The sequence below is a fragment of the Streptomyces sp. NPDC056600 genome (genome assembly GCF_042792855.1).
Classification (GTDB): Bacteria; Actinomycetota; Actinomycetes; order Streptomycetales; family Streptomycetaceae; genus Streptomyces.
The window spans coordinates 112,497-168,213 of record NZ_JBHTVQ010000003.1; the positions used below are offsets into that span (position 1 = coordinate 112,497).

Here is a 55,717-nt window from a genome sequence, read left to right on the forward strand (position 1 = left end):
GGGCGGTCAGCGCGGTGCCGATGACCGCCGCCCAGGCGCTCGCCTCGATGGCGCGGGCGCCCAGGGTGGGGCCGACGGTGTGCTGTTCGACGGTCTCCAGCGGCACCGGGAGCGCGCCGCCGTTGATCAGCATGGCCAGCTGGCCGGCCTCGTCGCCGGTGAAGGATCCGGTGATCTGGGTGCTGCCGCCGGCGATGCCGTCGCCGCAGCCGACGGAGGGGTCGACCTGCGGGGAGGAGACGACGCGGTCGTCCAGGACGATGGCGACGCGGCGGGCGGGGTCGCCGGGCGCGGCGCAGGCCGCCTCGCCCGTGAGCTTGGCCCAGCGGTCGCTCCCGGCGCGGTCGAAGTCGAGGGTGACGTGCCAGCCGGCGCCGGTCTGCGCGTCGTGACGGGCGTCGGCGGTGTCCACGTCGCCCCCCGTGAGGGCGGCGGGTCCGACGCGCAGGTGCTCGCCGGACTCCCCGGGCAGCACGCGCTCGCCCTCGTCCAGGTCCTCGGCCGAGGCGGAGCCCTTAGCGGTGCCCGAGTCCTCGGTGGCGCCGGGGTCCTTAGCGGTGCCCGAGTCCTCGGTGGCGCCGGGGTCCTCGGTGGCGCCCGAGTCCTCGGTGGCGCCGGGGTCCTCGGTGGCGCCCGAGTCCTCGGTGGTGCCGGGGTCCTCGGTGGCGCCGGGGTCCTCGGTGGCGCGCACCGGGTGGAAGGTGAGCTGGGCGGTGCGGCCCAGGACCTCGGCGGCCTCCTCGGGGTCCTGCACGCCGGGCAGTTCGACGACGATCCGCCGGTCCCCGGAACGCTGCAGGGTCGGCTCGGCCACGCCGAGCGCGTCGACGCGCCCGCGCAGCACCTCGAGGGTGCGGTCGGTGGTCTCGCGGTCGGCCTCCACGGTGGAGGTGGAACGGGTCTCCAGCACGATCTGGGTGCCACCGCGCAGGTCGAGTCCGAGACGGACCGGCACGGTGAGGGTGACGAGGACGGACAGGGCCACCACGGCGAGGGCGATCAGCGCCCTCACGCGGGTGGATCGGGACGATCTGGACAACGACGGTCTGGACAACGGGGCCTCCGGCAGGGCATGCCGCGGCGACGGCCGGCGCGGCCGCGGCACGTGTCGAAACGAGGGGTGGGGGTGGGCTGGGACGGTCAGACGCCGGAGGGAGGCGACCGTCCGCGGTGAGGGAGGGCTTCGGCCGGGGCGGTGAGCCGGTCGGCGGACCGGACGCCGGCCCGCACGAGGGCGGGCGGGGCGGTCGCGGTCCCGGTGGGCGCGAGGGCCGGCTGGCCCAGGTGCGACGGGTGGTCGACGGGGAGGTGGAGGCGGACCGCCGTGGGGGTCAGGCACGCGGCGGCGCACGGGGGGTCGGCCTGCGGAGCGGCGCCACGGGCGGCGACGGGGACGGCCGACGCGACCTCGGCCAGGGGTGACTGCGGGGCCGCGTGCGGGAGCGGGAGTGCGTGCCCGTTCGGGAGCGCGTGCGCGTTCGGGCCGCCGGGGGCCAGGACGGTGAGGAGCGCGAGCAGCAGGGCGGTGAGCAGGGGGAACGCCGGAGCGGGGCGGTGCTGCGAGGGTGGGTGCACGGCGTCGTCCCCCTTTCCGGGCGTTCCCGTGAGTCGGTCGGCGGTGCCGGTGGTGCGGACCCGGGGCTCCGGCCCGGGAGGTGTACCGGAGCCCCGGGGGTCAGGGTTCGACGAGTCCGGCCCGGATGGCGTAGCGGGTGAGTTCGAGCCGGTCGCGCAGCCCGAGCTTGCTCAGCAGGTTGGCCCGGTGACGCTGCACCGTCTTGACGCTGATGAACAGCAGCTCGGCGATCTCCTTGGAGGAGTGGCCCTCCGCGACCAGCTTCAGGACCTCCTCCTCCCGCGGGGTGAGGATCTGGCCCGGGGCCTCCTCGCCCTGCCGGACACGGTCGAGGTAGTGGCGGATCAGGGCGGTCACCGCGCCGGGGTAGAGGAAGGGCTCGTCGCGGATCGCGGCCCGGCAGGCGGCGACCAGGTCCCGGTCGGCGACGGACTTCAGCACGTATCCCGAGGCCCCGGCCTTGAGTGCCTGGAAGAAGTACTGCTCGTTGTCGTGCATGGTGAGCATGAGGATCCGCAGGTCGGGCTTGAGTGCGGCCAGTTCGCGGGCGGCCTGGAGCCCGGTCATCCGCGGCATCGCGATGTCCAGCACGGCCAGGTCCACCTCGTGCGCACGGGCCTGCTCCACCGCCTCGGCCCCGTCGCCCGCCTCGGCGACCACCTCCAGGTCGGGTTCCTGGTCGAGGATCAGCCGCACGCCGCGCCGCACCAGGGCGTGGTCGTCGGCGAGGAGGATCCGGGTGGGCCGCGGCCCAGAGGGCCCGGGGGTGTCGGCGGGGCCGGTGGGGGCCGGGGTGGCGTGCGCGTCGTGCATCTCAGGTGTCCTGGGCGTCGGGTCGTACGGCGTCCGGCCGGCCGGGATCGGGTTCGGGTTCGGGTTCGGCGTCATCGGGGTGCGCGGGGTCGGGCCTCGCGGGGTCGGTTGATCCGGCGTCCGGCCGGGTGGCGTCAGGTTCGGTGGGATCGGGGCGCGGGGCCTCGGGGCCCGTCGCCTCGCGGTCGGCGGTCTCCGCTCCGACGGTCTCGGGGCCCGTGGCGGCGGACGCCTCCGGCACCGGGGGCCACGCCACCGGGGTGTCGGCCGTGGGGTCGTCCACGGAGAGCTCGGCGGCGAACACGTCGTCGGCGAACGGACCGCCGGCGAACGAAGACGCGCCGACCACCGGGGCGGCGACCGCCGGATCGGTGAACGCCGGATCGGTGAACGCCGAGCCGGCGGGGTCGGTCACCGCCGCTTCGGCCACCGTCGAGCCGGGGCTGACCGGCAGGTCGGCGGACGTCGGGTCCGCGGACGTCGGAGCGGCAGACGTCGGGGCGGCGCGCCGCGTGCCCGTGGCCGGGCCGCCCCGCGCGGTCGCTCGTGAGGCGGGAACAGGACCACGGCCAGGGCGGCCTCCCGACGGCGGCCGGAGTATCCCGGGCAGCCCGCCCGGTTCGGGGATCACGAACGGCCCCCCGGCGAGCGAGGCGGGCGACGGGGACGCGGAGGGGACAGGCACGGTCAGCCGCACCGTCGTCCCCTCGCCGGAGGCCCCCGCGGTGACCTCCAGCGACGCCCCCACCAGCAGGGCCCGCTCACGCATGCCGCGGATGCCCGCGCCCTCGGCCAGCCGCCGGATGCCGTGGCCGTCGTCGGTGACCGCCAGCTCGACCGCGTCCGGGACCTGCCGCAGCCGCACCACGACCGTCTCGGCGTCGGCGTGACGGGCCGCGTTGGTCAGGCTCTCCTGGGCCACGCGGTAGACGACCAGCTCGGTCCCGGGGTCCAGCGGCGGCAGGTCGGTGTCGAACTCGCGGCGCACCACCAGACCGGTGTGGGTGGCGAAGTCCCCGGCCAGCGAGGTGAGGGCGCTGACCAGGCCGAGGTCCTCCAGGACGCCGGGACGCAGCCGCCGCAGCAGCCGCCGGATCTCGTCCAGGCCGGCGCGGGTGGCCTCCTGGATCAGCCCCAGTTCCTCCCGCAGCGGCGGGTCGGCCCGGTCGGCGACCCGTTTGAGGGCCAGCAGGATCGCCGTCATGGTCTGCCCCACCTCGTCGTGGAGTTCCTGCGCAATGCGGCGGCGCTCGGCCTCCTGGGCGTTCAGCACGCGGGCGCTGCTGGCCACCCGTTCGTGCTCCAGGCGGTCCAGCATGGCGTTGAAGGTGCGGATGACGTCGGAGACCTCGCCGGTGCCGTACTCGGGCAGTCGCTGCCCGGGGCGCAGCAGGTCCACGGTGGTCATCCGGCGGGTGAGGCGGGCCAGCGGGGCCAGCCCCCAGCGGATCAGCGCGGCGTTGGCGACCAGCATGACCGCCAGGCCGACGACCAGGATCACGGCCTCGGTCAGCAGCACCGGCACGGACACGGTCACCGGCGCCCACAGCAGCAGCGACGTCGCCGCGCCCAGCACGACGGCGTTCAGCAGGAAGATCCGCCAGAACAGGGACACCGGGTCACGCCTCCTTCAGCGATGCGTCGCGCACCACTCTCGGGCATCGCGGTCCCCGGACGCTCAGCGGCTTGCCGGTCGGCCCGCTCCGGACGGGCCGACCGGGGCCGTCCTCCAGCCTGCCGGTCCGCGAGGCCGGCGTCGATGGGTCGCGGACCCCATTCGGCGTGGGTCGCGGACCCCATGCCGGGGTGGGGCACGACGGGCGGAAATGGGGCACACGGCCGATGTCCGTGAGGGCGGCGAAAGGCCAGGCTGGAGAGCGTCCCCGGCCTCCACGGCCGCCGGACCCAGGCACTCGGCCCCGTCGTCGAGGGCCCGACGCCCCCTGCCGTCGGACCCTCCCCGGCGCGGGCCGAGCGCTGTTGCCCGGGCTTCGCGCCGGGCAGTCCCACGGCTTCCCGCCGCAACCGTCCGGTCCGCCGGACCCGCTGGAAAGGACGTCCCATGGCCTTCGACGCCGCTCCTCCCGAACTCCGCCCGCAGCGCCCCGGCTCGCACGAGATCCGGCAGCGCCTCGAGCACGAGCGCGGCAGCCGGCTGGCCCAGCTGCGGTCCCTCACCGGCAGCGGCCAGACGGTGGACGACCACCTGATGTCCACCCAGAAGGAAGCCGTCACCAAGGTGCTGAGGGAGATCGAGGACGCCTTCGCCCGCCTCGACGACGGCACCTACGGGTCGTGCCTGCGGTGCGGGGAGGCGATCCCCGAGGAGCGGCTGGAGATCCTCCCGTACACCCACCACTGCGTCGGCTGCCGCCGCAGCGCCTGACCGACGCCTCGCGCCCGTCGTTCTCCTCGGCCCGTCGCCGCCGGCCGCGCGCAGTCCGCGCGGCCGGGTGCGGGCCCGTGCCACCAGAGGTGAAGTGGTGAACTCCCCGACCGCCGACGCCGGTGACCGTACCGCGCGGCACCTGACCCCGCGGGACCTGGCCCCGGGACACGTGACCCCGGGGCACCTGACCCCGCGGGACCTGGCCGGCCTGCGGGCCGCCCTCGACGAGCAGCTCCGGTTCCTCCGCAGGCGCCCGACGGGAGGGAACCCTGGCGTCGCGGCCCCGGCGCGCATGGTCCTCGCGGACGTCGAGGCGGCGCTGCGGCGCATGGACGAGGGCCGGTACGGCGTCTGCCACCGGTGCCGGCTCCCCGTCGACCGCAAGCGGCTGCGGATCGTGCCGCAGGCCCGCTACTGCGCCCCCTGCCAGCACCTGCACGCCACCCGCCACCGGCCGGCCAAGTCCACCGCCACGGGCGCGGCCCCGGGCGCGGCCCCGGGCGCGGGCACGGGCCCGAGCACGGTCCTGGGCATGGCCCCGGGCGCGGGCACGGCCCTGGGCATGGTCCCGGGCACGGGCGTCGGCCCGACGGCGAACACCGCCGGCCCGGCGGACACCGCAAGCCCCGCGAACACCACAGGCCTTACGGCCACCGCAGGCCCCGCGAACACCACAAGCCCCGCGAACTCCGCGGGCCCCGCCCGCGCCGGGGACCGGTGACCGTGGAGCGGCTCGGCGGCGCGGACACGGGCGCCGGCCCGGTCCGCGGCCGGTTCGGGACGCCGCGGCCGGACCCGTACGCCGTCGCGCTGGACCTGGGCAGCGCGCGGACCCGTGCCTGGACGGCCGGGCACGACACCGTCCTCGACGTCCCCACCGTCACCCACCCCGACCGGAACACCGGCCCGGGCCTCGTTCCCGGCCCGGGCGACGCCCCGGGCGCCGGCCCCGTCCGCCGCGGCGGACGCCCGGTGCACCGCGGCGCGGTCGTCGACGAGGCCGGCTGCGCACACGTCCTGCGCGGGCTGCTCGCGCACCGGCTGCCCCGCACGGCCCGTCCGCTGGTGGTGCTCACCACGCCGGCCCTCGCCTCCCCCGCACACCGGGCGGCGGCCCGGTCCGCCGTGGAGGTGCTGCGGCCGCGGAGCGTGCTGACCGTGCCCGCCGCCCGCGCCGTCGCGGTGGCGGCCCGGGCCGACCTGTCGCGGCCGCTGCTGGTGGTGGACATCGGCGCGCACCTCACCGAGGTGGTGCTGCTGGACGACGGCGCGGTGGCCGACGCACGCCGCGTGGGCCTGGGCACCGGCGACCTCGGGGTCGCCGCGCCGGAGGACATCGTGGACGCGGTGACCAGGATGACGACCGCCACGATCCGGGAGGACGGCGCCTCGCTGATGCCCGGGGCGCTGGCCCGCGGCGTGCTGCTGGCCGGCGGCGGCGCGCTGCGGCCGGAGATCACCTACCGCCTCGCCGCCCGGCTGCACGCACCGCTCGACGTCGTCCCCGCCCCGCACACGGCGGCCGTGCGCGGCGCCGCGCGCCTGCTGGAGGCCGCCCGCCTCCACCCGAGCACCCACGGACACGACGCACCCGGCACGCGGTCCGGATGAGCGGCCGGGGCCGGTCCCGGTGACCGCCCCGGCCCTGGCCCCGCATGTCGCGGACCTGCGAGAATAGCGGCGTGACGACCGCCTCCGCCCTCCTGATCGCCGCCGACTCGCCCCTGCGGGAGGACGTCGCCGCGCTGCTCGACGAGCACCTGCGGGACATGTACGCGACCAGCCCGCCGGAGTCGGTGCACGCCATGGACCACGGGACACTGGCCGGCGACGGCGTCGTCTTCGTGACCGCGCGCACCGCGGAGGGCGTCCTGCTCGGCTGCGGGGCGCTCAAGGAGATCGAAACCGGCCACGGGGAGCTGAAGTCGATGCGCACCACGGCGGCGGCCCGCGGCCGCGGCGTCGCCTCCGCCGTCCTGGAGCACCTGACCGGCCTGGCCGCGCGGCAGGACTGCGCACGGCTGAGCCTCGAGACCGGCGCGGCGGACTACTTCGCGGCTGCCCGGCGGCTGTACGCCCGGCACGGGTTCACCGTGTGCGGGCCCTTCGCCGGCTACACCGAGGGCCCCGACAGCGTCTTCATGACCAAGTCCCTCGGACGGCCCGGGTCCTACGACAGGACGTGCGACCAGAAGCGGGCCTTGTAGAACTTGGCGCCGGGCCGTACCGAGTAGCCGTAGGCGCCGTCCTGGTAGTAGCCGACCCGGTCGCTCCACCACTCCTCCGCGCTGGGCGCGTCGACGCAGAACTCCTTGCCGTCGGGCAGCCGGCTGAAGGACTTGATGAACCACCAGGTGTGCACCCGGGTGGGCGTGACGAAGTTCCACTCCGCGTCCGTGCTGTTCCACACGAGCGTGGTCTCCCAGACCCCGGCGTCCGGGTTGCCGCCGTCCCCGCCGACCGTGTAGAGGATCTTGCCGGAGCTGTAGTCGGGCTGGAGGTCGTGCCCCATGCCGGAGAAGGAGAGGGTGGCCCTGCGCGTGAGGCCGGTGATGATGCCGCTGCCGTTCGTCACCAGGGAGTAGGCGCGGAGCTCCTCCTTGCCGATCGCCAGCAGCAGGTCGTTGTCGTTGTCCCAGAGCACCCCGTGGGCCCCCGGGAAGCCGGTGCTGACGCTGTCGGCGAAGGACGTGGGAGGCAGTCCCCCGTGGCTGCTCGGCACGAACAGGTTCAGGCCGCCGCCGGCCTCGAACTTCCCGTCGGGGTCGCTCTCGTCCTGCGAGGTCGACGGATCGTCGGGGACCGGCTGCCCGAAAACCCGGGCGTTGGCGGACGCGGTGACGATCGCGCCGTGCCCGTCGATGCGTTCGATCGCGTGCGGATGCCCGGGTACCACCGTCTGCCAGACGATCGCCCCGTCGCTCTCGCGCACCATGGCGGCCCGGCCGCCGTCCTTCGGCGTGCCGCCCGCGCAGGTCACCAGGACGTCGTCCCAGTTGGCGGTGAGGCGGCGCTTCACGTCGGACAGGCCGTACCAGGCGCCGGACCTGGCCGGGGCGGTCCAGTACCAGTCGGGTGTTCCGCTCCAGGACGACCGCGCGGTGCTCCAGCGCTGGATCTGGTTGGCGGACTGCTCGACGGTCACCAGCAGGTACTCGGCGGCCGCGGCCGCCTGCCGGGTCGTCACGGCGCCGGCCGCGGCGGCCAGCCCCGCGGTCACGGCACCTCGAAGCACCGTACGTCGACGCATCGTGCGTACCTCCCCCATCGCCACGCCTCTGCGTCGACACCCTGTCACCCGGCCTGCCGGGCCACCAGGTCGCGCGCCCGACGCGACCGGAAAGCATCCCCCGGGCCCGTGGCAGGCCCCCCGCCACCCGGCCGTCCCGTGGTCTGCGTCACATCCGCGAGGTACGTACAACGTTCACCCCGGGTCATCGATCTGTTCACGTAGGACCGGAAATGCGCCTGTCCGGGGGACGTCGTGTACCTCGGACTCTCCCTGCCCCGCCGGGCGCCCGGGGCAGGGACCGCCAGCACTTCGACCCCAGGGAAGTCCCGTATGAGCTTCGGCCGGACAGGCACGACTCCGAACGACCCGCGCATCAGCCTCGTCGTCCCCGTGTACCGGGTACAGGGGTATCTCCGCGCGTGCCTGGACTCGGTACTCGGACAGTCGTTCACCGACTTCGAGATCATCGCCGTCGACGACCGGTCACCGGACTCCTGCGGCCTGATCCTGGACGAGTACGCCGCCCGCGACAGCCGCGTGCGACCCTTGCACCTGGAGCGGAACCAGGGCATCGGCAAGGCCCGCGACCTGGGCGTCCGCGAGGCCCGGGGCGACTACATCTTCTTCCTGGACAGCGACGACACGCTGGCCGACGGCGCCCTCGCGGCCGTCGCCGAGCGGCTGGAGCGGACCGGGGACCCGGACATCCTGCTGGTCGACCACGTCCGCACCTACTGGTGGAACCGGGTGCAGGGCAGCGCGGCCCGCGAGATGCTCGCCGAGGCCGGGCCGGACGTCTTCACCGCCCTGGAGCGGCCCCAGTTCCTCACCATGTTCACCGTGGTGTGGAACCGGCTCTACCGCCGGGAGTTCTACCTCGCCGGCGGCTTCTCCTTCACCGACGGCATCTACGAGGACGCCCTCATGGTCTACCGGACCATGCTGAGCGCCGAGCGGATCGCCTGCCTGCCGCAGGTGTGCGTGGAGTACCGCCAGCGCCGCAAGGGCAACTCGCTGCGCACACCGGGCCGTCAGCACTTCGCCGTCTTCGAGCAGTACGAGCGGCTGTTCGCCTTCCTCGACGAGCGCCCGCACCTGGACCCGGTGCGCCCGCTGATCTTCGAGCGGGTGATCGACCACTACCTGTTCCTGCTCTTCCGCGAGGAGCGCGTCCAGCCGCGCGACCGGGCCGAGTTCTTCCGGCGGGCCGCCGCGCACTTCCAGCGCTACCGGCCGGCCGGCTACGTCCGGCCGCAGGGCTCGCTGGGCGTGCGCTTCGACCTGCTGGCGCGCGGCTCGTACCCGGCGCTGGTGGCCGCCCGGACCGTCGCCGACGCCCGCAACCACCTGCGCAAGCGGGCCGCCAAGGCCCGCGTCGGCCTGGGCCGCAAGGCCTACGACCAGCTGTACCGGATGCACCTGCGCCGCCCGATCGACGAGAACCTCGTGGTCTACAGCGCCTACTGGAACCGCGGCGTCAGCTGCAACCCGCGGGCGATCCACGACAAGGCCCGGGAGCTCGCGCCCCACCTGCGCGGCGTGTGGGTGATCCGGGCCGGCGCGGAGCACACCGTGCCGGAGGGCGTGGACTTCGTGGTGGCCCGCTCGCCCCGGTACTGGGAGGTGATGGCCCGGGCCAAGTACCTGGTGAACAACGTCAACTTCCCCGACGAGATCGTCAAGCGGCCCGGCCAGGTGCACCTGCAGACCCACCACGGCACCCCGCTGAAGCAGATGGGCATCGACCAGCAGCGCTTCCCGGCCGCCGCGAAGAACATGAGCTTCGGCAAGATGCTGGAGCGCTGCGACCGCTGGGACTGGAGCCTGAGCTCCAACCGGCACTCCACGGAGATCTGGGAGCGGGTCTACCCCTGCTCCTTCGAGAACGTGGACAGCGGCTACCCGCGCAACGACGTCTACTTCCGCTCCACCGCCGCCGACGTCGCCCGGATCCGCGCCGGACTGGGCATCGAGGACGGCCGCACGGCGATCCTGTACTGCCCGACGGTCCGCGACTACCAGAAGGGCTTCGTGCCCCGGCTGGACCTCGAACGCCTCACCCGCGAGCTCGGCGAGGACCACGTCGTCCTGGTGCGCACCCACTACTTCTACGGCCGGGACCCGCGGCTTCAGGCGCTGCAGGACCGCGGACTGATCAAGGACGTCTCGGCGTACCCGGTGGTGGAGGACCTCTGCCTGGCCGCCGACGCCCTGATCACCGACTACTCGTCGATCATGTTCGACTACGCCTGTCTCGACCGGCCGATCATCTCCTACGTCGACGACTGGGAGGTCTACGCCAAGGCCCGCGGCGTGTACTTCGACCTGTTGTCGCAGCGGCCGGGCGAGACGCCGGGCGCCACGGCGACCAGCGAGGACGAGCTGGTCGAGGTGCTGCGTTCGGGCGCCTGGAAGGGCGAGCGGGCCACGGCGCTGCGGGCCGCCTTCCGGGAGCGGTTCGTCCAGTTCGACGACGGCAACGCCGCCGAGCGGGTGGTGCGGAAGGTGTTCCTCGGCCAGGAGGCGGCCCCGGCGGTCCTGCCCCTCGCCGAACGCACCCCGGCGCCCGCCCCGGCGGCGGCCGTCCTGCCCGTCATCCCACGGCAGTCCACCGGCGGCGAGGACCTGGTCCCTGCCGACCGGAGCGCGACCGCCTGAGGGCCGGCGTCCCGTCCGTCGCGCCGCCCGGCCGTCGCCCGTCGCGCCTCGTCCTGCCGCACGTCACGCCGTCCGTCCCGCCCCGTCCCGTCCCGCAGTCCGTTCCGCCGTCCGTCCGCTCCCCGTCCCCCGCGGGCACCCGCGACCGGGGGCGGCTCCCCACTCACCGAGGACCACCGCACCCATGAGATCCATGAGGTCCACCCTCAGCAAGGCGGTCATTCCCGCGGCCGGGCTCGGCACGCGGTTCCTGCCGGCCACCAAGGCGACGCCCAAGGAGATGCTCCCGGTCGTCGACAAGCCGGCCATCCAGTACGTCGTCGAGGAGGCCGTCTCCGCCGGGCTCGACGACATCCTGATGATCACCGGCCGCAACAAGCGCCCGCTGGAGGACCACTTCGACCGCAACCACGAGCTGGAGTCGGCCCTGGAACGCAAGGGTGACGCCGGCCGGCTCGCCCGGGTGCGGGAGTCCACCGACCTGGCGACCATCCACTACGTCCGCCAGGGCGACCCCAGAGGCCTCGGCCACGCGGTGCTCTGCGCCGCCCCGCACGTCGGCGACGAACCCTTCGCCGTCCTCCTCGGCGACGACCTGATCGACCCGCGCGACCCGCTGCTCTCCCGCATGATCGACGTGCAGGCCCGGTACGGCGGCAGCGTGGTCGCCCTGATGGAGGTCGACCCCTCGCAGAGCCACCTCTACGGGTGCGCCGCCGTCGAGGCCACCGAGGACGGCGACGTCGTCCAGGTCACCGGACTGGTCGAGAAGCCGGCGCCGGGCGACGCCCCGTCGCACTACGCGGTCATCGGCCGCTACGTGCTGCACCCGGGCATCTTCGGCGTGCTGCGCCGCACCGAGCCCGGCCGCGGCGGGGAGATCCAGCTGACCGACGCCCTGCAGATGCAGGCCGCGGACGAGAAGGTGTGCGGCCCCGTGCACGGCGTCGTCTTCTCCGGCCGCCGCTACGACACCGGAGACCGCGGCGACTACCTGCGCGCCATCGTGCGGCTGGCCAGCGAACGCGAGGATCTGGGGCCGGAGTTCCGGGCCTGGCTGCGCGACTTCGTGCGCGACGAGATCGACGGCCCGCAGGCGTAGCTCCGGCAGCCCGCGGAACGGGGCCGGCGCGCGGCCCGTGATCGAGTGGCGGGGGCGCGGGCACGGGGTTTTGCTGGGAGGAGCACCTCTGTCCGCGTCCGTGCCGAAGGACTGGGAATCATGACCGTCACCAGCGTCAACGAGGACTTCGACCAGCTCGAGCTGACGCTGGCCGCCGATTTCGACGCGCCCGTGGAGCGGGTGTGGCAGCTGTGGGCCGACCCGCGGAAGCTGGAGCGGTGGTGGGGTCCGCCGGCCTATCCGGCCACCGTGGACGAGTTCGACCTCAACCCCGGCGGGACGGTCAGCTACCACATGACCGGTCCCGAGGGGGACCAGCCGCACGGCTGGTGGAAGGTCGACTCGGTGGCGCCGCCCACCCGCCTGGAGTTCACCGACGGCTTCTCCGACGACCACGGCGAACCGCTCTCCGACTCGCCGAGGATCGGCATGCGGGTCACCCTCACCCGGCGCGGGACGGCCGGCTCCGGCACCCGCATGGAGCTGTCCTCGACGTTCCGCAACGAGCACGAGATGCATCAGATGTCCGACATGGGCATGGCCGAGGGCATGCGGGAGGCCGCCGAGCAGATGGACCGGCTCCTGGACTGACCCGGCCGGCGGGCCGGGCCCGCACCTCCGGCCCGTCCCGCGCGCACGCCCGGCGCACCGGGCGCTCCGGCCGCGGCACCCGCGTACGCGCGGCGGGAGCCGGAAGGCATGATGGACCCCACAGGTGAGACGGACCGGTCCGCGGGGACCGGCCAGGGCTGTCAGGGGGAGGGGGAGGCATGGACGGAGCGGACAGGCACGCGCCGCGCAAGGCCATCCGGCTGACGCCGGCCCTCTTCAAGGCCGCCGCCGACGGCCCCGTGACGCTGTCCGAGACGGCCCCGAGCGCCCGCACCGAGGCCAGGGGCGTGCTGCGCATGACGCTGCGCCCGGCCGACCTGCTGGCGGGCGCGGGGGTGGCCGCGGGCTGCCTGGTGCGCACCCGCGACGGCCGCACCGGCGTGGTGCGCCTCCCGTCCCGGGGCGGCGCCGACCGCGCCGCGGACGCGGCGGGGACGGGAGCCCTCGACGCCTGGCCGTTCGTCGCCCTCACCGATGACGGCACCGCCGTCGACGTCGCCCTCGGGCGGGCGGACCGCTTCGAGCGGCTGCTCTTCTACGCCGACGTCGCCCAGGGCGCCGCCGACTTCCGCGGCCCCGCCGCCGAGGCGGTCTTCACCGCCGGCCCGGGCCGCACCTGGCGCATCCCGCTCGACTCCGCGCCCGCCCCCGCCGGGGCCTGCGCGGTGGCGCTGCTGGTCCCCGGCCCGGGCGGGCTGGAACTGCGACGGGAGGTCCGGTGGTACCGGGCCAAGTGGCGCACCTCGTACCGGCGGGTGCTGGCCCGCGACTACCGGTTCGCCTAGGAGCCGCCCTCACGGCTAGGGTCTGTCCAGCGGATCACGCACGTGGGTCGCGGGGCCTGGCACGCACGTCTGCGGCGTTGTCGTCGGTCGACGACTCCCCCACGCTCGGCTTCGCTCGCGCGGGGGCACCCCCATCGCGTCGCCTCCCTCCTCCGCCTTGCAGCCGCGCGCACCAGACCCCGCTCAGGCCCGCTGACAAGCGAACCGGCAGCAAGAACGGCATGATCCGCCGGACAGACCCTTGGGGCGCGAACCTCTAGGCGGCGCGGACGAGTTCCGCTTGTCCGAACAACAGGGCGTAGCCGGACGGGAGTTGTGCGAGGAGCCGGTGCGTCAGGTCGTCGCCGACCAGCCCGGGGAGCACCCCGAGGACCGACGTGGTGTCCCAACGCGCCGTGGCGTGCGTGGCGTTCGGCAGCCGACGGGACAGCTCGTTGACGAACTCCGCGGCGGCCGGGGCCTGATGGGCGGGAACCTGGGCGGCGACGATGCGCCCCGCCTCCTCGGGCAGCGCCCGCGCCAGGTCGACGCGCTCGTCGCCGACGACGTGCTCTCCGAGTGCCGCGAGCACGGCGCGGGTGACCCGCTCGGCCTGCTCCTCGGTCGGGTAGAGCCCGGCCTCGCGGACCTGGGCGACCAGGTCGTCCCAGGACGTGTCGGCCGTCGTCGCGGCCGTCGCGCCCTCGCGGGGTTCCGGCACGGGAGCGGCGGTGACGGCGGGGAGGGTGGCGGCGGCGCTGGCGTCGCTCGACATCATGGGAATGGTCAAGGGGACTGCTCCTCTTCAGCTCCCGTCAGATGACTGCCGGGCCGGGGCGGCCTGTCCCGGCCCGGTGCTGCGGCTCGTATGCCCGCCTTCGCGGCACGCACACCTCTGTTCACACCGCGTGCATGGCGTGACGGCGGTGCGACCGTGGTGCGACCGCGGTGCGGTCAGCGGCTGATGGCCTTGCGACCGCCGCCGTCGGGGCCGCCGCTGATGCGGATCCTGCGCGGCTTGGCGTGGTCGGCGACCGGGATCCGCAGCGTGAGGACGCCCGCGTCGCAGGAGGCGTCGATCCGCTCGGTGTCCAGCGTGTCGCCGAGGAAGAGCTGCCTGCTGAACGTGCCGGACGGGCGCTCGGCGACGATCACCTCGGCGCCTTCGGGCGCCGGAGCGCGCCGCTGCGCGCGGATGCTCAGCACGTTGCGCTCGACGTCGAGGTCCACGGTCTCCGGGTCCACTCCGGGCAGGTCCACCTGGACGACCAGGTCGTCGCCCACGCGGTAGGCGTCCATCTGCAGGGCGGCCGGCCGGTTCGGCACTCCCGTGTTCCCGAGGACCTGCTGGGTGAGGCGGTCGAACTCGCGGAACGGATCGGTGCGCATGAGCATCACGGTCACTCCCTTCGTACGGTTCCTGGGTGCGATGCCCTGATGTCTTCTTATATAGCTCCGGTCCGGAAAATTGACAAGCCGGGACTCAACTCTGGGGGCGTCGGGGCCGGCCCTGGGGCGCCGGTGACAGGATGGGCGGAAGCTGTTCGGGCGATGTGAGGCGAGGCGAGGAGGACGTGATGGCGGCGAAGGTGCCCACGGGGCTGGTGGCGGCGGCCGGACTGGTCGGCGGGTTCGGCGTGGCCCGCGGCACGAAGCGGCGTGAGCTGGGCGGGGTGGTGCTGGCCGCGGCCGGCGCGGCGGCGGCGACCCGGTGGAAGCGTCAGGCGGGCGGCCCGGTGGCCGCGGGTCTCACGACGGCGTACCTGGCCGCCTTCGCGGGCTCGCACCCGCTGGCCAAGCGGCTCGGCGCCTGGCCGTCCGTGCTGACGGTGACGGCGGGCGTCGCGGCGGCCTCCTGGGCACTCGCCGACCGGCACGGGGCCTGAGCCACCGCCGTGGGGCCTGACGCGGCGGCACCGTGCCACGCGCCGGGCGGGGTTGTGCGTCGCGGGCCCTCCGCGGGGGCCGGGGCGGCGGGCGCGGCTCACCGCCCCCGCCCGGCCCGGCTGCCGGCGTCTCAGACGCCGAGGTCTCGGATGATCTTGGCCACGTGTCCGGTGGCCTTCACGTTGTACAGCGCCCGCTCGACGGTCCCGTCGGCGTCCACCACGACCGTGGACCGGATGACCCCGACGACCGTCCTGCCGTACAGCTTCTTCTCGCCGAACGCCCCGTACGCCTCCAGGACCTTCTTGTCCGGGTCGGCCAGCAGGGTGACCTTCAGCGACTCCTTGTCGCGGAACTTCGCCAGCTTCTCCGGCTTGTCCGGCGAGACGCCGACGACGTCGTAGCCCGCGCCGGCGAGCAGCTCGAGGTTGTCGGTGAAGTCGCACGCCTGCTTGGTGCAGCCGGGGGTAAGCGCGGCGGGGTAGAAGTACACGATGACCTTGCGGCCCGCGTAGTCGGCCAGCGAGACCTCGTTCCCGTCGGCGTCGGGAAGGGTGAAGGCGGGGGCGGTGTCGCCGGGCTGAAGTCGCTCGGACATCGGGTGGGGCTCCTTGGTCACTGGTCACCGGGTGGGCGCGTACGAGCGTAACCGGGGGCGTGGCCGTGCGGCCCGGCCCCGAGCTGACAGACTGGTGCACAGCACCACGGAACGCAGGACGACGTACGGTACGGACGACGGACATCCGACGGCGAAACGATCACGGAGGCGGCACGGTGGCGGACAGCCCGGACACCAGGACACCGGCGCAGATCAAGGCGGACATCGAGCGCCGTCGCGCTCAGCTGGCGGAGACGCTCGAGGAGATCGGGGTGCGGATGCACCCCAGGACGATGGTGGACGACGCCAAGGCCAAGGCGCGCAGCCAGGTCGACCAGACCCTCGGACGGGCCTACGTGAGCGTCAACCGGACGATGACCGAGGTGCGGGGACGTTTCGTCGACGAGGAGGGCTCGCCGCGGATGAACCGGATCGTGCCGGTGGCGCTGGTGGCGGTCGGCGTGGTCGGCCTGCTGGTGCTCAGCGGCACCCGGAGCTCCGGCGGCTCGCGCGGCAGGCGCTGCCGGCGCCGTCGCTGAGCGGCCCCCGCACAACGACCCCCGCACGACGGCACCCGCTCGGACGGCGAGGGGCCCGGGCCAGGTAGGTTCGGACCGTGAGCGTCAACAGAACTGTGAGCGACACCGAGCACGACAAGCTTCCGATCCGGATGCTGCACGACCGCGTGCTGGTGCGTCAGGACACGTCGGAGGGTGAGCGCCGCTCGGGCGGCGGCATCCTGATCCCCGCGACGGCGGCGGTCGGCCGGCGCCTCGCGTGGGCGGAGGTCGTCGCGGTCGGGCAGAACGTCCGCACCGTCGAGACGGGGGACCGCGTCCTGTACGACCCGGAGGACCGGGCCGAGGTCGAGGTCCGGGGCATGACCTACGTCCTCATGCGGGAGCGCGACCTGCACGCGGTCGCCGCGGACCGCTTCGAGGGCACGGAGGACACCACGGGCCTCTACCTCTAGGCACACCCGCGACACCCGAAGGGGGGGGGGGCGCGCCCCCCGGGCCGCCCCCGCGGGCTGGTTGTACACCCGGGGCCTATACATCTCGCCACACCCGCGACCCCCTCTGGGGCCGGACCGCGCCCGGGGTCCGCCCCCTTCTCCCTGTCCCGGCGGGGCGGTTGCCGTCCCGCCGGGGCGCCGGCTCAGGGCATGAACCGCGGCGGCCACGGGTACTGCCCGTGCGGCGGAGGGTAGGGCCCTGTGCCGGGCCACGGCGCGGGCCTCCCCGGCGGCCGGCCGTCGACGGGGACGCCGTCGACCGAGGCGGACTCCCCCGGCTGCGGCCCGTGACCGGGCGACGGCAGCACGGCCGCGCCGGGTGCCGGCCCGGCGTCGGGGCCGCCCGCCCCCTCGACGCCGTGCCCCTCGCCGCCCTCACCGCCCTCGACGGAACCGCCCGCGGAGGAACCGTCCTCGGAGGAACCGTCCTCGGTGGACCCCTCCTGCTCCGGGTCGTCCCCGGGCTCGAACGCCCCCTCCTCCGACGGCTCGCCCGACGGCGAGGCCGACGCGCCGTCGCTCGGCACGGCGTACGGCAGCTTCAGGTCGCCACTGCCGGTGCGCACCTGCAGGTCGAACGCGATCGCCTTGCGCCCCTTCATCGCGTCCTTGACGAACGCCGCCCACACCTCGGCCGGCGCGCCGCCGCCGTTGATCCGCCCGAGGCCCATCGCCCCGTACAGCGGCTTGTGCGCGGCCGTCTTCGGGTCCTGGCCCATCACCGATACCACCGCGGCCAGTTCGGGCGTGAACCCGGCGAACCAGGCCGCCGTGTCCTCCTCGGCCGTGCCGGTCTTGCCGGCCGCGGGCCGCCCCGCCGCCAGCGCGGCGGTGGCGGTGCCGCCGGACACCACGCCCCGCAGCACCGACGTCGTGGTGTCCGCCGCGACCCGGCTGACCGCCTGCGAGCTGTCGCGCTCCGGCAGCGAGAGCGTCTGCGACCCGTTGCGGGTGATCTTCTCGATCAGCGTGTACGGCCGGTGCCGCCCGTGGTCCGCCAGGGTGGCGTAGGCCTGCGTCATGTCCAGCACGCTCGCGGTGGCCGTGCCGAGCGCCATCGACGGGGAGGCGATCAGGTCGGGGGTGCGCTCCGGGAGACCCAGCCGCACCGCCGTCCGGTGCACCCGGTCGGGGCCCACGTCCACCGCCATCTGGGCGTACACCGCGTTCACCGACTTGTCTGTGGCCTCGCTGACGGTGATCTCGCCGTAGTCCTTCCCGTCCTCGTTCTCCGGGGTGTACCGGGCCCCCGGCCAGCCCTCGACCGCCCGCTTGCTGGTGCCGTCGTACATGGTCTGCGGGGTGATGGGCCGTCCGTCGTGGGTCTGCGCCTGGTGCTCGAGGGCGGCGGCCAGCACGAACGGCTTGAACGTCGAACCCACCTGGAAGTCCCGGCGGGTGGCGTTGTTGGTGTACTGCTTCAGGTAGTCGGTGCCGCCGTACATGGCGACGACCTTGCCCGTGCGCGGTTCGATCGCCGCGGCCCCGGCCCGCACGTTCCTGTCGGCGTCCCGGGCCTTCGGCTCCAGGTTGTCCAGGACCTCCTCCTCGACCGCCTCCACCAGGGCGTCCTGGGCCGGCTTGCGCAGCGTGGTCCAGATCCGGTAGCCGCCGCCGTCGAGCGCGGCCTCGTCGAGGATGTCGTGCTCCGCCAGATACGCCTTCACGGCGTTGACGACGTAGCCGCGCTGGCCCGACAGGGCGGTGTTGATCCGGTTGGGCCGGGGGGCGGGGAACTCCAGGGAGGCGCGCTGCTTCCGCGTCAGCCAGCCCTCCTTGACCATGCCGTCCAGCACGTACCGCCAGCGCACCAGGGCCTTCTTCCGGTTCTCCGGGTAGGCGTCGACGTCGTAGGCGTTCGGGGAGTTCAGCAGCGCGGCCAGGTAGGCGCCCTGCGCCGCGTTCAGCTCCGCGGCGTCGATGCCGTAGTAGGCCTGGGCGGCGGCCTGGATGCCGTAGGTGTTGCGGCCGAAGTAGCTGGTGTTCAGGTAGCCCTCGAGGATGTCGTCCTTCGGCTTCTCCCGGTCCAGCTTGATCGCGATGAAGAACTCCTTGGCCTTGCGGGTGAGCGTCTGCTCCTGGCCCAGGTAGTAGTTCTTGACGTACTGCTGGGTGATGGTGGAACCGGACTGCCGGCCCTTGCCGGTGACGGTGTTCCAGGCGCCGCGGACCATCGCCTGCGGGTCCACCCCGGAGCCGTCGTAGAAGTCGCGGTCCTCGGCGGCGAGCACGGCGTGCTGCGCGGCCGACGACACCTGCGACAGCCGGACGCTCTCCCGGTTGACGTCGCCGTCGCGGGCCAGCCGCGAGCCGTCCGCGTACAGGAAGACGTTGCTCTGCATGGTGGCCAGGGCGTTCGCGCGGGGGATCTTGACCAGGTGGTAGCCGACGGCCAGGGCGCCCGCGCAGAGCAGAATGACGGTGACCATGCCGAGGAGGGCGGAGCGCCAGGTGGGGAGCGCGCGGCGCCAGCCCTTGCGGCCGGAGGCGGCGGTCCCCGGGGCGGCCGGTCCGGGAGCGCCCGGTCCCGGGGCGTCACCGCTCCCGCCCCCCGCGCCCGCCTCGCCCCCTTCGCCTCCCGAGGGGGCGGCGGACGCTGCCGGATGCCGCCAGCCCTGCACCGGCTTTTTCCTGCGGTCGTTCTTCATCGCGTGCTCCGGCTCCGTTCCTCCGCGTTCCGCCGATACACCATGTGCTCACTATGTACCGGTATGACCGATACGCGCCCGCAGTAGTGGGCTGTGTCGGTGCGGCGGCGTCACCCCGTCCCGCACGCTCTCGCCGGGACGGCGTTACCGGCGGCGTCCCGAACTCGTATGCTGCGCGGCATGGCCGACGCGTCGAACGAGCGGGACGAACGGGTGGAGCGGGACGAGGCAGCGCGGGGCGGGCGCCGGGAGGTGCCGCTGCCCGAACTGCGGGCCGGGGACGCCGACCGGGAGAGGGTCGCCGAGCGGCTCCGCGACGCCCTCGCCGAGGGCCGGCTCGACATGGACGAGTTCCAGGAGCGGCTGGACATCGTGTACGCGGCGAAGACCTACGGGGAGCTGGAGCCGGTCACCCGGGACCTGCCCGCGCCGGACGGACCGGCCGTCTCCATGGTGAAGCGGCCCGCCCGGGCCTCCGGGGCGGAGGTGGACTGGTCGTCGCGGATCACCGGCGGCCGGGGTTCCTCCGACCGGGGGATCGCCGTGATGGCCGGCTTCCAGCGGGTGGGCCACTGGGTCGCGCCGCGGCGGTTCGACGCGGTGGCCGTGATGGGCGGCGGAGTCATCGACCTGCGCGAGGCGTACTTCGCGGGGCACGAGATCGTCATCAACTGCGTCGCCCTGATGGGCGGGGTGGAGATCATCGTCCCGCCGGGCGTCGAGGTCGTGATGCGCGGCACCGGCTTCATGGGCGGCTTCGACCACGACGCGCGGGGCGACGACGGCTCCTACTCCCCCGACGCGCCCCGCGTCGTCGTGACCGGCTTCGCCTTCTGGGGCGGCGTGGGCGTCCGCACCAAGCGCCCCAAGGGCGCAAGGAAGCGGCAGCTCCCCCCGTCCTGACACCACGTGCCCCCTGCGGTGCGCCCGCGCCGCAGGGGAGCCCCGGGATCAGGCCGCGGCCGGAGCCCCGCAAGGGGTGCCGTCCGGGTCCGGCGCCTGCGGCAGCGCGCCGCCCGCGGGGCGCCCGGGCCACCACGCCCGCTCACCGAGCAACGCCATCGTCGACGGCGGCGGACACCCCCGGACACGACGCGCCGCAGCCGTGCCGCGAGAGGATCCGCGGCACGGCTGCGTGAGGGAGGGGGAGCGCTACGGGAGGGAGGGGGAGCGCTGCAGGAGGGAGCGGGTCAGGGAGCAGGGGTGGGCGACTTGACGGCGGAGAGAGGCGTGGCGATGTCCTCCAGACTCCGCCGCTCCGCCTTCACCGCGAGGAACACCGCGACGAGCCCCGCCGCGCACATCAGTCCCGCACCGATCTGGAAGGCCAGCACCGTCTCCCCGATCACCCCGGACTCCGTGAGGTCCGCGAAGATCAGCGGACCGGCGATACCGCCCGCCGCCGTGCCCACCGCGTAGAAGAAGGCGATCGCCATCGCCCGCGTCTCCATCGGGAAGATCTCCGACACCGTCAGGTACGCGCTGCTCGCACCCGCCGAGGCGAAGAACAGCACCACGCACCAGCACGCCGTCAGCGTCGTCGCCGTCAGCACCTCCTGGCTGAACAGCCACGCCGTGACGAACAGCAGCAGGCCCGACAGGATGTACGTCGACGAGATCATGATCCGGCGGCCGACCGTGTCGAACAGCTTGCCGAGCAGCAGCGGGCCCAGGAAGTTGCCGGCCGCGATCACCGCGAAGTAGTAACCGGTGTGACCCACCTGCACGTCGAAGAACTTGGTGAGGATCGCGCCGAAACCGAAGGTGATCGCGTTGTAGAGGAACGCCTGTCCGATGAACAGGGCCAGGCCGAGCACCGTGCGCCGCGGGTACTTCGTGAACACCGTCTTCGCGATCAGACCGAAACCGATGGACTTGCGCTGGTGGATGGTGATCTCACCGGCCGGCGGCGGAAGCTTGTGGCCCTTCTCCTCCTCCACCTGCCGCTCGACGTCGGCGACGAGTTTCTCCGCCTCCTCGCCATGACCGTGGATGAACTGCCACCGTGGACTCTCCGGAACGTTTCGCCGCACCAGCAGGATCACCAGGCCCAGGACCACGCCGAGCGCGAAGGTGAGCCGCCAGCCGACGTTGGCCGCGAAGATGTCGGTGTCCAGCATCACGATGGACAGCAGCGCGCCGCCGATGGCGCCGAGCCAGTAGCTGCCGTTGATGATCAGGTCGACCCGGCCCCGGTACTCCGACGGGATCAGCTCGTCGATGGCGGAGTTGATCGCCGCGTACTCGCCGCCGATGCCGAAACCGGTCAGGAAGCGGAAGAGGAAGAACCACCACACGTCGAACGAGACAGCCGTCAGGGCGGTCGCCGCCAGATACACCGCGAGCGTCGTGATGAACAGCTTCTTACGGCCGAACCGGTCGGTCAGCCAGCCGAAGAACAACGCGCCGGCACACGCGCCGGCCACGTACAGCGCTGCCGCCATTCCGGTGACCTGGGCCGAACTGATGGGCAGTCCACTGCCCTCCTCGGCCAGCCGGCCGGCGATGTTGCCGACCGTCGTCACCTCGAGGCCGTCCAGGATCCACACCGTGCCGAGGCCGATGACGATCATCCAGTGCCAGCGGGACCACGGCAGCCGGTCCAGTCTCGCCGGAACGGCCGTCGTGACGGTGCCTGTCTCCTCCGGGATCTCCGAAGGCTCGGGTGTCGCGGAAACTGCCATCGCGTGGTCTCCCTCTCCGTCGAGCGAGCGGCGGTCCCACTCCCTGTTGCCCCGCCCGTTACGGCTATGCCCCCAGCATGCGCGAAACCGTGTGGATCAGCAGCCCGGCCAACGAGCCGACGACCGTGCCGTTGATGCGGATGAACTGAAGATCCCGGCCGATGTGCGCCTCGATCTTCCGCGTCGTGTGCCGCGCGTCCCAGCCGGCCACCGTGTCCGTGATCAACGCGGTGATCTCACTCCGATAGGTGGTGACCACATAGGTCACCGCACCCTCCACCCAGCGGTCGACCTTCTCCTGCAGCCGCCGGTCCGCCTTCATCCGCGCGCCCAGCGACAGCAGAGCCGCCCGCACCCGCAGCCGCAGCCGGCTCTGCTCGTCCTCCGACGCCTCCACCATCATCCGGCGCACCGCCGACCAGGCCGAGGCGATCAGGTCCTGCACCTCGTCACGGTCCAGCACCTCCGACTTCAGCCGCTCCACCCGCGCCCGCGTCTCGGTGTCCGACTGCAGGTCGGAGGCGAAATCGACGAGGAACCGGTCCAGCGCGTCACGCGCCGGATGCGTCGGCATGTCCCGCATCTCGGTCACGAACCGCAGCAGCTCCTTGAAGACCCGCTCGCCGACCTTCCGGTCCACGAACCGCGGCGTCCACCCCGGCGCACCGCCCTGCACCGCGTTCATCACGCGGTCGCTGTGCAGCTCCAGCCAGTCGTGCGCCCTGGCCACCACCAGGTCCACCGTCCGCCGGTGCCCGTGGTCCGCGACCACCCGCTCCAGCGTCTTGCCCAGCACCGGGGCCACCTCGGCGGCCTCCGCCCGCCGGGTGATCGCCTCTCCCACCACGTCCTGCACGTCACGGTCCTTCAGCACCGTCAGCGCACCGCGCAGCGCCGTCGCCAGTTCGGCCGTCACCCGGTCGGCGTGCTCCGGCTCCGCCAGCCACGTCCCCAGCCGGTTGCCGATCCCCACCGCGCGCAGCCGGGTCCGCACCACCTCCGCGGACAGGAAGTTCTCCCCCACGAACTCACCCAGGGACTCCCCGAGCTGGTCCTTCTTGGTCGGGATGATCGCGGTGTGCGGAATGGGCAGCCCCAGCGGATGCCGGAACAACGCCGTCACCGCGAACCAGTCCGCCAGCGCGCCCACCATGCCCGCCTCGGCCGCCGCCGCGACATAACCCGCCCAGGCCCCCGCGCCCTGGTGCTCCAGCCAGGTGAACAGCGCGTAGATCACCGCCACCAGCAGCAACAGCCCGGTGGCCAGCGCCTTCATCCGACGGACACCCCGCTGACGCTCCTCGTCGGCGAGGGTGAAACCATCTATGGGGCGTGCGGCCGAACGGGGGACGCCGCGATTGCCGCCCTCCGGCGGCCGGGCATGCTCGCCCTGCCCCGGCCCCGCGTCCCCACCCCCGCCGCCACCGCTCCCGTCGCCACCGACGCCGACGACGCCGACGACGCCGGTGTCGGCGGTACCGATGCCGTCGGTACCGGCGGTGTCAGCGGTGTCAGCGGTGTCAGCGGTGTCACCGGTGTCAGCGGGGTACCCGCCGTTCTCGTCCTTCTGTCCCATTCGTCGCCCGTCCACCTGTATCGCATGCCCCGTCAGGAAAGAAACGTCCCTTCTGACCGACTCCGGGAACGGAACAAACGTTCCCGACGTCCTGTTCACGAGGACGCGCGGAAAGCCGCCGGGGATGACCCGCACCGCCCGCCGTCCCGACCGTTCCGTCGTTCCACAGCCCGAGGAGTCGTGCCCCGCATGACCAGGCGTCACGCTTGCGCCCTGCTGGCGGCCTTCACCGCCCTGATAATCGCCGTCAGCACCGGCATATACCTCGCGGCACGCGAGGCGAGTCCCCGCACCGAGGCACGCGACACCAGCCTCCCCTCCGGTCGCACCCCCCACAAACCGGCCGCCCCCGCCTCCACCGGCGCCTGGGTCGGCAGCTGGGCCGCCGTCCCCTCCGGCGCCGAGCCCCGCACCGAACTCACCGGACTCGCCGGACGCTCCATCCGCAACGTCATCCACACCAGCGCCGGCGGTACCGCCGCCCGGGTGACCCTCTCCAACCACTACGGACAGCAGCCGCTGCACATCACCTCCGCCTCGGTCGCCGTCGCCGCCGACGACGACACCCCCGAAGCCCTCCCCGAGACGCTGCGCCCGCTGACCTTCTCCGGCGCCCGTGCCGTCACCGTCCCGCCCGGCGGCCAGGTCGTCAGCGACGCCGTCGCCCTGCGCGTGCCCGCCGCCGCCGACCTGCTCGTCACCACCTACTCCCCCACCCCCGCCGGCCCGGTCACCTACCACCGGCACGCCCGCCAGACCTCCTACCTGGCCACCGGCGACCACGCCCTCGACCCGCAGGGCCTCGCCTACACCGACCGCTCCCCGTTCTGGCGGTACGTCACCGCCCTCGACGTCCTCAACAAGGACGCCCGGGGCACGATCGTGGTCATCGGCGACTCCCTCACCGACGGCGTCACCTCCACCCCCGACGCCGACCGCCGCTGGACCGACGTGCTGGCCGGCCGCCTCGGCGACCGCTACGGCATCGCCAACGCGGGCCTCAGCGGCAACCAGCTCCTCACCGACGGCGTCGGCCGCCCCGCCGACAGCCCCAGCGGCCTCAACCGCTTCCAGCGCGACGCGCTCGCCCGCCCCAACACCAGGGCGATCGTCGTCGTCCTCGGCATCAACGACATCCTCCGCGACCCCGACGGCACCCCCGACCCCGCCGCCATCACCCAGGGGCTGCGCACCCTGGTCTCCCGCGCGCACGCCCGGGGCATCCCGGTCGTCGGGGCCACGCTGATGCCGTTCGAGGGCCACCTGGGCTACGACGGGGTCCGCGAGACGGCCCGTCAGGCCGTCAACACCGAGATCCGCGCCGGCGGCGTCTTCGACGCGGTCGTCGACTTCGACAAGGCCCTGCGCGACCCCTACGCCCCGCGCCGCCTCGCCGGGCAGTACGACTGCGGCGACCACCTCCACCTCAACGACGCCGGCTACCGCCGCATGGCCCAGACCTTCGACCTCACCGCCCTCGAGACCAACGGCACGGCGAGCCTGTGACCGCCGCTCCGCGACACGCCGGTGTTCGCCCATCGGACGTAACCGTCCGATAACCGGTTCGTTGATCCGTGCGAGCCGTGCGAACGCGCGCGCGGCCTGAGCGGAGGAGACGGTCATGCCGACGGCCAGGATCAGCGACGAGGCCCTGCGGGAGGCGGCGGGGGCGTCGCGGACGCTGACGGAAACGCTGGAACGACTGGGGGTGGAGACGCGGGGCAGCAGTCGGAACTATCTGCGCCAGCGCATGCGGCGGCTGGGGATCGACACCTCGCGGTTCGAGCGGGAGGTGAAGTGGTCGAGGCAGGTCCTGCAGGACGCCGTGTCCGGGTCGCGCACCATGGCCGAGGTCCTGCAACGGCTTGGGCTCGACCGGGTGGGCGGCAACCACACCCACATCAGCCGCCGCCTGTGCCTGTACGGCATCGACACCACGCACCTCGACCGGTCCTCGCACCCCAGTACGCGAGTGCCGCGGCAGCGGCACCCGGATTGGCCGCTGGTACTGCAAGAGCCCGAGACGGCGCGGAGGATCAGGAACTCCACACTGCGCAATGCGATGAGCGCCGCCAAGATCCCGGAGCGCTGCTCCGACTGCGGCAATCCCGGCGAATGGGACGGAGAGCCGCTGAGGCTGGAAATCGACCATGTCAACGGAGACTGGCGTGACAACCGGCTGCACAACCTTCGCTACCTCTGCCCCAACTGCCACGCCACGACGGACACCTACCGCGGGCGGGGCAAGCGAAGGAGCTCCGCAAAGTGACACCCGGGATCGCATACACACGAGAACGGCTGACCGAAGCCGCCTCGCGCTGCTCGAACATGGACGAAGCAATCGCACTTCTAGGGGTACGGCCCTACAGGGGACTTGCTTCCCACCTCAGAAAGCGCTTCGCCGCGTTCGGCATCGACATCACCCATTTCGGCAGCCGCCGCAAGGCCGTGCATCCCGGAGAAGCAGCCCTGGCCACAGCGGTGGCCCGAGCGATCTCCTACGCAGAAGCGCTGCGCCACCTGGAACTGCCCAGCGATACCACCACACGCCGGTGGCTGACCGGGTGGATCGAGGAGGCAGAACTGTCGACTGCGCACTTCCTCGGGCAGAGCCACCAGCGAGTCCGGGCGGGCACGAATCCGCAGCTCACAGCTGAACAAGTTCTCGTGTTCCACGACCGCGAGTACCGGACGAGGACCTCGATGCTGCGCCGTGCCCTTGCGGAAATCGGTGTCCGCGAAAACTGCGCCCGGTGCGGCACGGGGGCTGAGTGGCAGGGCAGACCCATGACTCTGGAAGTCGATCACATCAACGGGGACTGGCGCGACGACCGTCGGGAGAACCTCCGGCTGCTCTGCCCGAACTGCCACACGTTGACGGCGACATGGTGCAGAGGTGGCCGCAACAACCGGCCAGGGCGGGTTGTGCGGCAGCGGGTACCATGACAGGCGAATGCGGCCGTGTCGTAACTGGCAGCCGAGCTGGGTTTAGGTCCCAGTGGGCGAAAGCCCGTGTGGGTTCGAATCCCACCGGCCGCACACTGAACGGCCTGCGAATCGAAGGTAACACGGATTCGCAGGCCGTTTTGCGGCCCGTCAACCCAGCAGCTCCCGGACCACCGGGACGAGCTCCCGGAACGCCTTCCCCCGGTGACTGATCGCGTTCTTCTCCGCCGCCGTCAGCTCCGCGCAGGTGCGGGTCTCGCCCAAGGGCTGGAGGATCGGGTCGTAGCCGAAGCCGCCCGTGCCCGCCGGGGCGAGGCGGAGGGTGCCCTCGAGGCGGCCCTCGACGACGCGTTCGGTGCCGTCCGGGAGGGCGAGCGCGGCGGCGCAGGCGAAGTGCGCCCCCCGGTGCTCCTCGGCGATGTCGGAGAGCTGGGCCAGCAGCAGCTCCAGGTTCGCGAGGTCGTCGCCGTGGCGGCCGGCCCAGCGGGCGGAGAAGATGCCGGGCGCGCCGTTCAGCACGTCGACGCAGAGGCCGGAGTCGTCGGCGACGGCGGGCAGTCCGGTGGCCCGGGCCAGGGCGTGGGCCTTGAGGAGGGCGTTCTCGGCGAAGGTGACGCCGGTTTCCTTGACGTCGGGGACCTCGGGGAACTCCTCGGCGCCGACGAGTTCGTGGGTGAGGCCCGCCTCGGCGAGGATGGCGCGGAGTTCGGTGATCTTCCCGGCGTTGCGGGTGGCGAGGACGATGCGGGTCATGGGTTCCAGTATCCCGCCGGCCGTCGGGGCCACGGTCGCGGGGCGGATAGGCTCGGGCACATGTCTCGTATCGACGGCCGTACCCCCGACCAGCTCCGCCCGGTGACCATCGAGCGGGGGTGGAGCAAGCACGCGGAGGGCTCCGTCCTCGTCTCCTTCGGTGACACGAAGGTGTTCTGCACCGCCTCGGTGAACGAGGGTGTGCCGCGCTGGCGCAAGGGCAGCGGCGAGGGCTGGGTCACCGCCGAGTACTCGATGCTGCCGCGTTCGACGAACACGCGCGGGGACCGTGAGTCGGTACGTGGGCGGATCGGCGGGCGGACGCACGAGATCAGCCGGCTGATCGGCCGTTCGCTGCGCGCGGTGATCGACTACAAGGCGCTGGGCGAGAACACGATCGTGCTGGACTGCGACGTGCTGCAGGCCGACGGCGGGACGCGTACCGCGGCGATCACGGGTGCGTACGTGGCGCTGGCGGACGCGGTGGCGTGGGCGCAGGGCAAGAAGCTGGTGAAGGCGGGGCGGCAGCCGCTGACCGGGACGGTGTCGGCGGTGTCGGTGGGCATCGTGGGCGGGGTGCCGCTGCTGGACCTCTGTTACGAGGAGGACGTGCGCGCCGAGACGGACATGAACGTGGTGTGCACCGGGGACGGGCGTTTCGTCGAGGTGCAGGGCACCGCGGAGGCGGAGCCGTTCGCCCGTGAGGAGCTGAACGCGTTGCTGGACCTGGCGGTGGCCGGATGCGGTGACCTGGCGACGGCGCAGCGGGTGGCGCTCGAAACCACTCTTTAGGGTTTCTTGGTTCGGAACTCCGGCGTGCCGCCGTGCGTCTTTCCTTCCGGGGACGTGCGGCGGCCGTCGTGCGGTCGGCCCCCCACGACAGGAGGACCGATTTCCATGTCTGCTCCGGCGGCGCGTGCCGCGAAGAGGGTTCCGGCGGTGGTGGCCGCGGTGGCGGCTGCCGCGTTGCTGACCACCGGTTGCGACGCGTTGTCCACAGCTGTGGACTGCGCGCGGACGGCGGCGGCCATATCGGACAGTGTGGCCGAACTGCAGCAGGCGGTGGAGACGGCAGGCAACGATCCGACGCAGCTGGAGGAGTCGCTGACCGCCATCGACCAGAACCTGGGCGAGCTGGACGACTCGACGGGTGACGCGGACGTCGCGAAGGCGGTGGACGATCTGCAGGCGGGGGTCGAAGAGGTACGCAAGGCCGTCGAGTCGGGTGACGTCACGCCGGACATCTCGCCGATCACCGAGGCGTCCGGCGAGCTGGCGAAGGTCTGCTCGCCCTGACGTCGCCGCCGGTCGTCCGGTGCGGGAGCGGTCAGATCTCGTAGACCGCTCCGGCCCGGGCCAGTTCGACCGGGCCGTGGTAGGCGGCGACCGCGCAGTCGAGGTTGCTCTGCGGGTCGGTCCAGGGCGCGATGTGGGTGAGGACGAGCCTGCGGGCTCCGGCGCGGGCGGCGATCTCGCCGGCCTGGGTGCCGTTGAGGTGCAGGTCGGGAATCTGGTCCCGGTCGGCGTCGAAGGCGGCTTCGCAGAGGAAGAGGTCGGTGTCGCGGGCGAGGTCCTCGAGCGCGGGGAAGGGGCCGGTGTCGCCGGAGTAGGCGAGGGACCTGCCGTCGTGCTCGATGCGGATGCCGTAGGCCTCGACGGGGTGCGCCATCAGCTCGGTGTGGACGGTGAAGGGGCCGATCTCGAAGGTGCCCGGCTTGACGGTGTGGAAGTCGAAGACCTCGCTCATCGAGCTGGCCGAAGGTGTGTCGGCGTGCGCGGTGGTGAGGTGGTGCTCGGTGCCTTCGGGGCCGAAGACCGGGATGGGTTCGCAGCGGCCGCCGTCGGGCCGGTAGTACCGGACGACGAAGTAGGCGCACATGTCGATGCAGTGGTCGGCGTGCAGGTGGCTGAGGAAGATCGCGTCCAGGTCGTACAGGCCGATGTGTCGCTGCAGCTCGCCGAGGGCGCCGTTGCCCATGTCGAGGAGCAGCCGGAAGCCGTCGGCCTCGACGAGGTAGCTCGAGCAGGCCGATTCCGTGGAGGGGAACGACCCCGAGCAGCCGACGACGGTGAGCTTCATGGGAGCGGGAACCTCCGTTGGCGGGCGGTGGGGCGGCGGCGGTGGGACGACGGGGCTCGTGCGGTCCGTCGAGACTAAGCCGCCGGGGCGTCCGTGGCTCCTCGCGGAGGCTCCGTTGTGGGGGAACTCACCTGCCTTGTCACCGGTTCGGCTGGTCGTGGGGCACATGGGGCGCGTGGGGGCGCACGACGGCGGCCGGCGCCCCTGGGGAGGGGTGCCGGCCGCCGTGTGACAGGTGCGTCGCGTGTGCCCCGGTGGGCCCGTGGCCGGGTCCGCGGACGGGTTCCGCGGGTCAGGCCCAGAGCTGGCCGTGGAGGGTGGCGATGGCTTCCTCGCTGGTGGCCGCGGTGTAGACGCCGGTCGACAGGTACTTCCAGCCGCCGTCGGCGACGACGAAGGCGATGTCGGCGTCCTCGCCCGCCTGGAGGGCCTTCTTGCCGACGCCGATGGCGGCGTGCAGGGCGGCTCCGGTGGAGACACCGGCGAAGATGCCCTCGAACTGGAGCAGCTCCCGGGTGCGCACGACGGCGTCCTCGGAGCCGACCGAGTAGCGGGTGGTGAGCACGGAGGCGTCGTAGAGCTCGGGGACGAAGCCCTCGTCGAGGTTGCGCAGGCCGTAGACCAGGTCGTCGTAGCGCGGCTCGGCGGCGACGATCTTGACGTCGGGCTTGTGTTCGCGCAGGTAGCGGCCGACGCCCATGAGGGTGCCGGTGGTGCCGAGGCCGGCGACGAAGTGGGTGATCGACGGCAGGTCGTCGAGGATCTCCGGGCCCGTGGTGGCGTAGTGGGCGCCGGCGTTGTCCGGGTTGCCGTACTGGTAGAGCATCACCCAGTCGGGGTGTTCGGCGGCGAGTTCCTTGGCCTTGCGGACTGCGGTGTTGGAGCCGCCGGCGGCGGGGCTGGGGATGATCTCGGCGCCCCACATGCCCAGCAGGTCGCGGCGTTCCTGGGAGGTGTTCTCCGGCATGACGCACACCATGCGGTAGCCCTTGAGCTTGGCCGCCATGGCGAGCGAGATGCCGGTGTTGCCGGAGGTGGGCTCCAGGATGGTGCATCCGGGGGTGAGGCGTCCGTCCTTCTCGGCCTGTTCGATCATGTGGAGCGCGGGGCGGTCCTTGATCGAGCCGGTCGGGTTGCGGTCCTCGAGCTTCGCCCAGATGCGGACGTTCTCGGACGGCGAGAGCCGCGGCAGGCGCACCAGAGGGGTGTTGCCCACCGCGGCGATCGGGGAGTCGTAACGCATGTCTGAGCCGGCCCGGCCGCTCAGACCATTCCGCCGGCCACGGCCGGGAGGATGGTGACGTTGTCTCCGTCGTTGAGCTTGGTGTCGATGCCGTCGAGGAAGCGGACGTCCTCGTCGTTCAGGTAGACGTTGACGAAGCGGCGCAGCTGCTCGCCGTCGACGATGCGGGCCCGGATGCCGGGGTGGCGGGACTCGAGGTCCGTGATGAGGGTGCCGAGGGTGTCGCCGGTGCCCTCGACGGCCTTCTGCCCGTCGGTGTACTGGCGGAGGATGGTGGGGATGCGGACCTCGATGGCCATGTCAGGGCTCCTGTCGGTGGTGGTGCGGGTGGCTGTGCTGCGGGTGGCTGTCGGGGGCGGCGGCCCGTGGCTGGTCGGGCGGCGCCCCGGGCCGAGGGCCTTCCTGGCCGCCCCGGGGACGGCCGCGCGCGTTCAGCGCGGGCAGAGGGCGCTGTTGAGGCGGCACAGGTCGACGTGCAGCCGCGCCACGAGCAGGGTGCCCGGCGTCTTCTCGCTCACGTCGTGGAAAACCATGCGGTCATCGTATCGATTCCCGAAGGCCGGGCCGACAGTGCGTCTCGCTCTGCGGTCGATCCGGCCAGTATGCGGACATCCCGCCATGGTGGGGACGAATCCGCAGGTCAGGCGGCCGGGTAGGCGTCGACGACCTGGACGGGCTCTTCGGTGACTTCGCCGTCGACGATGCGGTAGGAGCGGAACTGGAAGTCGCCGAGGCCGTCGGCGTCGGCCGTGGAGACGAGCACGTAGTGGGCGCCGGGCTCGTTGGCGTAGGAGATGTCGGTGCGCGAGGGGTAGGCCTCGGTGGCGGTGTGGGAGTGGTAGATGACGACCGGTTCCTCGTCGCGGTCGTCCATCTCCCGGTAGAGCTTCAGCAGGTCCTGGCTGTCGAACTCGTAGAAGGTGGGCGAGCGGGCGGCGTTGAGCATGGGGATGAACCGCTCAGGCCGGCCGGAGCCCACCGGGCCGGCGACGACGCCGCACGCCTCGTCGGGGTGGTCCCTGCGGGCGTGCTCGACGATCTGGTCCACGAGGGCCTGGGTGATGGTCAGCATGGCGGCAGGATATGTCGTGGCGGGCCGCCGCATTCACGGACCGGCCCCGCCTCTCGCGTGGCGAGACGGCGGGGCCGGTATGCGGGACCGGGTGTGTCCGGGCCGGTGGGGCGGCTGCGCCGTCCCGGTGACGCGGAGGGTCAGCCGACCTTGTCGAGCAGCGGCTCGTCGCGGCGGGTGATCTCGGGGTTGCGGGCCTTGAGGACCTGCCAGCCGATGCCGAGGGCGACGGCCCAGCCGCCCATCACGTAGAGGCAGATCCGGGAGTCCGCGTTGAGCGCGATCATCACGGTCACCATCAGCAGGAAGGCAATGGCGATCCAGCTGCAGACCGCGCCGCCCGGGGCGGGGAAGGAGGAGGCGGGCACGCGGCCCGCGGCGACGGCGCGGCGGTAGAGGACGTGGCTGACGCAGATCATCAGCCACGTCCAGATTCCGGCCGCGGTGGCGACGGAGGTGACGTAGCCGAAGGCCTTCTCCGGGACGATGTAGTTCAGGACCACGCCGATGCCCATGAGGATCGCGGAGACGGTGATGCCGACGGCCGGGGTCTTGGTGGAGGACAGCTTGTTGAAGACCTGGGGGGCCTCGCCGTTGTCCGCCAGGGTGCGCAGCATGCGGCCGGTGGAGTACATGCCGGAGTTGCAGGAGGACAGGGCGGCGGTCAGCACGACGAAGTTGACGATGGCCGCGCCGGCCGGGATGCCGATCTTGGCGAAGGCGGCGACGAACGGGCTCACGTCGGGCGCGAACTCGGTCCACTTGACCACGCACAGGATGACGGTCAGGGCGCCCACGTAGAAGAGGGCGATGCGCCAGGGCAGGGTGTTGATCGCCTTGGGCAGCGTCTTCTCGGGGTTCTCCGACTCACCGGCGGTGACGCCGACCAGCTCGACGGCCAGGTAGGCGAACATGACGCCCTGCAGGGTCATCAGCGAGGAGCCGATGCCGTTGGGGAAGAAGCCGTCGAACTCCCACAGGTTGGAGACCTGGGCGGTGTCGCCGGCGGCGCTGAAGCCGAAGGTCAGCACGCCGAGGCCGATCACGATCATGCCGATGATGGCGGTGACCTTGACCATGGAGAACCAGAACTCGATCTCGCCGAAGAGCTTGACGGAGATCAGGTTGGCGCCGAAGAGGACGACCAGGAAGACCAGGGCCGAGACCCACTGCGGGATGTCGGGGAACCAGTAGTGGATGTAGATGGCGGCGGCCGTGAGCTCGGCCATGCCGGTGACCACCCACATCAGCCAGTACGTCCAGCCGGTGAAGTAGCCGGCGAACGGGCCGACGAACTCGCGGGAGTACTCGGCGAAGGAGCCGGAGACGGGGCGGTAGAGCAGCAGCTCACCGAGGGCCCGCATGATGAAGAAGATGATCACGCCGGCGAGGGCGTACATCAGGATCAGGGAGGGGCCGGCCTTGGCGATGTTCGCCCCGGCTCCCAGGAACAGGCCGACGCCGATTGCGCCGCCGATGGCGATCATCTGGACCTGACGGCTGCCGAGCCCTCGCTCGTACCCCTCCTCGGGGGCGTCGCCGCGCACGGCCTCACTGCTGTCGTTCGTCTTCGCGACCTGCGGAGAGGTCATGTTGGTGCGCCTTTCTCCAAGAAACCGGCCCGTCGCGCGTCGTCTTCGACGTGGTGGGCGGGCCGGGCAGTACGTGCCCCGAGGGGGCATGGGGGGAGTTTTTTCCTGCCTGCCGACGGTCGGTCGGCCTGGTGGCGCCGTTCCCGGAGGGCGTGGGTGTGGCCCGCGGGAACGAGAAAGTTGGCTCAAAGGTACGGAGAAGCAGACCGCCGCGCTGTGGGCAACTCCACAACGCGGCGGTGAAATATTCCGAATTTGACCGATTTGCCGTGTCCGGAAATCGGATTTTGCTGTCCGTTTACTGAACGCCGGGCAACGGTCGAGGTTCGTCCTTACGCGATCCTTACGGCATCCCCACGGACCGTCCGCCCTGCGTCACTGCGGGCTCACTGCGGCATCAGCGTCTCGACGAGGCTCTCCTGGAGGCCGCCGAGCCACAGGTAGGCCATCACCAGAGGCTTGCGCTCGTCGGTGTCGGGGAGGCGGTAGAGGATCTCGCTGTCCTCCTCGTCGGTGATGTCCAGGCGCGAGGCGATGGCGAGGCGGATGTCGTTGAGCGTCTTCAGCCACTGGACGGACCGCTGGGGGGTCAGCTCGAGGCGGCCTCCGCCCTCGCCGGCGCCGCCGGCGCCCATCGTCAGCTCGTCGAGGGAGCGGATCACCGCGAGGGTGTCCTCGCGCTTGCCGGCCCGCAGGTCGTTCTCCGTGTAGCGGCGGAACTCCGAGGAGTAGGCCTTCGCCTCCTCGGCCTGCTCGGCGGTGTCCGGGAACGTGGCCGGGTCGGTGTAGGCGTCCGGGAAGAGGCGGCGCAGCACCGGGTCGGTGGGCGGCTCGCTGGGGCCGTCGGCGAAGAGTTCGGCGAGCGGGTCGGCGGAGGCGTCCTCGGCGGGGCCGGGGCCGATGAGTTCCAGGAGCTGGGCGGCCAGCGACCGGATGATCGAGATCTCGACGTCGTCGAGTGCGACGGCCGCGCCGCCGCCGGGAAGCGGTTCGAAGGTTCCGGGCATGGGGTGGCAGTTCTTTTCGGCTCGGCGGGCGGTCGGTCCGGTCGCGCGCGGCAGGTGACTACCGGCGGTCCTGCTGGAGGGTGGCCCACAGACCGTAGCCGTGCATGGCCTGCACGTCGCGCTCCATCTCCTCGCGGGAGCCGCTGGAGACCACCGCCCGGCCCTTGTGGTGGACGTCCATCATCAGCTTGGTGGCCTTGTCCTTCGAGTAGCCGAAGTACGTCTGGAAGACGTAGGTCACGTAGCTCATCAGGTTGACCGGGTCGTTGTGGACGATCGTGACCCAGGGGACGTCCGGCTCGGGCACGGCGAAGGTCTCCTCCGCCGACTCGGTGCGTTCGGTTTCCATGGGTGCGGGAGCGGGTGACGTCACAACAACCATGCTGCCACCCCAGGTGGGTACCCGCACGGACCGGGTCCCGGGACGGCGCGGGGCGTCGCCGGACACTAATCGTCAAATTGACGAGATGGGGGTAGCATCGGTTCTATGAACACAGCGGAGCTCGGGCTGCCGGTCGACGTGCCGTCGACGGCTCTCTTCACCGACCACTACGAACTGACCATGCTGCAGGCGGCTCTGAAGAGCGGGACGGCCGAGCGGCGTTCCGTCTTCGAGGTCTTCACCCGCCGCCTGCCCTCGGGCCGCCGCTACGGCGTGGTCTGCGGCACCGGCCGGGTGCTGGACGCCGTGCGCAACTTCCGCTTCGACGAGGCGCAACTGGCCTTCCTGCGGGAGCGCGCGGTGGTCGACGACGCGACGCTGGACTGGCTGGCGGACTACCGCTTCACGGGCGACATCTGGGGCTACCCGGAGGGCGAGGTCTACTTCCCCGGCTCGCCGATCCTGCGGGTGGAGGGCAGCTTCGCGGAGTGCGTGCTGCTGGAGACGGTGATCCTGTCGATCCTCAACCACGACTCCGCGATCGCCGCGGCGGCGTCCCGGATGGCGGCGGCGGCGGGCGACCGGCCGCTGATGGAGATGGGCGCGCGCCGCACGCACGAGCTGGCGGCGGTCGCCGCCTCGCGGGCGGCGTACGTCGGCGGTTTCTCCTCCACCTCGGACCTGGCGGCCGGCTTCCGCTACGGCATCCCCACCATCGGCACGAGCGCGCACGCCTTCACTCTGGTCCACGACTCGGAGCGGGACGCCTTCACCGCGCAGGTGGATTCGCTGGGGCGCGGCACGACACTGCTGGTGGACACCTACGACGTCGCCGAGGCGGTCGCGCTGGCGGTGGAGGTGGCGGGTCCGGAGCTGGGCGCGGTGCGGATCGACTCCGGCGACCTGCTGCTGGTGGCGCACCGGGTGCGGCAGCAGCTGGACACGCTGGGCGCGGAGGGGACCCGGATCGTGGTGACCTCCGACCTGGACGAGTACGCCATCGCCTCGCTGGCCGCGGCGCCGGTGGACGCGTACGGGGTGGGCACGCAGCTGGTGACCGGGTCGGGGCACCCGACGGCGTCGATGGTCTACAAGCTGGTGGCCCGTGCGGCCTCCGCGGACGCGGACGCGCCGCTGGAGCCGGTGGCGAAGCGTTCCGGCGGCGGCAAGCAGACGCTGGGCGGCCGTAAGTGGGCCGCGCGCCGCTACGACGCGTACGGGGTGCCGGAGGCGGAGGTGATCGGCACCGGGGAGGTTCCCGAGGAGCTGGCCGGCTCGCAGCTGCTGGTGGAGCTGGTGCGCGGGGGCGAGGTCGTGGGGCGGGAGCCGCTGGAGGCCGCGCGTGAGCGGCACGCGGCGGCCCGGGCCTCGCTGCCGATGTCCGCGACCCAGCTGTCGCGGGGGGAACCCGTCATTCCGACGGAGTACGCCGTCTGACGACGTGCGGCGGTGGCGGCGGAGGGGTATGGAGCAGCCGTCGGTGCGTGAAGCTTTTTCGTTGTCTTCATTCGAGGGTCGAGAGGTTGGTACGGGGCGATGCGTCGAGCGTTGATCGTGGTGGACGTGCAGAACGACTTCTGCGAGGGCGGCAGCCTCGCGGTCTCCGGCGGGGCGGACGTCGCCGCGGCGATCACGGAGCTGATCGGTCAGGCCGGTCAGGCGGGGGCGTACCAGCACGTGGTGGCCACGCGTGACCACCACGTCGCGCCGGGCGGGCATTTCGCGGACGACCCGGACTTCGTGAACTCCTGGCCGGCGCACTGCGTGGCGGGGACCGAGGGTGTCGGGTTCCACCCGAACTTCACGCCGGCGGTCACCTCGGGGGCGGTGGACGCGGTCTTCGACAAGGGCGCCTACGCGGCCGCGTACAGCGGCTTCGAGGGGGCCGACGAGAACGGCGTGGGGCTCGCGGAGTGGCTGCGGTCGCGGGACGTCGAGGAGGTCGACGTCGTCGGCATCGCCACCGACCACTGTGTGCGGGCGACGGCGCTGGACGCGGTGAAGGCGGGGCTGCGCACCCGGGTGCTGCTGCCGCTGACGGCGGGCGTCGCCCGCGCCACCACCGACCGGGCCCTGGAGGAGCTCCGGCTGGCCGGTGTGGACCTGACGGGCGAGCCGGTCGTCGCGGGCGGCTGACGCCCGCCGGGGCGGGGGCCGGGGGCGGCGGCCCGGGCCAAGGGCGGGAGCCCGGGGGACGACGAGGCCGGAGGGGCCGGGGGTCAGGCCCAGGCGGCGGGGCGGCCGACGAGGGTGCGGATGGGGTGCCAGGGGTGGTACTGCGCGCCGCGGGGGGCCGGGGCCTCGCGCCATATGAGCCCGTCGGGGTGGTGCAGGACCGCGGTGACCTCGTCGGGGGTGGGCGGCGCGACGTTGCCCCGCAGGTACACCGCCCGCAGTCCCAGGTTGCGCAGCCGGGTGAGCGCCCGCGCCCGGTTCCGCGCGTGCACCAGCACCCGTACCCGGTCGCGCCCGCGGCCCCCCGGCTCGTCGGGCCGGGGCAGCGTGAGGGCGACCACCACGCTGCCGCTCGGCAGCCGGACGAATCCTGAGGACATGACGATGCCTCCCGTCGACTTCGAAAATTTCGATGGGAGGCATCTGAACACGTCCGGCGGCGCCCCGCCAGGGGAACGCCGCCGAACGCTGTCTGACCTGCGGTGATGCAGTGTGACCGATATTACTCGGTATGTACTACTTGCCCGCGGGGCTGACCTTGACCGTGATCGTGGAACCGTCCTTGGACTGGCTCACGAGCTGGATCCGGGTGTTGGTGCTGTCGATCTTGACACCCGCCAGCTTGTTGGCCTCGTCGTAGTAGTCGTCCTTGGTGTCGTCGAAGACCGGCACGCCGGGCAGGGACGGGACGACGGTGGCGACATCGGCCTTGTGCAGGGTGATGCCGGAGGTCCGCGTCAGGCTGAACGGAGAGTCGTACGCCTGGATGCGGTTCCGCATGAGGGTGCCGTCGGTCCAGCGCAGCGGGGCCGGGTGGGCGTCGATCGGGAGGATCAGGCCGGTGCCGGGGTGCTGGCTGGTGTTGTTGTCCGCCTGGGAGGTGTCCCACTTCCAGATCAGCATGCCGGTCTGGTACGCGTAGTGCTCGACCCAGTCGGGGCGGGTCGTCGAGAAGCCGAAGTTGTACGGGCCCGTCTTCAGCTGCTTGTCGTAGCCGACGTGCTGACGGTTCTCGACGATGTAGTACTGCGGGTAGCTGTCGGTGAAGCTGGCGCCCACGCGGGTGAAGCCGTTGGCGGTCCAGCCGGCCACCTCGGTCTCGGCGTCGTCGGAGAAGACCGACGCGCCGTCCGCGGTGATGACGATGCTGTCGGCGACCAGACCCGGGCGGGACAGGCCACCGTCGGTGGCGTAGCGGAAGCGGACCTGGATCTGCTTGCCGGCGTACGCGTCCAGCGGGAACTCGAAGGTCGAGTTCGTGTCGACGACACCGGTCAGCGCCGGGGCGCCGCTGCCGTCACGCGGGATCTGCTGGCCCTCGACGGTGCCGTCGATCGCCGTGAAGTTGGCGCCGCCGTCCGTGGAGACCTCGACGTAGCCGTAGTCGTAGTCCTGCTCGATGTCGTACTGACCCTCGAAGGACAGCTTGGCCGACGTCTTGCCGGTCAGGTCGACGCTGCGGGTGAGCGTGTTCCGCAGGTCGTCGCCCTTGCCGCTCCACCACTGCTTCTCACCCTGGGCGGGCGTGAAGACCTCGGTGGTGACGTCCTTCTCGGGCAGCTCGACGATCAGCGCCTGCTTGTCGGCCGTGTTGTACGACTGCACGCCCAGCTTGGTGGACGTGGCCGACTTCGAGCCGACCAGCTTGTAGTCCAGCCAGCCCAGCATCAGCTTGTCCCAGGCGTTCATGTCGCCGGGGAGGTTGCCGATCTGGCCGTCACCGGTGCCCAGCCACGAACCCGAGGACATCAGCGTCCAGAACCCCGTGGAGTTCTCGCCGCCCTGGGTGTCGTAGTGGTCCGGCAGACCGAGGTCGTGGCCGTACTCGTGCGCGAAGACACCGAGGCCGCCGTTCTCCGGCTGGATGGTGTAGTCGCCGACCCAGACGCCGGTGTCGCCGATCTGGGTGCCGCCGAGCTTGTTGCCCTCCGGACCGCTGCGGCCGGCGTCGGTGCCGAACGCGTACCAGCGGTGGGCCCAGATGGCGTCCTCGCCCTGTGCGCCGCCGCCGGCGGACTCGTCCTCACCGGCGTGCACGATCTGGAAGTGGTCGACGTAGCCGTCGGCCTCGTTGAAGTTGCCGTCGCCGTCGAAGTCGTAGCGGTCCCACTGGTCGTACTCGGCCAGGCGGGACTTGAGCTCGGCGGACGTGGCGCCCTTCGCGGTCTCCGACGCGAACCAGGCGTTCAGACCGTCCTGCACCGCGTTCCACGCGCAGGGGTCACAGAGGTTCGAGCCGTAGCGGGCCTCGTTGTAGGGCACCTTGACCCAGTCGGAGACCTCGCCGTCGACCGAGTAACGACCGGAAGACTGCTTCTCGTAGTACGTCTTGAGGGACTCGCCCTCGCCGAAGTACATGTCCTCGAAGTGCTTCTGGTTGTAGTCGGCCTGCCACTCGGTCGAGTTGTCCTTCGACCGGTCGGGCTGGGCGATCTTGTTGTGCAGCGGGCCAGGGGTGCCGCCGTAGCGGGGGTCCACCTGGTCCCCGAACTCGACCAGGATGGTGAAGATCTTGTCGGTCTTCTCCCGGCCCAGCTCGACGTACTTGCTGCCGCCGTGCTTGTTCTTGCCCTTGAGCTCGACGACCTTCGAGCCGTTCTTCTTCTCGGCCGTGGCCTCGCCGGCGAGGACCTGGTTGATGGCCTCGTCGCGCTTGGTCTCCTGACTGTGGGTCAGGGGGCCTTCGAAGTTGTGTTCACGGTTCTCGCCCTTGGTCGGCGAGCCCGTCTTCGCGGTGACAGCGGTGCCCTCAGCGGGCTGTGCCACAGCGAAGGTCGAGAGACCGGCTCCGGCCGTCGTGATGACGACGGCAGTAGCGGCCGCCCGAAGCGCCCATCTGGATGCCACTTGAATTCCTCCCCCGCGTCCGCGCGCACATGAGAGATGTCCTGAGTACGGAAGTACTGGGTCCTGCGATTCCAGGCAGGCAGGAGCTGCGCGCGTAGATACGCGTGTGTCAAGTGAGAACATTTGACCGGACGTTCGTTGGAAAAACTAGACCTTGACTTGTCGTGTGCACATCGTGTAAGCGGTCGCTCGGTCGGGAGTCCGGGGCGCTCTCCGTGCCCTGCGCGTGCCTGCGTGCGCCCCCCGGTGCACCGGTCGCCGGACGGTGTCGCGCTTGTCCGGCAGGTGGCCCGGGCATGTGCCGGACAGAAGCCGTCCCCTGCCCTCCGGCGGGAGCGCAGCCCCGGCGGCTCCCGGCACAGACCGTCCGTCACCTACGCACCGAGGACACGATTGCCATGGCCCGTCCGCCCGTGACTGCCCCCGTGACCCCGTCCACCGCGCAGCTGGTCCGTGGGACCGGCGCGGCGGTGCTGTGCACGATCGCCCTGCTGGCGCTCAGCGGGGCGAGTTCGGTCCTCGCCGTCGCGTCGGTCGTGGTCCTCTCGCTCGCGCTGGGTGTGCTCGCCGCGATGGCCTCCGGGCCGGTCGGACGCGCCGCCGAGGAGCGGGTTCCGGCCACCTCGGACACGGCCGGCGCCGCGCGGCGCGAGCCGGCGCGGCGCTGACGGTCCGTCGGCCGTCCGGCGTCAGGTGTTCGGCTCGGTGCTGACCACCACCGTCTTGGCGGCCTTGTCGTGAAGGCCCTGCTTGTACGGCTTGTCGAAGAAGCTCCAGCCGCCCGCGATGGCGATCCACAGGCAGGCGCAGCAGAACGCGAACGGCACCCAGAGCACGGCCGCGCGCAGCAGTGAGGTGGCCAGGGACGGGGTGCTGCCGTCGTCGAGGTTGGCCACGCGGAGCTTGAGCAGCTTCTTGCCGAGGGTCTGGCCGTTGCGCGCGGTCATGATCGTGTCGTAGGCGACGTAGAGGACCGCGATGATGATGTCGCGGATCCAGAACTTCGCGGCGTCCACGCGGTCGGCGTCGAACTCGTACTCGTCGACGTTGAACGCCCAGGCCAGCAGTCCGGCGACCACGCCGACGAGGATCAGGTCGATGATCCGGGCCCCGACGCGGCGCAGGCTGTCGGCGAGCGGGGGCATGCCGGCGAGCGGGTCGGGGGCGGTGCCGCCGGAGTACGGTCCGCCGGGCCCGTAGGCGCCCGTGGGCCCGTACTGGCCGTGCGGGCCGCCGGGCGAGGCGGGGCCGCCCGGGTCGTACGGGCTGCCGGGGCCGGCGTTGCCCTGCGGCTGCGCGCCGCCGGGGCCCTCGGGGCCGCCGGGCGGGTCGTACGGGCTGCCCGGACCGCCCGGGTCGCCGGGGCCGGGCGCCGCGCCGGTGTTGCCCGCGGCGTCGCCCGCGCCCGGGGATCCGCCGCCCGAGGGCGGGCGCTTGCGGAACGGGTCGTCGTCGTCCGGGGGCGGCGGGGGCGGGGCGTCGCTGCTCATGGGGCGAGTCGACCGCGCCCGCGAGACGCTCGCATCCGGCAGGGGTCCGTCCGGGGGAGGGGTGCGCACCGTTAGATTGACCCCGTGCTCTCTCGCCTCTCGCGCCCCCAGGCCGTCGCCCTCTGCGCCATGCCCGCCGCCGCGCTGGTCGCGGTCGCGGCGCTCGCCCCGCTCCCGTTCACGGTGGCGCGGCCGGGCATGACCGCGAACGTGCTCGGTGAGCGGGACGGCAAGCCGGTGATCTCCGTCGAGGGCCCCGGCGTCCGCACCGTGCCGGTGGACGGGCAGCTGCGGATGACCACGATCGAGGCGACCGGGCCGGACGCCGACGTGCGGCTGGCGGACGTCGTCGACGGCTGGTTCCGCACCGACGAGGCCGTGATGCCGACCGACGCCGTCTACCCGAGCGGGGACGACGTCGAGGAGATCGAGAAGTACAACACCGAGCAGATGCGGCAGTCCCAGGACGACGCGACCGAGGCGGCCCTCGGCTACCTCGGTCGCGACCCGAAGGACGTGAAGGTGACGCTGCGGCTCGCGGACGTCGGCGGGCCGAGCGCGGGGCTGCTGTTCTCGCTGGGCATCGTGGAGAAGCTGGGCACCGACCTCGCGGGCGACACGGTGGTCGCCGGGACCGGCACCATCTCGCCCGAAGGCACGGTGGGCCCGGTCGGCGGCGTGTCCCTGAAGACCCGCGCGGCGGCCCGCGACGGGGCGACGGTGTTCCTGGTGCCCCGCGCCGAGTGCGGCGACGCCCTCGCCGAGCGCCCGAAGGGTCTGCGCCTGGTGCCGGTGACCAGCCTCAAGGGCGCGATCACCGCGCTCGAGTCGCTGCGCACCGGCAAGGGCTCCGTCCCCTCCTGCTGACGCCCGCCGCGCGGGCCCCGGCCCGGTCCGGGTCACACCAGGGCCTCGGCGGGAGCCCCGGCGGCCGGGGGCGGCAGCTGGGCCGCCTGCTCGACGAGCGGTATCACCCGCAGCGGCACCGCGTTCTCCATGACGATGGCGGTGGACGCGCGCACGATGCCGTCGAAGCCGACCACGAGGTCGATCACCCGCTGGAGGTCCGCGTTGGACCGCGCCACCAGCCGGCACAGCATGTCGCCGCTGCCGGTGGTGGTGTGCAGCTCCAGGACCTCCGGGACGGAGGCCAGGTGCGCCCGGACGGCCGCCCCGCTCCCCTGCCGGATCTGCAGCGTGGCGAACGCGGTCACCGGATAGCCCAGCGCGGCCGGGTCCACGTCGGGACCGAAGCCGCGGATCACCCCGCGCGCCAGCAGCCGGTCCAGCCGCGCCTGCACGGTGCCGCGGGCCACGCCGAGCCGGCGGGACATCTCCAGCACGCCCAGCCGCGGCTCGTGCGCGAGCAGCGCGATGATCCGCCCGTCCAGCCTGTCGATCCCCATGGCACGCCCCCACCGATGGTCATCCTGTACAGATACGCCGTCGTCACGGCCCTACGACTGTGCAGCCTGCACAGCGAAAAAGCCATGGATTGCGCACCTTGCGGTTCGGGGCGACCCTGCCCACATGACGCAGACCACACACCACGTTCCTGACACCGCCCGGCAGGCCGACCCCTTCCCGGTCAAGGGAATGGACGCGGTCGTCTTCGCCGTGGGCAACGCCAAACAGGCCGCCCACTACTACTCGACCGCCTTCGGCATGCGCCTGGTGGCCTACTCCGGACCGGAGAACGGCTCCCGGGAGACGGCCAGCTACGTCCTGGAGAACGGCTCCGCCCGCTTCGTGTTCACCTCGGTGATCAAGCCGGCCACCGACTGGGGACGCTTCCTCGAGCGCCACGTCGCCGAGCACGGCGACGGCGTCGTCGACCTCGCCCTGGAGGTCCCGGACGCCCGTGCGGCCTACGCCTACGCCATCGAGCACGGCGCCCGTTCACTCGCCGAGCCGTACGAGATGAAGGACGAGCACGGCACCGTCGTGATCGCCGCCATCGCCACCTACGGCGAGACCCGCCACACGCTGGTCGAGCGCCGCGGCTACGAGGGCCCGTACCTGCCGGGCTACCAGGTGGCCCGGCCGATCGTGGAGCCGCCGGCCGAGCGCACGTTCCAGGCGATCGACCACTGCGTGGGCAACGTGGAGCTCGGCCGGATGGACGAGTGGACCGAGTTCTACCGCCGTGTCATGGGCTTCACCAACATGAAGGAGTTCATCGGCGACGACATCGCCACCGAGTACTCCGCGCTGATGTCCAAGGTGGTCGCGGACGGCACCCTGAAGGTGAAGTTCCCGATCAACGAGCCGGCGATCGCGAAGAAGAAGTCGCAGATCGACGAGTACCTCGAGTTCTACGGCGGCCCGGGCGTCCAGCACATCGCGCTGAACACCAACGACATCGTGCGCACCGTGCGCACCATGCGGGCGGCCGGCGTCGAGTTCCTCGACACCCCGGACTCGTACTACGACACCCTCGGCGAGTGGGCCGGCGAGACCCGCGTGCCGGTGGAGACGCTGCGCGAGCTGAAGATCCTGGTGGACCGCGACGAGGACGGCTACCTGCTGCAGATCTTCACCAAGCCGGTCCAGGACAAGCCGACCGTCTTCTTCGAGATGATCGAGCGGCACGGCTCCATGGGCTTCGGCAAGGGCAACTTCAAGGCGCTCTTCGAGGCCATCGAGCGGGAGCAGGAGCGCCGCGGCAACCTCTGACCGCCGCCGCACACCGCCTGCCCCAGGGGCGCCCCGCCGGACCGGCGGGGCGCCCCTTCGGCGTCGGCGACGGGCGCAACGGCGCGGCGGCCGGCCCCCGCGGCGTCAGCGGCCGGCCACGAAGGTGTGCGCGGCCTTGTCGTGCCAGGCCTGCCGCCAGGGGCGGTCGAAGAGGGCCCACAGGTGGCCGATCACGCCGATCACCAGCAGCGTGGGGACCGTCCCGACGGCCCAGCGCAGCAGCGCCGTGCCGAAGGACGGAGGCTCGTGGCCCTCGATGTCGCGGACCTGGAGCCCGAGCAGCTTCTTGCCGAGCGTGCGCCCCGTCCGGGAGGTGGGCAGCACCTCCAGGAGCACGCCCGCCACCACCAGGACCGCGAGCACGATGCCCAGCTGCACGCCGGTGGTGCCGTCGACCAGCCAGACGGTGACCTTCTCCCCGGAGAGCCGCGCCGCCTCCAGCTTCTCCTGCGTGTGCTCCCACGCCCGCGTGCCCAGCGGGACGGCCGCGGCCGCGGTGATCGCGCCGACCAGCAGCAGGTCGATCAGCCGGGCCGCCATCCGGCTGCCCAGCGGCGCGGGACGGGCGGACGCCTGGCGCCGGGCGGCAGCCGTGAACGGGTCCTCCGGCACGGGCTTCCACGGAGCGGCGGGCCCCTGCGCCGCCGCCTGGGGAGCCGTCTGCGGAACGGCCTGGGGGGCGGACTGGGCCGCGGCGTGCGCGGCGGACGCCCGGGCGAGCGCCGCCTGGGCCGCGGCGGCCTGCGCGGCCGCCGCCTGCGCCGCGGCCTGGTCGCCCGCGAGGTGCCCGATCTGCTGCGGCCACGGCGTGGTCACCGGGGTGGGAGCCGGGGCGGGTGCCGGGGCCGGGGCGGGCACGGGGGCCGCCTGCTGCGGGCCCTGCGGTCCGGCGGGCGACTGCTCGGCCGCGGGGCGGGTCCGGAACACCATGGTGCCCTCCTGCGAGGGCCGCTGCTCGGGCTGCTGGTCCGCGACGGCCCGCGGGTCCGGCGTCTCCTGCCCCGCCGACCCCCACGAGACGGGCCGCGGCCGCTCGGCCGCGCCGGTCCGCACCGCGTCCCAGCCCGAACCGCCCGCCGCGGGAGCGGAGTTGCCGCTCTCCGACGGCGACGGCTGCGAGGGCGGCGAGGGCTGCGAGGTCACCGGTGCCGGATAGGACGGCGCGGGGGCCGGGGTGGGCGACGGGACCACCGGGGTGCGGCCCGTCTCGGGCGCCATCTCGGTGACGATCTCGTCGCTGGTGTCCAGGAACTGGGGCCCCGTCTCGTCCACCGCTCCGACGGGCTGCGGTGCCACCGGCGGCAGGGCGGCGGGGGCGGACGCGGGGGACGGCGACGGCGAGGGCACGTGAGCGCCCGGCCGGCCGGCGGACGGCCCCGGAGCGGCCGGAGCAGGACCGGGCGACGGCGACGGCGACGGCGTGGGCGCGGGACCGGGGGCCGCGGGCCGGGCGGGCGCCTGGGGCGTCACACCCGGCGGCGGGGGCAGCGGCCGTCCGTCCGTCGGGGCCGGGCGGCTGGTGCCCGGCACCCAGGCCGAGCCGTTCCAGTACCGGACGTATCCGGGGATGGACGGGTCCGGGTAGTAACCCTCACGGGGCGTGTCGTCACCGGGGGCCGGGGTGGGCGCACTCATGTCCGTCGTGTCCGGTATCTGCTCGGGATTCGAATCGGGTTACCCACACATACCAGAACGGCGCACCCGGCACTGCCCGTCCGGCCGTACGAGCCCCGAACGGGTTGATCTTCGCTGCGGGTTCACCCGGATCGGTGGTCCCTTGGAGCGTGAGGAAGGGCGGGGAGACGGCGAGCGGAAAAACCTCCGCGAGTCGCGTAATGCCCGGGGCGCACGGCCCTCTCCTTCCACGAAGACGCACAGCCGCCTGGAGAGGAGCCCCATCATGCGGACCGTGGTGGAACGAGAGCTGACCATGACGTTGATCGTGTCGGCGGAGCAGCACGCGCCGGTCACCGCACGGCTGCGGTACGGCACCGACGACCCGTTCGCCGTGCACGTGGCCTTCCACAGCGGCACCGACCGGCCGGTGCACTGGTCGTTCGCCCGCGACCTGCTGATGGAGGGCCGGTTCAGGGCCTGCGGTCAGGGGGACGTGCGGGTGTGGCCGGGGCGCGGTGTGGAGGGCGGCGCGCCGGTGATGCTGCTGGCGCTCTCCTCGCCGTGCGGGGACGCGCTGCTGGAGGCGCCCGCCGGGGAGGTGGCCGGCTGGCTGGCGCACACCCTGCGGATGGTGCCCCGGGGACGGGAGGGCGAGCTGCTCGACCTGGACGGCCCGCTGGCCGAGCTGCTCGCCCTGGAGTGAGGCGCCGTGCACGTCCGGGCCTCACGGCCCCGGCGTCAGAACAGCTTGCCGGGGTTCAGCAGCCCGAGCGGGTCGAAGGCGTCCTTCACGGCCCGCTGGAGTTCCATGGCCACCGGTCCGGCCTCGCGGGCCAGCCATTCCTTCTTCAGGACGCCGACCCCGTGTTCGCCGGTGATGGTGCCGCCCAGTTCCAGGCCGAGCGCCATGATCTCGTCGAAGGACTCCCGGGCGCGCCGGGACTCCTCGGGGTCGGCGGCGTCGAAGCAGACGGTGGGGTGGGTGTTGCCGTCGCCCGCGTGGGCGCAGACGCCGATGGTGAGCTGGAACTTGGCGGCGATGCGTTCGACGCCCTCCAGCATCTCGGTGAGCCGCGAGCGCGGCACGCACACGTCGTCGATCATCGTGGCGCCCTTGACGGCCTCCAGCGCGATCAGGCTCAACCGGCGTGCTTTGAGGAGGAGTTCGGACTCGGCGGGGGTTTCGGCGGGAACCACCTGGGTGGCGCCGGCCGCCTCGCACAGGGCGCCGACCGCGGCCAGGTCGGCGGACGGGTCGGCGGTGTCGAACGCGGCGAGCAGCAGCGCCTCGGTCTCCTCGGGCAGGCCCATCCTGGCGAGGTCGTTGACGGCCTTGAGGGTGGTGCGGTCCATCAGTTCCAGCAGCGAGGGCACGTGACCGCCCTCCATGATCCGGCAGACGGCGTCGCCGGCCGCCGCGGCCGAGCTGAACTCGGCCGCCAGCACGAGCTGTTGGGGCGGCTTCGGCTTGAGTGCGAGGACCGCCTCGACCACCACGCCCAGCGACCCCTCGGAGCCGACGAACAGACGGGTCAGGTCGTACCCGGCGACGCCCTTGGCGGTGCGGCGTCCGGTGGTGAGCAGCCGGCCGTCGGCCAGCACGACCTTCAGGCCGAGGACGTACTCGGCCGTGACGCCGTACTTGACGCAGCACAGGCCGCCGGAGGCGGTGCCGATGTTGCCGCCGATGGTGCACATCTCCCAGCTCGACGGGTCCGGCGGGTAGCAGAGCCCCTTCTCCTCGACCGCGCGGGAGAGGTCGGCGTTGATCACGCCGGGCTCGACGACGGCGTAGCGGTCGACGGCGTTGATCTCCAGGACGCGGTCCATCCTGATCAGCGACAGGACGATGCAGCCGTCGCTGGCGTTGGCGGCGCCGGACAGTCCGGACCGGGCGCCCTGCGGCACGACGGGCACGCGCAGCTCGGTGGCGGTGCGCATGACGTGCTGGACCTGTTCGGTGGTGCGCGGCAGGACCACGACGGCGGGGACGCCCGCCGGGCAGAAGCTGGCCATGTCGTGCGAGTAGGAGGCGGTGACGTCGGGGTCGGTCAGGACGGCGTCCTCGGGAAGGCCGTCCAGCAGTCGGGTGATCAGGTCGGTGATCAGGGGGTCACGGCTCATGAGGTCAGGGTGGCAGCGGCCCGCCGGTCGCGGAACCCTCGCGCGACCGGCGGGTCGTCGCGTCCTGCCCGGATTCTGGACGGCATCTTCCGCTCAGCGGACCGGCTTCGCTAATCTCGCGCCCACGAACACGGCCCGTGGCAGCGTCGCCCCGGCGCGTGATGCACGCCTGCCGGCGCCGGCCGCCGACCTCACCACCGAAGGAGTGGGTGTCGTGACCGCGGAGACCTCCCAGACTCTCGACAGAGGACTGCGTGTCCTCAAACTCCTCGCAGACACCGATCACGGGCTGACCGTCACCGAGCTCTCCCAGCGGCTCGGGGTCAACCGGACGGTGGTGTACCGCCTGCTCGCCACGCTCGAGCAGCATTCGCTGATACGCCGTGACCTCGGCGGCCGGGCCCGGGTGGGCCTGGGCGTGCTGCGGCTGGGCCGCCAGGTGCATCCGCTGGTCCGGGAGGCGGCGCTGCCGGCGCTGCGGTCGCTCGCCGAGGACATCGGGGCGACCGCCCACCTCACCCTGGTCGACGGCGCGGAGGCGCTGACGGTCGCGGTGGCGGAGCCGACGTGGACGGACTTCCACGTGGCCCACCGGCCCGGTCACCGGCACCGCCTGGACCAGGGCGCGGCGGGCCGGGCGATCCTCGCCGCGCGCCACGAGGCGGACCCCGGGTTCACCCTCGTGCGCGGCGAGGGCGACAGCGGTGCGTGCGCGGCGGCGGCGCCTCTGCTGGGGGTCACCGGGGTCGAGGGCAGCGTGGGCGTCGTCATGCTCTCCGACGCGGTCCCCGAACGCGTGGGCCCCCGCGTCGTCGAGGCGGCCCGCGAGGTCGCCGAGGCCCTGGGCTGACCGCCTCGCGTCACGGCACCCGGGGCGCCCCGCGGGCAAGGGCCTGGGGCGCGCCCTGCCCCGCTCAAGCCAGCGCGGCCGAGGCGATGTCGGAGTAATCGGCCCACGCCGCGAAGCGCTGGCGGTGGACGGCGCTCATGTTCTGCGTGACCTCGCGCCGCAACGTGGTGACCAGCTTCGACTCCAGGTGCGTGTTCCCGCGGCCCATCGCCCGGAGCGCATGTGCCATGGAGAGCGCCTGATACGGCAGCAGCGGTGGCGATGCGCTGCCCGGGTCGCGCGCGTAGGCGTGCAGCATGCCCTCGAGGTGCGGAGTCGCCAGTTCCGCCGCGCTCGCGCCGTACCAGTCGCGGACGATGGCCGCGCACAGCTTCGGTACGGATTCCTTCGCCCCGGGCTCGGCCCCGCCGAGTCCTCTCGCGACGGCCAGCGCGCGACCCGCGCTCGCCCCGAACAGCGAACGCCGGACCGGCGGCGTGAGCACGGCGTCCGTGGCGGAGAGCAGCGTGCCCCAGAACTCCCTTTCGTCCGCCGGCCGGGTACCGATCATCCGGATCGCGCCGACCAGCGCGAAGTGACGCTCGGACCGGTGCAGCCCGGCGAACGCGGCGAGCGCCTCCGCCCCGTCGGCGAGGGCCGGGCGTGAGGCGAGGACGAGGTGCCGCCCGATGACGGCCGGGGCGGTGAGGCCGGCCGGTCGCAGGGCGGCCCGGCATTCCTCGCTGCCGGCGAAACCGCGTTCCTCGAAGACGGCGTCCGAGGTCCGGTAGGCCGCGCCGACGGCGATGCGCGAGATCGCCCGAGCGGCGGCGGAGGTCGCGGCAGTCCCTTCTTCCTGGACGAGTTCCTCCGGGGCGGAGGGACCGTCCGCGGCCCACCCGCGGACGGTCTCGACCAGGTTCACGGGCGCGCGCCGCTCCTGTGCTTCGGCGAGCTCACGGAGCTCGACGCTCAGCAGCTGACGACGGAAGTCCGAGGCCAGCTCCGGCGCATGGGAAGCGAGGGCGTCGGACAGGAGCACGTACTGCTCCAACCCGCGTGCGAGGGTGCTCCGGGCCACGATGTCCAGGTGTTCGCCCAGACACCGGCGCACCGCCGGGAGCGCTCCGCCGAGCGTCCGGGACCTGCCGGCCGCCGCGAAGAGGGCGGCGAAGTCGTTCGCGGTGAGCAGCGGCAGATCCCAGGCGAGCGTGTCGCCTCGCAGGCGGTCGCCGATGACCTTCTCGAGGCGCACGCTCAGCTCGGCCTGCCCGTGGGTGTCCGCCCACGCCCACAGGCGAAGCAGCAGCCCGACGTGTCTGTTGGCGAGGCCGTCGCCGAGTTCGGGCCAGGTCTCGGCGCTCGCGAGCCGGTCCCGGAACGCTGTCGCCAGCTCCGGGCATCTCCGCTGCAGGAAGGAGTGGTACTGGATCACCTCGTCGGGTCCCCGGCGGATGCAGTGGCGCACCACCTCGGAGATCGACGCGCCGACCCGCTCCGACATGACGGCGACGAACTCGGCTTCCCGTTCCACGATCTCGCCGGCCCGGCAGCAGCTGGCCAGGTCGCCTGCGCTGGCCTGGCTGATGCGCTCCGCCACGTCGGCGGCCCGGGTGGTGAAGAAGACGGCGAGCAGCTTCCTGCCCAACTCGTCGTCGAACCGGCGGGCGGCTATCCCGACGTTCAGCAAGGACCAGACCGGCGCGTCGTAGGACCAGGCTATGAACTCCTGCCGTACCGCCGGCTGCTTGAGCAGTGTGCTGAACAAGGCGGTGGTTCGCGGCAGCAGCTTGAGGAACTGCAGGAAGTGCATGATGTCGGTCGGTGAGGACTGCTGCACCTTGGTGGCGAGGAGTTCCCGCTCCAGTGAAAGCTGGTGGTCGATGTCCGGGAGCTGGGCGACACCGACGGAGACGAGCAGGCGTGTCGTGCGGGACAGGTTGGGCAGATTGCACTCGGCGAGGACGTGCTCGCGGATGACGCCGTTCTCGACCAGGTGCGCGAGCAGCCGGGCGGCGTCGGTGCGGCGTCCGGCATGGAGGAGTCGCGAGGCGATCCCGCAGGCGACATACGGTTCGGTGACCGCGATCTGCTTCAGCTCCGCGAAGTCGGCCGCCACGCCCAGCGCGTGCAGCAGCAGCCGCGCCACAGCCGGATGCCCCAGGGTGTAGTAGCGCTTGCGGGAGTGGACGAGACCTTCCGTGACGAGCTTCGACAGGCCCTCGGAGGCGAGCGAGATGGAGCTGAGACCGAACTCGTACCGTCCGGCGGTGGCCAGGCGGCGCAGATTCTCCTCCTCCTCGGCGCTGCGGCCGGTGAGGTACCGCGTGCGGATGAAGGCGACGGCGTCCTGCTGGGAGAGCGTGGTCGCGCCGGCCGCCAGCCGGCCGATGCTTCCGCGCATCGCGAGGGCGAACGTCACCAGGTCGGGGAACGTCTCCTTCCATCTCAGGAGGGCGCCGTCCGACGGCAGGGCCAGGGCGGTACGGGCGAAGGCGTCCGTGCGACGCCACACGGCGAGCAGCGACCTGTCGCTGACGGTGAGCCTCACGGCCGGCACGCGGTTGTCGTGCTCTTCCCGCCGGGAGAGCAGCAGCAGGAAACCGCGGCCGCAGGTGGCCCGCCAGTGATTGACGACGGCCCGTTCCAGCCGTCCGTCGAGGTGTGTGTTGTCGACGACGATCAGTCTGCCCGGTTCGTCGAGAGCGGTGAGGCGGTCGAGCAGCAGAGCCGTGTCGGCGACGCCGAACGGTGCGTTGAGACTCGCCAGGTCGACGTAGAAGGCCGCGTCGACCCGCGTGGCGTCACGTCCGACCATGGCCGCCATCGTGGTCTTTCCCGTGCCCGACTCCCCGCAGACGCGGGCGATGCGGCGCGTGTTCAGGTGATCGACGACCTCGTGGAACTCGGGCAGCGGGGCGGTCGTGGCGGCGTCGTACTCATCACGCTGCAAGGCGACGGTCCCCGGGTCGCCGTCACCGTAGATGTCGGCGTCGTCGATCCGGACGAAGGGCGCGATCGACGGGACGTGTCCACTGCTGTCGGCTTCGGCGGTGGGCAGCAACTGGGCGAGCAGGGCGTACAGCACCTCGGCCGAGGCGCGGGCCGCGAACCGCTTGTACCGATCGTCCTTGTGGAAGGCGTGATCCATGACGCCCTTGGCGATCAGCCAGTACGGCACCCGATGCTGGTGCGCCACCGTGGCGACGGTGGCGGCCTCCATCTCCACCGCGGCGATCTTCCGCACGCCCATGTGCTGCAGCCGGGCCCACAGTCCGGGATCGTCGACGACGGCGCTTCCCGAGGCCATCGGGCCCGCCACCACCTCGAACGGCAGATGCCGCGGCCCGTCCACGTCGTCGTACAGCAACCCCTCCACCAGCTCGGCGCCCTGGTCGGTCAACTCCAAGCCGGTCCGGGCGCGGCGGATCAGTCCTTCTTGTTCCCACTGCTGCAGCCGCGCCCTCCAGGTGCCTTCCGGGAAGTACCGGCGACGCGCGGGATGGCTCCGAGGGTCCTGGCCCCGGTGCAGCCGTTCCAGCAGCCACGGCAGCGCGTCCTCGGCGTCGGCCGGGCGGTGACTGGGCAGCCCTGCGGGAGTGAAGTCCTGCACGGCGTGGAGCCAACGGTGGTCCAGCCGTAACTGCCGGTGGTCGCCCTTCAGCCCCGTCGGGGACTGCTTGCCCTCGTCCCATTCGTAGACCGGGTCGGCCACCACGACGTCACCTTGTGCCATGTCGTCGGGGTTGCCCGCGCACACCCCGCACATGGCCAGGCATCCGGGCTGCAGCAGCTGGGTCAACCTGGTCACGAGCGGCGCCGTTTCGCGGCTGCCCATGTGCGTCGACCGCGCCAACGCCACCGACAGGCTTCGGCCGTCCGCCCGGCGGTACTCACCCCACCAGTACGGGGCCGGTCCCCCCGCGCCGCGCTCCTCCCACCGCGCCACGCCAGGGTCTGCGAACACTCCGGCGAGGCCTGCGGCCTTCGCCTCCGCCAGCTCCTCCGGCAACGTGGCGATGACCAAAACGTCGACCCGGTCCACCGACACCTGGAGGCCACACCTCTCCGACGAACGCGGCCCGGTACCAGGCCCTCCGACTCAGACCAGGGTGTCCCGAGTCTCATGGGACTTCGGTGACGACCCATTCGTACTCTATGCCGCGGTGCCGACCGGGTCCGGGGAACCAGGGAACTGTCGATCGGTGAGCCTTGTCGGCGTTGCCCGGAGCGTCAGCGCATGCGGGTGGCCCATTCCTGGACCTTGGCGATGCGGGCGTGGAGCTGGCCGGCGGTGGCCTCCGCGGCCGGCGGTCCGCCGCAGACCCGGCGCAGTTCGGTGTGGATCACTCCGTGCGGCTTGCCGCTCTGGTGGACGTACGCACCGACCAGGTTGTTGAGCTGGCGGCGCAGCTCCATCATCTCCTTGTGGCTGACCACCGGCCGCCGGTCGGCGGGCAGCTCCAGCAGGTCGGCCTCCTCCGACGGCTTGCGCTTGCTGTGCGCGATCTGCCGCTGCTGCCGCTTCTGCAGGAGCAGCTGGACCTGGTCGGGTTCGAGCAGTCCGGGGATGCCGAGGTAGTCCTGCTCCTCCTCGCTGCCCGGGTGCGCCTGCATCCCGAACTCGGCGCCGTCGTACAGCACGCGGTCGAACACCGCGTCGGACTCCAGCGCCTCGAAGGGCAGCATGTCCTGCTCGCCGGTGTCCTCGTCCTGCTCCTTGTTGGCCTCGGCCATCTCCTTCTCGGACTCCGCGTACGGGTCCTCCTCGCCGTGCTTCTTGGGCCGGTCGAGGGCGTGGTCGCGTTCCTTCTCCATCTCGTTGGCGAAGGTCAGCAGGTCCGGCACGGTCGGGAGGAAGACGGACGCGGTCTCGCCGCGGCGGCGGGAACGCACGAAGCGGCCCACGGCCTGGGCGAAGAACAGCGGGGTGGAGATGGTGGTGGCGTACACGCCGACCGCCAGGCGCGGGACGTCGACGCCCTCGGACACCATGCGGACGGCGACCATCCACCGCTCCTCGCTCGCGCTGAAGTCGTCGATGCGCTGCGAGGCTCCGCTGTCGTCGGACAGCACCAGGGTGGCCTTCTCGCCGGTGATGTCGCGGATCAGCTTGGCGTAGGCGCGGGCCGACTCCTGGTCGGAGGCGATCACCAGCGCGCCGGCGTCGGGGATGCCCTTGCGGACCTCGGTGAGCCGCTGGTCGGCGGCGCGCAGCACGGCGGGCATCCACTCGCCCTTGGGGTCGAGCGCGGTGCGCCAGGCCTGGCTGACGGCGTCCTTGGTCATCGGCTCGCCGAGCCGGGCCTCGATCTCGTCGCCGGCCTTGGTCCGCCAGCGCATGTTGCCGCTGTAGGACAGGAAGATCACCGGGCGGACGACGCCGTCGCCGAGGGCGGAGCCGTAGCCGTAGGTGTAGTCGGCGGAGGAGCGGCGGATGCCGTCGTTGCCCTCCTCGTAGGTGACGAAGGGGATGGGGTTGGTGTCGGACCGGAAGGGCGTACCGGTGAGCGCGAGCCGGCGGGTGGCCGGCTCGAACGCCTCCAGGCACGCCTCGCCCCAGGACTTGGAGTCGCCCGCGTGGTGGATCTCGTCGAGGATCACCAGGGTCTTGCGCTGCTCGACGCGGTTGCGGTGCAGCATGGGGCGCACGCCGACGCCCGCGTAGGTGACGGCCACGCCGTGGTACTCGCGGCCCAGCGGGCCCGCGCTGTACTCGGGGTCGAGCTTGATCCCTATCCGGGCGGCGGCCTCGGCCCACTGCTTCTTCAGGTGCTCGGTGGGCGCCACCACGGTGACCTGCTGGACGACGTGGTGGTGCAGCAGCCAGGAGGCGAGGGTGAGCGCGAAGGTCGTCTTTCCGGCGCCGGGGGTGGCGACCGCGAGGAAGTCGCGGGGCTGCTCCTCGATGTACCTCTGCAGAGCCCCCTGCTGCCAGGCGCGCAGCTTGCCCGCCGTGCCCCAGGGGGCGCGGCCGGGGAAGGCGGGCGACAGGTGGTGCGAGGGGGCGGGGACGCTGTATCCGGCGGAAGTAGTCACGGTCTCCGGTTCAGGGGATCGGTTACGCGAGGACGACCGAGCAACCTTATCGGCGGCGCGGCTGCCTCCCCGCCGCTAGCACACCGCGCCTACCCCGGATGGGACCGACCTCACACCGGGCCGGCGGCCGGGTGCTCGTCCCTGAGGTCCTCCAGCGCCAGGGCGATCTCCTTGAGCTCGTCCATGTGTCCGGTCGACACCGCGACGACCAGGCGTTCGCCCGCGTCGATGTCGGGGCGCAGTTGCACCCCGTTGATCGCCAGGAAGACCATGCAGGACACCCAGGCGGTGCGCTTGTTGCCGTCCACGAAGGGGTGGTTGACGGCGAGGGACTGGAGCAGCGCCGCCGCCTTCTCGAACAGGCCCGGATACGCCTCCTGCCCGAACATGGCGGCCGACGGCCGGTGCACCGCCGATTCCAGCAGGCCCGCGTCGCGGACCCGGACCTGCTGGTCGTCGACCGCCATGTCGGCGATCTCCAGGACGTTCTCGGAGCTGAGGTACACCACGCTCACTTCAGCCGCTCCAGGAGCTCGGCCCACTTGGCGGTCTGCTCCTGCGCGGCCCTGCGCACCAGTGCGTCGTGCGCCGTGCGGGCCAGGTAGTCGTCGACGGCCTTGAGCACGATGGCGTGCATGCTCACGCCCTCCTCCTCGGCGCGGAGCTTCAGGGCCTCGGTCTGGTCGTCGCGGAGACGCAGGTTCATAGCCATACCAGAACGGTACCAATGCTGGTACCAGACTGGTACTGGATCACGTGTCCCGTACAGCTCCCGTCGGTCCGTCCGCTATCCCTCCACCGCCCGCAGGCGGCGGGTGACCTGGATGCCGCCGAGCGCGAGCAGGGCGGCCAGGGCGAAGACGGCGGCGAACGCGGCCGGGTGGGAGCCGCCGGAGGCCGCCGCGGCGTGGGCGGCGACGGTGCCGCCGCCGAGGGCGGCGAAGGCGGCGCCGGCCACGGCGAGGAGCAGGGCGTTGGCCAGGCCGTCGGAGATCTGCAGGGCGGCGGAGTTCACGCCGGCCTCGTGCGGCGGGGACAGCTTCAGCAGCAGGACGCTGGTGGAGGCGATGACCAGGCCCATGCCGAAGCAGCCGACCGCCCACACCGCGGCCACCGTCCAGGCGGGCACCGCGTCGATCAGCACGGTGGGCACGCCGGCGATGGCGAGCACGACCAGCGTCATGCCGAGGGTCACCAGCCGCTCGCGGTGCGGCTGCAGCCGGGGCCGGGACTGCACCCAGGACCCGGT

The 55,717-nt window shown here is 72.6% G+C and carries 54 protein-coding genes, 1 tRNA gene and 2 pseudogenes (2 of these 57 only partly in view); 25 read left to right on the plus strand and 32 right to left on the minus strand.

Annotated elements, in window-relative coordinates; all coding sequences use genetic code 11:
• The 4 genes and pseudogenes from secD to ACFRAV_RS02885 all read right to left on the minus strand — a co-directional run.
• On the minus strand, positions 1–1,012 hold the start of the coding sequence (secD, locus tag ACFRAV_RS02870; protein ID WP_382550963.1) for a protein translocase subunit SecD. 1,481 nt of this gene lie to the left of the window's left edge; the window shows 1,012 of its 2,493 coding nt (coding positions 1–1,012); it begins with the start codon at positions 1,010–1,012; its stop codon lies off the left edge, out of view.
• A 128-nt stretch (positions 1,013–1,140) separates the two neighbouring features.
• Complete coding sequence (locus tag ACFRAV_RS02875) at positions 1,141–1,575, minus strand: hypothetical protein (protein ID WP_382550965.1); 435 nt, start codon at positions 1,573–1,575, stop codon at positions 1,141–1,143.
• A 100-nt stretch (positions 1,576–1,675) separates the two neighbouring features.
• Positions 1,676–2,389: a response regulator gene (locus tag ACFRAV_RS02880; protein ID WP_382550968.1), complete on the minus strand. Its 714-nt coding sequence runs from the start codon at positions 2,387–2,389 to the stop codon at positions 1,676–1,678.
• Between the two features lie 661 nt (positions 2,390–3,050).
• Positions 3,051–4,004 (minus strand): annotated as a pseudogene (locus tag ACFRAV_RS02885) (HAMP domain-containing sensor histidine kinase); the annotation flags it as partial.
• Positions 4,005–4,451: 447 nt separating this feature from the next.
• Between ACFRAV_RS02885 and ACFRAV_RS02890 the strand changes: the two are divergent.
• From ACFRAV_RS02890 to ACFRAV_RS02905, 4 genes are all read left to right on the plus strand, one after another.
• Complete coding sequence (locus tag ACFRAV_RS02890; RefSeq protein WP_382550971.1) at positions 4,452–4,775, plus strand: TraR/DksA family transcriptional regulator; 324 nt, start codon at positions 4,452–4,454, stop codon at positions 4,773–4,775.
• Positions 4,776–4,872: 97 nt separating this feature from the next.
• Entirely contained in the window at positions 4,873–5,499 is a 627-nt protein-coding gene (locus ACFRAV_RS02895; protein ID WP_382550973.1) for a TraR/DksA C4-type zinc finger protein, read from the plus strand.
• Between the two features lie 89 nt (positions 5,500–5,588).
• Positions 5,589–6,389 (plus strand): rod shape-determining protein, encoded by an 801-nt coding sequence (locus ACFRAV_RS02900; RefSeq protein ID WP_382551119.1) that lies wholly within the window; start codon positions 5,589–5,591, stop codon positions 6,387–6,389.
• Positions 6,390–6,460: 71 nt separating this feature from the next.
• Positions 6,461–6,985, plus strand: a complete 525-nt coding sequence (locus ACFRAV_RS02905) for a GNAT family N-acetyltransferase (RefSeq protein WP_382550976.1) — start codon at positions 6,461–6,463, stop codon at positions 6,983–6,985.
• Here ACFRAV_RS02905 and ACFRAV_RS02910 read toward each other — a convergent pair.
• Positions 6,949–7,998, minus strand: a complete 1,050-nt coding sequence (locus ACFRAV_RS02910; RefSeq protein ID WP_382550979.1) for a hypothetical protein — start codon at positions 7,996–7,998, stop codon at positions 6,949–6,951. The two genes, ACFRAV_RS02905 and ACFRAV_RS02910, sit on opposite strands and share 37 nt — an antisense overlap.
• A gap of 342 nt (positions 7,999–8,340) precedes the next feature.
• Here ACFRAV_RS02910 and ACFRAV_RS02915 point away from each other — a divergent pair, with 342 nt between their 5' ends.
• From ACFRAV_RS02915 to ACFRAV_RS02930, 4 genes are all read left to right on the plus strand, one after another.
• Positions 8,341–10,668: a CDP-glycerol glycerophosphotransferase family protein gene (locus ACFRAV_RS02915; RefSeq protein WP_382550981.1), complete on the plus strand. Its 2,328-nt coding sequence runs from the start codon at positions 8,341–8,343 to the stop codon at positions 10,666–10,668.
• Positions 10,669–10,852: 184 nt separating this feature from the next.
• Positions 10,853–11,770 (plus strand): UTP--glucose-1-phosphate uridylyltransferase GalU, encoded by a 918-nt coding sequence (galU, locus tag ACFRAV_RS02920; RefSeq protein ID WP_382550984.1) that lies wholly within the window; start codon positions 10,853–10,855, stop codon positions 11,768–11,770.
• Between the two features lie 120 nt (positions 11,771–11,890).
• A complete protein-coding gene (locus tag ACFRAV_RS02925; RefSeq protein WP_382550987.1) occupies positions 11,891–12,382 on the plus strand; it encodes an SRPBCC domain-containing protein in 492 nt (163 codons plus the stop codon).
• A gap of 179 nt (positions 12,383–12,561) precedes the next feature.
• Entirely contained in the window at positions 12,562–13,188 is a 627-nt protein-coding gene (locus ACFRAV_RS02930; protein WP_382550990.1) for a hypothetical protein, read from the plus strand.
• Positions 13,189–13,444: 256 nt separating this feature from the next.
• Here ACFRAV_RS02930 and ACFRAV_RS02935 read toward each other — a convergent pair whose 3' ends face one another.
• Together ACFRAV_RS02935 and ACFRAV_RS02940 are read right to left on the minus strand one after the other, a co-directional pair.
• Complete coding sequence (locus tag ACFRAV_RS02935) at positions 13,445–13,957, minus strand: DUF2267 domain-containing protein (protein WP_382550993.1); 513 nt, start codon at positions 13,955–13,957, stop codon at positions 13,445–13,447.
• Positions 13,958–14,121: 164 nt separating this feature from the next.
• Positions 14,122–14,562, minus strand: a complete 441-nt coding sequence (locus ACFRAV_RS02940; protein ID WP_382550995.1) for an Hsp20/alpha crystallin family protein — start codon at positions 14,560–14,562, stop codon at positions 14,122–14,124.
• Positions 14,563–14,744: 182 nt separating this feature from the next.
• Between ACFRAV_RS02940 and ACFRAV_RS02945 the strand changes: the two genes are divergently transcribed.
• Positions 14,745–15,053 (plus strand): hypothetical protein, encoded by a 309-nt coding sequence (locus ACFRAV_RS02945; protein WP_382550998.1) that lies wholly within the window; start codon positions 14,745–14,747, stop codon positions 15,051–15,053.
• 131 nt (positions 15,054–15,184) lie between these two features.
• Here the strand turns inward: ACFRAV_RS02945 and bcp are convergent, their stop codons facing one another.
• On the minus strand, positions 15,185–15,652 hold the full coding sequence (gene bcp, locus ACFRAV_RS02950; protein ID WP_382551001.1) for a thioredoxin-dependent thiol peroxidase: 468 nt from the start codon (positions 15,650–15,652) through the stop codon (positions 15,185–15,187).
• 176 nt (positions 15,653–15,828) lie between these two features.
• Here bcp and ACFRAV_RS02955 point away from each other — a divergent pair, with 176 nt between their 5' ends.
• Positions 15,829–16,191 carry a DUF3618 domain-containing protein gene (locus tag ACFRAV_RS02955; RefSeq protein WP_351114214.1) on the plus strand — a complete coding sequence of 121 codons (363 nt, stop codon included), beginning with the start codon at positions 15,829–15,831 and terminating at the stop codon, positions 16,189–16,191.
• Between the two features lie 131 nt (positions 16,192–16,322).
• Positions 16,323–16,625: a co-chaperone GroES gene (locus ACFRAV_RS02960; RefSeq protein ID WP_351114281.1), complete on the plus strand. Its 303-nt coding sequence runs from the start codon at positions 16,323–16,325 to the stop codon at positions 16,623–16,625.
• 185 nt (positions 16,626–16,810) lie between these two features.
• On the opposite strand, the gene ACFRAV_RS02965 is transcribed toward ACFRAV_RS02960, so the two are convergent.
• A complete protein-coding gene (locus ACFRAV_RS02965) occupies positions 16,811–19,315 on the minus strand; it encodes a transglycosylase domain-containing protein (protein WP_382551004.1) in 2,505 nt (834 codons plus the stop codon).
• A 252-nt stretch (positions 19,316–19,567) separates the two neighbouring features.
• On the opposite strand from ACFRAV_RS02965, the gene ACFRAV_RS02970 reads away from it, so the two are divergent.
• Positions 19,568–20,218, plus strand: coding sequence for a DUF1707 domain-containing protein (locus tag ACFRAV_RS02970; protein WP_382551124.1), 651 nt, complete (start codon positions 19,568–19,570; stop codon positions 20,216–20,218).
• Between the two features lie 287 nt (positions 20,219–20,505).
• Here the strand turns inward: ACFRAV_RS02970 and ACFRAV_RS02975 are convergent, their stop codons facing one another.
• On the minus strand, positions 20,506–21,999 hold the full coding sequence (locus tag ACFRAV_RS02975) for an MFS transporter (protein ID WP_382551007.1): 1,494 nt from the start codon (positions 21,997–21,999) through the stop codon (positions 20,506–20,508).
• A gap of 64 nt (positions 22,000–22,063) precedes the next feature.
• Positions 22,064–23,575 carry a DUF445 domain-containing protein gene (locus ACFRAV_RS02980; protein WP_382551009.1) on the minus strand — a complete coding sequence of 504 codons (1,512 nt, stop codon included), beginning with the start codon at positions 23,573–23,575 and terminating at the stop codon, positions 22,064–22,066.
• Between the two features lie 189 nt (positions 23,576–23,764).
• On the opposite strand from ACFRAV_RS02980, the gene ACFRAV_RS02985 reads away from it, so the two are divergent.
• From ACFRAV_RS02985 to ACFRAV_RS03000, 4 genes are all read left to right on the plus strand, one after another.
• On the plus strand, positions 23,765–25,081 hold the full coding sequence (locus tag ACFRAV_RS02985) for an SGNH/GDSL hydrolase family protein (RefSeq protein ID WP_382551011.1): 1,317 nt from the start codon (positions 23,765–23,767) through the stop codon (positions 25,079–25,081).
• Positions 25,082–25,196: 115 nt separating this feature from the next.
• On the plus strand, positions 25,197–25,844 hold the full coding sequence (locus ACFRAV_RS02990; RefSeq protein ID WP_382551013.1) for an HNH endonuclease: 648 nt from the start codon (positions 25,197–25,199) through the stop codon (positions 25,842–25,844).
• Positions 25,841–26,521, plus strand: coding sequence for an HNH endonuclease (locus tag ACFRAV_RS02995; RefSeq protein ID WP_382551015.1), 681 nt, complete (start codon positions 25,841–25,843; stop codon positions 26,519–26,521). Before ACFRAV_RS02990 ends, ACFRAV_RS02995 begins: the two co-directional genes overlap by 4 nt.
• 9 nt (positions 26,522–26,530) lie before the next feature.
• Positions 26,531–26,614, plus strand: a tRNA-Leu gene (locus ACFRAV_RS03000).
• Positions 26,615–26,671: 57 nt separating this feature from the next.
• Here ACFRAV_RS03000 and rdgB read toward each other — a convergent pair.
• On the minus strand, positions 26,672–27,274 hold the full coding sequence (gene rdgB / locus ACFRAV_RS03005; RefSeq protein WP_382551018.1) for an RdgB/HAM1 family non-canonical purine NTP pyrophosphatase: 603 nt from the start codon (positions 27,272–27,274) through the stop codon (positions 26,672–26,674).
• A 60-nt stretch (positions 27,275–27,334) separates the two neighbouring features.
• On the opposite strand from rdgB, the gene rph reads away from it, so the two are divergent.
• Together rph and ACFRAV_RS03015 are read left to right on the plus strand one after the other, a co-directional pair.
• Entirely contained in the window at positions 27,335–28,066 is a 732-nt protein-coding gene (gene rph, locus ACFRAV_RS03010) for a ribonuclease PH (RefSeq protein WP_382551021.1), read from the plus strand.
• A 105-nt stretch (positions 28,067–28,171) separates the two neighbouring features.
• Entirely contained in the window at positions 28,172–28,570 is a 399-nt protein-coding gene (locus tag ACFRAV_RS03015) for a hypothetical protein (RefSeq protein ID WP_382551023.1), read from the plus strand.
• Between the two features lie 31 nt (positions 28,571–28,601).
• On the opposite strand, the gene ACFRAV_RS03020 is transcribed toward ACFRAV_RS03015, so the two are convergent.
• The 8 genes from ACFRAV_RS03020 to clpS all read right to left on the minus strand — a co-directional run bounded on the left by ACFRAV_RS03020 (position 28,602) and on the right by clpS (position 34,650).
• A complete protein-coding gene (locus ACFRAV_RS03020) occupies positions 28,602–29,354 on the minus strand; it encodes an MBL fold metallo-hydrolase (RefSeq protein ID WP_382551025.1) in 753 nt (250 codons plus the stop codon).
• 292 nt (positions 29,355–29,646) lie between these two features.
• Positions 29,647–30,597 (minus strand): PLP-dependent cysteine synthase family protein, encoded by a 951-nt coding sequence (locus ACFRAV_RS03025; protein WP_382551027.1) that lies wholly within the window; start codon positions 30,595–30,597, stop codon positions 29,647–29,649.
• A 20-nt stretch (positions 30,598–30,617) separates the two neighbouring features.
• Positions 30,618–30,896 carry a MoaD/ThiS family protein gene (locus ACFRAV_RS03030; protein WP_351114229.1) on the minus strand — a complete coding sequence of 93 codons (279 nt, stop codon included), beginning with the start codon at positions 30,894–30,896 and terminating at the stop codon, positions 30,618–30,620.
• Positions 30,897–31,028: 132 nt separating this feature from the next.
• Positions 31,029–31,130, minus strand: a complete 102-nt coding sequence (locus tag ACFRAV_RS03035; protein ID WP_351114230.1) for a putative leader peptide — start codon at positions 31,128–31,130, stop codon at positions 31,029–31,031.
• A gap of 107 nt (positions 31,131–31,237) precedes the next feature.
• On the minus strand, positions 31,238–31,669 hold the full coding sequence (locus ACFRAV_RS03040) for a Mov34/MPN/PAD-1 family protein (protein ID WP_382551032.1): 432 nt from the start codon (positions 31,667–31,669) through the stop codon (positions 31,238–31,240).
• A gap of 140 nt (positions 31,670–31,809) precedes the next feature.
• A complete protein-coding gene (locus ACFRAV_RS03045) occupies positions 31,810–33,261 on the minus strand; it encodes an amino acid permease (RefSeq protein ID WP_351114232.1) in 1,452 nt (483 codons plus the stop codon).
• Between the two features lie 386 nt (positions 33,262–33,647).
• A complete protein-coding gene (locus ACFRAV_RS03050; RefSeq protein ID WP_382551035.1) occupies positions 33,648–34,268 on the minus strand; it encodes a DUF2017 domain-containing protein in 621 nt (206 codons plus the stop codon).
• Positions 34,269–34,326: 58 nt separating this feature from the next.
• A complete protein-coding gene (gene clpS, locus ACFRAV_RS03055; RefSeq protein WP_351114234.1) occupies positions 34,327–34,650 on the minus strand; it encodes an ATP-dependent Clp protease adapter ClpS in 324 nt (107 codons plus the stop codon).
• A gap of 105 nt (positions 34,651–34,755) precedes the next feature.
• On the opposite strand from clpS, the gene ACFRAV_RS03060 reads away from it, so the two are divergent.
• Both ACFRAV_RS03060 and ACFRAV_RS03065 read left to right on the plus strand, forming a co-directional pair.
• Positions 34,756–36,087, plus strand: a complete 1,332-nt coding sequence (locus ACFRAV_RS03060; protein WP_382551040.1) for a nicotinate phosphoribosyltransferase — start codon at positions 34,756–34,758, stop codon at positions 36,085–36,087.
• A gap of 99 nt (positions 36,088–36,186) precedes the next feature.
• Positions 36,187–36,786: an isochorismatase family protein gene (locus tag ACFRAV_RS03065; protein WP_382551042.1), complete on the plus strand. Its 600-nt coding sequence runs from the start codon at positions 36,187–36,189 to the stop codon at positions 36,784–36,786.
• An 83-nt stretch (positions 36,787–36,869) separates the two neighbouring features.
• On the opposite strand, the gene ACFRAV_RS03070 is transcribed toward ACFRAV_RS03065, so the two are convergent.
• Positions 36,870–37,205, minus strand: coding sequence for a hypothetical protein (locus tag ACFRAV_RS03070; RefSeq protein ID WP_382551045.1), 336 nt, complete (start codon positions 37,203–37,205; stop codon positions 36,870–36,872).
• Positions 37,206–37,341: 136 nt separating this feature from the next.
• The gene (locus ACFRAV_RS03075; protein ID WP_382551047.1) at positions 37,342–39,672 is read right to left on the minus strand and encodes an immune inhibitor A domain-containing protein; all 2,331 of its coding nucleotides are present in this window, start codon (positions 39,670–39,672) and stop codon (positions 37,342–37,344) included.
• 413 nt (positions 39,673–40,085) lie between these two features.
• Here ACFRAV_RS03075 and ACFRAV_RS03080 point away from each other — a divergent pair, with 413 nt between their 5' ends.
• Entirely contained in the window at positions 40,086–40,340 is a 255-nt protein-coding gene (locus tag ACFRAV_RS03080; protein WP_382551049.1) for a hypothetical protein, read from the plus strand.
• Positions 40,341–40,361: 21 nt separating this feature from the next.
• On the opposite strand, the gene ACFRAV_RS03085 is transcribed toward ACFRAV_RS03080, so the two are convergent.
• Entirely contained in the window at positions 40,362–41,162 is an 801-nt protein-coding gene (locus ACFRAV_RS03085) for an RDD family protein (RefSeq protein WP_382551052.1), read from the minus strand.
• 84 nt (positions 41,163–41,246) lie between these two features.
• On the opposite strand from ACFRAV_RS03085, the gene ACFRAV_RS03090 reads away from it, so the two are divergent.
• The gene (locus tag ACFRAV_RS03090) at positions 41,247–42,029 is read left to right on the plus strand and encodes a S16 family serine protease (RefSeq protein ID WP_382551054.1); all 783 of its coding nucleotides are present in this window, start codon (positions 41,247–41,249) and stop codon (positions 42,027–42,029) included.
• A 32-nt stretch (positions 42,030–42,061) separates the two neighbouring features.
• On the opposite strand, the gene ACFRAV_RS03095 is transcribed toward ACFRAV_RS03090, so the two are convergent.
• On the minus strand, positions 42,062–42,568 hold the full coding sequence (locus tag ACFRAV_RS03095) for an Lrp/AsnC family transcriptional regulator (protein ID WP_382551057.1): 507 nt from the start codon (positions 42,566–42,568) through the stop codon (positions 42,062–42,064).
• Positions 42,569–42,692: 124 nt separating this feature from the next.
• Here ACFRAV_RS03095 and hppD point away from each other — a divergent pair, with 124 nt between their 5' ends.
• Positions 42,693–43,838, plus strand: coding sequence for a 4-hydroxyphenylpyruvate dioxygenase (gene hppD, locus ACFRAV_RS03100; protein WP_382551060.1), 1,146 nt, complete (start codon positions 42,693–42,695; stop codon positions 43,836–43,838).
• A gap of 105 nt (positions 43,839–43,943) precedes the next feature.
• On the opposite strand, the gene ACFRAV_RS03105 is transcribed toward hppD, so the two are convergent.
• Positions 43,944–45,155 carry an RDD family protein gene (locus ACFRAV_RS03105; RefSeq protein WP_382551126.1) on the minus strand — a complete coding sequence of 404 codons (1,212 nt, stop codon included), beginning with the start codon at positions 45,153–45,155 and terminating at the stop codon, positions 43,944–43,946.
• A 216-nt stretch (positions 45,156–45,371) separates the two neighbouring features.
• A pseudogene (locus ACFRAV_RS03110) lies at positions 45,372–45,494 on the minus strand (DUF2510 domain-containing protein); the annotation flags it as partial.
• 265 nt (positions 45,495–45,759) lie between these two features.
• Between ACFRAV_RS03110 and ACFRAV_RS03115 the strand changes: the two are divergent.
• Complete coding sequence (locus tag ACFRAV_RS03115) at positions 45,760–46,179, plus strand: SsgA family sporulation/cell division regulator (RefSeq protein ID WP_382551062.1); 420 nt, start codon at positions 45,760–45,762, stop codon at positions 46,177–46,179.
• Between the two features lie 35 nt (positions 46,180–46,214).
• Here the strand turns inward: ACFRAV_RS03115 and ACFRAV_RS03120 are convergent, their stop codons facing one another.
• Positions 46,215–47,600: an FAD-binding oxidoreductase gene (locus tag ACFRAV_RS03120; RefSeq protein WP_382551064.1), complete on the minus strand. Its 1,386-nt coding sequence runs from the start codon at positions 47,598–47,600 to the stop codon at positions 46,215–46,217.
• A 214-nt stretch (positions 47,601–47,814) separates the two neighbouring features.
• Here ACFRAV_RS03120 and ACFRAV_RS03125 point away from each other — a divergent pair, with 214 nt between their 5' ends.
• A complete protein-coding gene (locus tag ACFRAV_RS03125; RefSeq protein ID WP_382551067.1) occupies positions 47,815–48,450 on the plus strand; it encodes an IclR family transcriptional regulator in 636 nt (211 codons plus the stop codon).
• 64 nt (positions 48,451–48,514) lie between these two features.
• Here the strand turns inward: ACFRAV_RS03125 and ACFRAV_RS03130 are convergent, their stop codons facing one another.
• From ACFRAV_RS03130 to ACFRAV_RS03150, 5 genes are all read right to left on the minus strand, one after another.
• On the minus strand, positions 48,515–52,480 hold the full coding sequence (locus ACFRAV_RS03130; RefSeq protein ID WP_382551069.1) for a hypothetical protein: 3,966 nt from the start codon (positions 52,478–52,480) through the stop codon (positions 48,515–48,517).
• Positions 52,481–52,662: 182 nt separating this feature from the next.
• Positions 52,663–54,468, minus strand: a complete 1,806-nt coding sequence (locus ACFRAV_RS03135; protein WP_382551073.1) for a DEAD/DEAH box helicase — start codon at positions 54,466–54,468, stop codon at positions 52,663–52,665.
• Positions 54,469–54,578: 110 nt separating this feature from the next.
• On the minus strand, positions 54,579–54,983 hold the full coding sequence (locus ACFRAV_RS03140; RefSeq protein WP_382551076.1) for a type II toxin-antitoxin system death-on-curing family toxin: 405 nt from the start codon (positions 54,981–54,983) through the stop codon (positions 54,579–54,581).
• Complete coding sequence (locus ACFRAV_RS03145) at positions 54,980–55,180, minus strand: CopG family transcriptional regulator (protein ID WP_382551078.1); 201 nt, start codon at positions 55,178–55,180, stop codon at positions 54,980–54,982. The genes ACFRAV_RS03140 and ACFRAV_RS03145 overlap by 4 nt, the downstream gene beginning before the upstream one ends.
• A gap of 75 nt (positions 55,181–55,255) precedes the next feature.
• Positions 55,256–55,717, minus strand: the 3' end of a protein-coding gene (locus ACFRAV_RS03150; RefSeq protein ID WP_382551081.1) for an MFS transporter. 1,086 nt of this gene lie beyond the right edge of the window; the window shows 462 of its 1,548 coding nt (coding positions 1,087–1,548); its start codon lies beyond the right edge, outside the window — the gene reads right to left on this strand; the stop codon is at positions 55,256–55,258.

Bases quoted from the DNA above. Each gene is read 5' to 3' on its own strand.
- ACFRAV_RS02880 (WP_382550968.1), bottom strand. From the start codon at position 2,389: ATGCACGACGCGCACGCCACCCCGGCCCCCACCGGCCCCGCCGACACC.
- ACFRAV_RS02890 (WP_382550971.1), top strand. From the start codon at position 4,452: ATGGCCTTCGACGCCGCTCCTCCCGAACTCCGCCCGCAGCGCCCCGGC.
- ACFRAV_RS02915 (WP_382550981.1), top strand. From the start codon at position 8,341: ATGAGCTTCGGCCGGACAGGCACGACTCCGAACGACCCGCGCATCAGC.
- galU (WP_382550984.1), top strand. From the start codon at position 10,853: ATGAGATCCATGAGGTCCACCCTCAGCAAGGCGGTCATTCCCGCGGCC.
- ACFRAV_RS02925 (WP_382550987.1), top strand. From the start codon at position 11,891: ATGACCGTCACCAGCGTCAACGAGGACTTCGACCAGCTCGAGCTGACG.
- ACFRAV_RS02930 (WP_382550990.1), top strand. From the start codon at position 12,562: ATGGACGGAGCGGACAGGCACGCGCCGCGCAAGGCCATCCGGCTGACG.
- ACFRAV_RS02940 (WP_382550995.1), bottom strand. From the start codon at position 14,562: ATGCTCATGCGCACCGATCCGTTCCGCGAGTTCGACCGCCTCACCCAG.
- ACFRAV_RS02945 (WP_382550998.1), top strand. From the start codon at position 14,745: ATGGCGGCGAAGGTGCCCACGGGGCTGGTGGCGGCGGCCGGACTGGTC.
- bcp (WP_382551001.1), bottom strand. From the start codon at position 15,652: ATGTCCGAGCGACTTCAGCCCGGCGACACCGCCCCCGCCTTCACCCTT.
- ACFRAV_RS02960 (WP_351114281.1), top strand. From the start codon at position 16,323: ATGCTGCACGACCGCGTGCTGGTGCGTCAGGACACGTCGGAGGGTGAG.
- ACFRAV_RS02965 (WP_382551004.1), bottom strand. From the start codon at position 19,315: ATGAAGAACGACCGCAGGAAAAAGCCGGTGCAGGGCTGGCGGCATCCG.
- ACFRAV_RS02975 (WP_382551007.1), bottom strand. From the start codon at position 21,999: ATGGCAGTTTCCGCGACACCCGAGCCTTCGGAGATCCCGGAGGAGACA.
- ACFRAV_RS02980 (WP_382551009.1), bottom strand. From the start codon at position 23,575: ATGGGACAGAAGGACGAGAACGGCGGGTACCCCGCTGACACCGGTGAC.
- ACFRAV_RS02985 (WP_382551011.1), top strand. From the start codon at position 23,765: ATGACCAGGCGTCACGCTTGCGCCCTGCTGGCGGCCTTCACCGCCCTG.
- ACFRAV_RS02990 (WP_382551013.1), top strand. From the start codon at position 25,197: ATGCCGACGGCCAGGATCAGCGACGAGGCCCTGCGGGAGGCGGCGGGG.
- rdgB (WP_382551018.1), bottom strand. From the start codon at position 27,274: ATGACCCGCATCGTCCTCGCCACCCGCAACGCCGGGAAGATCACCGAA.
- rph (WP_382551021.1), top strand. From the start codon at position 27,335: ATGTCTCGTATCGACGGCCGTACCCCCGACCAGCTCCGCCCGGTGACC.
- ACFRAV_RS03015 (WP_382551023.1), top strand. From the start codon at position 28,172: ATGTCTGCTCCGGCGGCGCGTGCCGCGAAGAGGGTTCCGGCGGTGGTG.
- ACFRAV_RS03020 (WP_382551025.1), bottom strand. From the start codon at position 29,354: ATGAAGCTCACCGTCGTCGGCTGCTCGGGGTCGTTCCCCTCCACGGAA.
- ACFRAV_RS03025 (WP_382551027.1), bottom strand. From the start codon at position 30,597: ATGCGTTACGACTCCCCGATCGCCGCGGTGGGCAACACCCCTCTGGTG.
- ACFRAV_RS03030 (WP_351114229.1), bottom strand. From the start codon at position 30,896: ATGGCCATCGAGGTCCGCATCCCCACCATCCTCCGCCAGTACACCGAC.
- ACFRAV_RS03035 (WP_351114230.1), bottom strand. From the start codon at position 31,130: ATGGTTTTCCACGACGTGAGCGAGAAGACGCCGGGCACCCTGCTCGTG.
- ACFRAV_RS03040 (WP_382551032.1), bottom strand. From the start codon at position 31,669: ATGCTGACCATCACCCAGGCCCTCGTGGACCAGATCGTCGAGCACGCC.
- ACFRAV_RS03045 (WP_351114232.1), bottom strand. From the start codon at position 33,261: ATGACCTCTCCGCAGGTCGCGAAGACGAACGACAGCAGTGAGGCCGTG.
- ACFRAV_RS03050 (WP_382551035.1), bottom strand. From the start codon at position 34,268: ATGCCCGGAACCTTCGAACCGCTTCCCGGCGGCGGCGCGGCCGTCGCA.
- clpS (WP_351114234.1), bottom strand. From the start codon at position 34,650: ATGGTTGTTGTGACGTCACCCGCTCCCGCACCCATGGAAACCGAACGC.
- ACFRAV_RS03060 (WP_382551040.1), top strand. From the start codon at position 34,756: ATGAACACAGCGGAGCTCGGGCTGCCGGTCGACGTGCCGTCGACGGCT.
- ACFRAV_RS03065 (WP_382551042.1), top strand. From the start codon at position 36,187: ATGCGTCGAGCGTTGATCGTGGTGGACGTGCAGAACGACTTCTGCGAG.
- ACFRAV_RS03070 (WP_382551045.1), bottom strand. From the start codon at position 37,205: ATGTCCTCAGGATTCGTCCGGCTGCCGAGCGGCAGCGTGGTGGTCGCC.
- ACFRAV_RS03085 (WP_382551052.1), bottom strand. From the start codon at position 41,162: ATGAGCAGCGACGCCCCGCCCCCGCCGCCCCCGGACGACGACGACCCG.
- ACFRAV_RS03095 (WP_382551057.1), bottom strand. From the start codon at position 42,568: ATGGGGATCGACAGGCTGGACGGGCGGATCATCGCGCTGCTCGCGCAC.
- hppD (WP_382551060.1), top strand. From the start codon at position 42,693: ATGACGCAGACCACACACCACGTTCCTGACACCGCCCGGCAGGCCGAC.
- ACFRAV_RS03115 (WP_382551062.1), top strand. From the start codon at position 45,760: ATGCGGACCGTGGTGGAACGAGAGCTGACCATGACGTTGATCGTGTCG.
- ACFRAV_RS03120 (WP_382551064.1), bottom strand. From the start codon at position 47,600: ATGAGCCGTGACCCCCTGATCACCGACCTGATCACCCGACTGCTGGAC.
- ACFRAV_RS03145 (WP_382551078.1), bottom strand. From the start codon at position 55,180: ATGGCTATGAACCTGCGTCTCCGCGACGACCAGACCGAGGCCCTGAAG.